Source organism: Komagataeibacter intermedius TF2 (genome assembly GCF_000964425.1).
In the GTDB taxonomy this organism is placed as follows: Bacteria; Pseudomonadota; Alphaproteobacteria; order Acetobacterales; family Acetobacteraceae; genus Komagataeibacter; species Komagataeibacter intermedius.
This window is the reverse complement of the sequence record NZ_BANF01000033.1, coordinates 1-44,543: the sequence shown is the minus strand read 5'-3', so window position 1 is coordinate 44,543 and position 44,543 is coordinate 1. Positions and strand designations below refer to the sequence as shown.

Below are 44,543 nucleotides of genomic sequence, written 5' to 3'. Positions count from 1 at the left end.
GCGAGGAGGCTGATGGTATCCATGCCTTCACCGCTGGCCGCTCCCACTCCCTACGTCAAGAAAAACCGGCAATGGGTCGCTATTGGAGAAGTCTGACAGTTCGTTGAACGGTGGAGATGAAGACGTATTCCGACAATCTGCCAATCATGCGACAGGGCACACGAATCATGAAAAATCTGTCCCATCCGTCCCAAATATAGGCAATACACTTCCGTATAGCGACACCTGTTGGCGCTTATTACTGGAGCCAACAGGAAAGGTTAGACCAGCACGCCAGAGCCATATCGTCCCCCGGAGATCAATCCGTCGGCGCCAGGCGCATGAAATGGTGCCTCTGGCCGACAGTACAATGTACGAAATGGAACAATGCGATGAATTTCCGCGTCGTTTCCGTCTTTCTCTGCGCCGTGTCGCATGGAATCTGGCCGAAGTAAAAGCGTGGCTGGAAAACCGGCGGTCGAAACCGATTGCGCCGGCGAGAAGTCCCGACGCAAGACAGCGGCGGCTCTGCCCGATCAAAGGGCAGTATCCGGCCCAAACAAGGGCATAGATGGTGGGATCAGGTTAGGCACGTATTTCCCGCCTGCGATCCAGGCATCCACAGTATTCGACCATTCCTGCATCATATGACGCCGTTGTGCCTCGTAGTCTGCTTTGTTGTATACGCCTCGCGAGGAACGCCCGTCTTCATGAGCAAGACATTGCTCAGTCCAGTCGCTATTATAAAGCCCAATTCATTCAGAAGCGTTGATCACGTGCGGCGAAGGTCGCGATTGATGATGGTCCGACCTCCAAAGCAGGATTGGCAACCTTCTCTCCATGCAAAATGCCGAAAGTATAGATCTGCCTTACAATGTCCCGGGTGCTATCGGCCCTGACCACGGTCATTTCTCTCTCAGCCTGCCAGAACTTTTGGCCTCTCTGAGGCACCGTCTGTTGCGCTGCTTCCCAATCGCTGGCGAAACCCCTTCAGCAGGAATGCGTCTCGCGTCAATACACTTCTCCCGGGCACGCGCGGGCGATAATCCGCCTGGACCGTCATGCCCCAAACACACGGTCTCGCGCCGCCCATTCAGACGGTAATCCGTCCAGACGGACACCACGCCTTTTTCCATGACGGGGGCATACATCCCGTCACGGTCCGCTACCTTGTATTTTTTCTTTTTGGTTTCAACGATCTAATTGCAGCATCCGTCAGCATTGCAACGCCTCCGACCCGAAAATACCGTCACAGGCCTATCTGCCCATGACGGTATTTCCAGAATTCTCGACCGGCAAGCCTGACGACGTCCGTCAGGCATACCGTTAAAACCAACCTGTGCACACCGATAGCCTGCAATAGCAGACGACGATATTAACTTTTTATTTCAGTATGTTAGGTCGGGTTTGGGGAGGGAACTGGATACGTCAGGCTCCCTTGGAAATCATTCCCACTCAATCGTCCCCGGCGGCTTGGATGTAATATCATACGTGACGCGGTTGACCCCACGAACCTCGTTAACGATACGCCCGGCCACGCGGTTGAGGAAGGACATGTCGAAGGGATAGATATCCGCCGTCATGCCATCGGTGCTGGTAACGGCGCGCAGGGCGCAGGCGTAATCATATGTGCGGCCATCGCCCATCACGCCCACGGTCCGCACGGGCAGCAGTACGGCAAAGGCCTGCCAGATGGCATCATACAGTCCGGCCGAACGGATTTCCTCCAGGAAGATCGAATCAACACGCCGCAGCAGGTCCAGCTTTTCACGCGTGATCGCACCGGGAATGCGAATGGCCAGCCCCGGACCGGGGAACGGGTGGCGACCGACGATTGCTTCAGGAATATCCATTTCCCGGCCCAGTTCACGCACTTCGTCCTTGAACAGTTCACGCAGCGGTTCGACCAGCTGCATTTTCATCCGTTCCGGCAGTCCGCCCACATTATGGTGCGACTTGATGGTCACGGATGGACCGCCGGTAAAGCTGACGCTTTCGATCACATCGGGATACAGCGTGCCCTGCGCCAGGAATTCGGCGCCACCCAGCTTGGCGGCCTCTTCCTCGAACACTTCGATAAACAGGCGGCCAATGGTCTTGCGCTTGATTTCGGGGTCGCTCACCCCTTCCAGCGCATTCAGGAACAGGTCGGATGCATCGCGGTGGATCAGGTGGATGTTGAATCGGTCGCGGAAGGTACGAATGACCTCATCCGCCTCACCCGCGCGCAGGATGCCGGGATCGACGAAAATGCAGGTCAGCTGGTCGCCAATGGCCTGATGGATCAGCACGGCGGCGACCGACGAATCAACACCACCCGACAGGCCGCAGATCACCCGCCCCTTACCCACCTGCTGGCGGATGCGGGCGATTTCCATTTCGCGGAAACCCGCCATGGTCCACGTGCCCCGGCACCCCGCCACGCCATGCGTGAAATTGCGCAGCAGCGCCGCGCCATGCGGAGTGTGCACCACTTCGGGATGGAACTGCACGCCATACAGGCGACGACCTTCATCGGCGATGATGGCGAACGGCGCGCCCTCGCTCACGGCCACGGCCTGGAAGCCGGGCGGCAGTTTGGTCACGCGGTCGCCATGGCTCATCCATACCTGTTCACGCCCACCCCGCGCCCATGTGCCACGGAACAGGGCGCAGTCCTTTATGATATCGATATGCGCGCGCCCGAATTCACGGTGTTCGGATGTTTCCACCGTCCCCCCAAGCTGACGGCACATCGCCTGCTGGCCATAGCAGATCCCCAGCACCGGCACGTTCAGGCTGAACACCACATCCGGAATTGTCGGCGCGTCCTCGTCCAGCACGCTGGCCGGGCTGCCAGACAGGATGATGCCCTTGGGCGCAAAGGCACGAATCCGCTCGGCACTGCTGGAATACGGCCAGATTTCGCAGTACACCCCGCTTTCACGCACGCGCCGGGCAATCAGCTGGGTCACCTGGCTGCCAAAATCCAGGATCAGGATACGATCATCATGCAGGGATTCATCAAGTCCTGCCTCTGGGGCGGCGGTCTTCGCGGTCTCGTTCATCTTGTGTCTTTCGGTCGCGGCATTATCGATAAACTAGGCTTCCAGCATGAGCTGGCAACATATTGCAAGGGTGGGATAGTCTTTCCCGCGCAGATAGCACAATATATACGTGTTCAGGCAGGCCTGTCTTTCCTGTCGGCTGGACAAACCGGATCATAATGGCTGTTTCATGACTGCACGTTCAATCCTGCTGCTGGCGGGCGCCTGCCTTGCCTGCCTTCCCCCCGCCCCTGCACGCGCCGATGCACAGCACGACCCGCAGGGCCTGTGGACGGGCCAGCTTGTTACCGACAGGGGCAACTGCAGCATGGAAACCACCAACACCTCCACCCTGCAGATCGGGGCGAAACAGCTGACCTTCACCCCTGCCGACGGGTCGCTCGCGCTGGTTGGCATACCGGCGAAGGCTGCAACGCATTACCATGCCGAAGCCCTGGTCAAGCAGCCATCGGGCGCGCCCTTTCCCATGGTGTTTGAAGCCCGCCCCGAAGGCGACACCATGGTCGGCACATACGGCACCCCACGCTGCCGTGCACATATCGTTCTGAAACGATAGGGTTTTTCGTATCGACCATCCCTCTGTTCACGCAATCGGGAACAGAACGGTCCGATACAGGCATGGATGCCGGGCCACGATCCGATATATTCCCCATATGTCTGATAACATGACACTCGCTGGCGCTGTCCTGTCCATTGTGGTGCGCGATGGGCGCATGCTGCTGGTCTGCAGGCGCAACCCGCCCGATCAGGGGTTATGGGGTTTTCCGGGTGGCCGCATTGAATATGGCGAAAGCTATCTGGACGCAGCCGCGCGCGAACTGCGCGAAGAAACCGGCTTCGTGACCCATGCCGAAGGCACGCTGACCGCCTTCGACCTGATCGACCGCGACAGCGCGGGTCATATCCGTTTCCACTACCTGATCGTGGCGGTGAAATGCCACGACAATGGCTGGACAGATATCACGGCGGGCGATGACGCATGTGATACGGGCTGGTTTGACCTGGCGCAGGTACGCGCCAGTCCCGCGGCCTTCAGCCCCGGCCTGCTGGAACTGGGCGCGCTGGCCCTGTCCCCGCGTGGCATCGCCCCATGGCCGGTGGCGGCGCAGGTACGCAGCCCCGTCCCTCATTCCTCCCGGACCGAAAGCATCCCGTCATGACCCAGATTTCTGCCCTGATTGTCGAAGATGAGGCGACGATAGCGGAACTGGTCGCCACCATGCTGGATACGCAGGGGATCCACGCCACCATAAGCCAGAACGTGGCGGATGCGATGCAGCGGATCGAGAATGGCGACTTCTCCCTGGCACTGGTGGACCTGACCCTGCCCGATGGCGACCCGGACGGCTTCATCGCAGCCGCCCGGAAGCGGGGCTGCCATGTAATCGTGATGAGTGGCGATCCCGACCGGCTGGCTGGCTACGCGCCGCTGCCGCTGCTGGAAAAACCCTTCCGCATGAAGACATTGCTGGAGCAGGTCCGTCAGGTTGCCCCGGCAGCCTGATGTCCTGCACCCGCAGGGGGCAGCAGAAGCAGCACAAACAGCCGCCTGCGGGATTTTTATCCCGGCCTGCCTGAACAGCGCGCGCCGCTGACGGAATGTTTCTGGTGGCGCTTTTTCAAACAGCCGGTCATGGCGCAGAAAGCCGCACAATGCTGTCGCGCTGCGCTGGCAACAGGTCGGCACGCAGGGTGACGCGGTACAGGTCAACACGTTCGGCCACCCGCCCACGCCGTCCGCGCGCCAGCGTGCCGAGCGGATGGATGGATGTGAACACATCACGCTCAAAACCACGGCGTGGGTTACAGACCATGATGCCCGACCCCGACACATTATGCGGCAGGTTGAACAGCGCCCAGCGCGGCTCCATCCCAACCACGACCCGACCGGGCAGAACACGCGCCAGTTCCGCCGCCGTGCCATAATCGCATGCGGCAATGAAATCAGCCTGCCCCGCATGGTCTTCAATCCGGACGGCCAGATCCCGCCAGCCCGCCATCTGCCGCAATGCGACATCCGTATGGGCGGACAGAGGCAGCAGGCCGGACAAAGCCTGCATGTAAACCAGCGTGCCAATCACTACGCCGCCACCAACCGCCCACCGCCCCCAGCGCCACGCCACCGTGGCCGCACCCACCGCCAGCATGGGATAGATCACGACCGGCCAGTTCGCCTGCACACGGTCGCCTGTGGCATGCTGCACGAACACGCAGGCAGGCAGCAGCGTCATGCACGACAGCAGCGCCGCACCCGCATCCCGCCGCGCACGGCGCAGCAGGACAACCTGTCCCCATATGAAAAAGGCGGCGATGCCCGGCGTCATCAACCCAAGCTGCCCCGTCACCAGTTCAGTCAGGAACTGCAGTGCCCGCCCCGGATGCCAGTCCGCCGTGCGCCCCCCCTGCCGCACAAAGCTGGCCCAGCCGTGCCGCGCGTTCCACCATATCACGGGGGCAACGCACAGGGCCGACAGAACCGTTGCCCCCACAAGCCCCGGCACCTGCCGCAACGCCCATGCACGCCGGTTGACCGCCTGCATCGCCAGCCACAGGGCAATACCGGCAACGGGCAGGACGCCGGTATATTTGCTGTCGCACGCCAGCCCGGCGGCACCCCCCGCCACCAGCCACCAGCGCGCCCCGCCCCCCGCCACGACACGCCCCATGGCCCAGAGCAGCACGGACAGGAAGAACATCACCGGCATGTCCGGTGTTATCACAACAGACTGAATTGCCAGAGCTAGAGTCGCCTGTAACATGACACAGGCACGTATCCCCCCTGCCCGCCCCGCATCGGGCAGCAGGTCACGCACGGCACGGAACACGAAAGCGGATACCCCCGCCCCCGCCAGGACACCAACCAGCCGGACGCCAAGCGCGTCATCGCCGCCCAGCTTCATGCCCAGCCATATCCACCCAGCCACCATGGGCGGATGGTCCAGATAGCCCGCAGCGGGCGCGAACGCCCACAGCCGGTAATACGCTTCGTCAGGGGAAAGTGGCAGGATACCGGCCACAGCCAGCCGCACACCGGCCAGCAGCACAAGCAGATACAGCCACCACCGCGGGCTGTATCGCGCCGTCACACAGGCACGCCCGGACGGTTCAGGCTGGTGCGGATGGTCTGCAGCGTCTGCACCCGCACAACGTGCGGAGCCTCGGTCAACTGGCGGGTCAGCAGGTTTTCATGCGTCGCGTCCCGCGCCACCAGCCGCACAAGGAAATCCCCCCCGCCGCGGATCATGTGGCATTCGCGCACCTCCGGCCAGCCCGAGACCTGGCTTTCAAATGCCGACAGTACCGCTTCCTTCTGGCTGTCCAGGCCAATCAGCGCGAACAGCGTGATCGACCACCCCAGCCGGGTGCCATCCGTATCGGCATGGTAGCCGCGAATGACGTGATCTTCCTCCAGCCGCCGCATGCGGCGCAGGCATGGCGGGGCGGATATGCCCACGCGCCGCGCCAGTTCCACATTCGTCATGCGTCCGTCCAGCTGAAGCTCGGCCACAATCCGACGGTCAATCGCATCCAGATCAGCCATCCGTTCCGCCATGCCTGTTCCATCTTTCGCAAAGGGGCGGCTGTCACGCCCATACGCCGCAATAATGATGCCCTTCCTACTCCAACCCTTGCACGGACGCCAGTGGACGACCATACCAAAGGAAATTGTGACGATAGGGTTTTTCTGATCTCATGCCCCAGACGTGTTCTACCGACCTGCTTGTCATTGGCGCGGGTCCCGCCGGTTACACCGCCGCCATCTATGCCGCGCGCGCGAATCTTTCCCCCGTACTGGTCGCGGGCCTGCAGCCCGGCGGCCAGCTCATGATCACCACGGATGTCGAGAACTATCCCGGCTTCGCCAGGGGCGTGCAGGGGCCGGACCTCATGATGCAGATGGCCGAGCAGGCCGGCAATGTCGGCACCCGGCTTATGGATGACATCATCGTCTCGTGCGATTTCAGCCGCGCCGACGGAACCGGCCGCTTCTATGCCACCGGCGATTCCGGCACGGTGTACGAAGCGCGCAGCGTGATCATTGCAACCGGCGCGCAGGCTAAATGGCTGGGCGTGCCGGGGGAAAAGGAATTCCAGGGCTCCGGCGTGTCGGCCTGCGCCACATGCGACGGCTTTTTCTATCGTGGCAAGCGCGTGGCCGTGATCGGCGGGGGCAACACGGCGGTGGAAGAAGCCCTGTACCTGACCCATCACGCCAGCCACGTCACCCTGATCCACCGCCGCGACAGCCTGCGCGCGGAAAAGATCCTGCAGGACCGCCTGCATGCCAATCCCAAGATATCCGTCATATGGAACAGCGCGGTCGAACGCATTACCGGCCGCGGCACGCCGCCCGTGGTCACGGGGGCAGATCTGCGCAACACCGTGACCGGCGCGATTCAACATATCGATGTGGATGGGGTGTTCGTTGCCATTGGCCACGCCCCCAACACCACAATTTTCCGTGATGTGGTGGAGATCGACACAGACGGTTACATCGTCACCACGCCGGGCAGCACGCGCACCTCGGTTTCCGGCGTTTTTGCCGCAGGTGACGTGCAGGACAAGATCTTTCGCCAGGCGGTGACCGCGGCTGGCACCGGGTGCATGGCGGCACTCGAGGCCGAACGATTTCTTGCGTCAGGGCAGTAATGAATCAGGAAGAGTCCTTGACCTGCCCCTGCATTTCCTTCACCACAACGACTTAGTGTCATAACACTTGGCGCGCCTTTTATAGATAGCAAAGCGGAGTCAACGCGTGGACTGGGATAAACTCCGGATATTTCATGCTGTAGCCGAGGCAGGGTCCTTCACCCATGCCGGCGACGTGCTTAACCTGAGCCAGTCTGCGGTATCGCGGCAGATTTCAGCCCTGGAAGAGGCGCTGCAGGTCCCTCTTTTCCACCGGCATGCCCGGGGGCTGATCCTGACCGAACAGGGTGAGACACTGAACCAGACGGTTCGGGAAGTCTTCTCCAAGCTGGCCATGACGCAGTCCCTGCTGACGGAAAGCAAGGAAAAGGCGGCAGGCCGGCTGCGGGTCACGACCACGACCGGGTTTGGCACCTGCTGGCTGACGCCGCGGCTGCACCGGTTCATGGAAACAAATCCGGACATTTCGATCACCCTGATCCTGGAAGATAACGATCTGGATCTGGGCATGCGCGAAGCGGACGTGGCGGTGCGCATGCACCCGCCCCGCCAGCCGGACCTGATCCAGCGGCACCTGGCCGACTTCCCGCTGCCGATCTATGCCTCGCAGTCCTACCTCAATGATTACGGCACGCCCCGCACGCTTGAGGAACTGAACGCCCACAAGCTGATCCTGTTCGGGGGGTACCACCCGCCCGTGCCGCACATCAACTGGCTGGCTGAAACCGGCGTCCCGTCGGATGAACGTCGGCAGGCGCGGCTGGAGGTCAACAGCCTGGCCGCCATGGCGGGCGCGATTGCCGCCGGCATCGGAATCGGGTCGATCCCGCTTTATGCGGCGTCGCAGTACCCCAACCTGGTCAAGATCCTGCCGGAAGTGCCACTGCCCACGGTGGACGCCTATTTCGTGTATCCCGAGGAACTGCGCACATCCAAGCGCGTGGCCGTGTTCCGCGATTTCCTTCTGGCGGAAATCAACGCCCGGCACTGACACGCCAGCCACTGCGATTCCTGTATGAAAACACCGCGCCGGGTCTGACCCGGCGCGGTGTTTTTTATGGTCGATCATGGAAACCGGCCGGTGTCAGTCAACCGTCTGGTGAGAGCGGTTGACGCGTTCGCGCAGCTCCTTTCCCGCCTTGAAAAACGGCACGACCTTTTCTTCCACCGACACGGTTTCGCCCGTGCGGGGATTCCGTCCGGTGCGGGCGTCACGTTTCTTGACCGTAAACGCGCCAAAGCCACGCAGCTCCACCCGATCCCCCCGCATCAGCGCATTGCTGACTTCAGCAAAGATGACCTGAACAATACGTTCCACTTCCCGTATCGGCAGATGTGGACGGGCAGCGGCAAGTTCGGCAATCAATTCCGATCTGGTCATCCTGTTCCCCTAGCTTAAACAAGAAATTAAAGTTTCCAGATCGCAACGGCCCCGTCAAGCGCAGTACTTTCCTTCAACAGAAATTCCGCACCCGGCACACCGGACAGAAGCCCCGAAATCCACCGTCGCCAGTTGATCCGTGTGGCGGCAGGACCAATATCCGTCACCCGCACGGTATCGGGCAGGTGCGTAGCCCCGATCAGCCATTTGCGCGCGTCGTCCATGGACCCGATCTGGTCCACCAGCCCCAGCGAAACCGCCTGCTGCCCGGTATAGGGGCGACCATCGGCCAGTTGCCGGACACGGTCAACCGGCATATGGCGGTCCTGCGCCACGACATTCACGAAAAAACCATACAGGTCGGAAATCACGCCCTGCAGCATCTCCCGCCCCTCAGGCGAAAGCGGCTGCACGACAGAGGGCTGCCCCTTCATCGGGCCGGAGACAAGCTGGTCCACATGCACCCCCACCCGGTCCAGCAGGCCCGAGACATCCGGGGATTCCAGAATGACGCCAATGGACCCGGTCAGGGTGGAACGGTTGGCGAAAATACGGGCCGCCGGGACGGACACCATATACCCCGCCGATGCAGCGACCCCGCCCATGGACACCACCACCGGCTTGCGCCGGGCAAAGGCGGCCACGGCGTCATGCAGCACCTCGCCCCCGGTTACGGCGCCGCCGGGGCTGTTGACCTCCAGCACCAGCCCCCGGACCGAGGCGTCATCTGCCGCCTTTTTCAGGGCCTCGACATTATCATGCTGATCGGAGGGGATGACCCCTTCCAGCTTCAGGTGGACCAGATGCGGCGCGTGGCCACCCAGCCCGCCGGCACGGGCCATGGCCACGATGCAGGCAAGAACAAAAAAAGCCACGGCCCCGCCGCGCCAGAACATCCGGCGCCGACGCAGTGCGGTGGCATGCAGCAACATATCGGGATCAGTATCCATGATCATGCAATATCATGGATACCGCCCATACCGAAGCAGGACCAGAAAACGCGTGTACCCTTACGCCTTGCGGCGGCGGCGCGCGGGCCGGGAGGCCTCATCGCCATTGGCGGGCGCCGCGGCAGCGGCCGATGCGGCCGTGATCTTGCGGCCAAGGCCGATTTCACGTGCGAGGCTGGAGCGACGTTCAGCATAATTGGGCGCGACCATGGGGTATTCGGCGGGCAGGCCCCAGCGTTCACGGTACTGCTCGGGCGTCATGCCATAGGCGCTCTGCAGGTGGCGCTTGAGCATCTTGAGCTTTTTGCCGTCTTCCAGGCAGACGATGTAGTCGGGAAAGACCGAGCGCTTGATCGGCACGGCAGGCTGGAGTTTTTCAGGCTCTTCTGCCGGACGGCCAGCCATGGCCAGCGCCTGGTACACATTGCGTATCAGGTCGGGAAGCACATCCGCCGCAACGCTATTGTTTGAAACATGCGCCGACACGATCTGTGTCGTCAGTTCCAGACATGAAAAATCCTGCTCAGTATCAGACATAATTTATTCCGTGCCTCTATATTCAACCACACAGTCGCGACATCTTCACGAACCTTGATTTCAAGGACATATACTGCATTTTCAATAAATACAATACGACTCACCAGTCGGTGAGCCCTATTGTCTGGGGGATATATTATATAGAATACTTCGTCCTAAATAACGTCTTCGGGACATAATGTTCATTTTTGTACAAATTCATTGCAACATGTATCAATTCCGATCAGACATCGCCGCCGATACGTGCGAAACAGGCTGCTGCGCCGTCCCGTGTCATAACAGGGGAGGTTTTCTTCCTGCGCAATACACCGCTCAACTGTTCGGCATCAAACTCCGGACCGCAGGCCGCGCAGATCAGGCGAATACGCATTTCCTCCATACTATCCTTAATACTGTAAATGACCTGTCGGGCCTCCTTGCGCGTTATAACGATCTCTGCACGCCGAAGTTCCGCAAGCTGCTGGCTCAGGGTTGGCTGGCCAATGCCGGTTTCGGCTTCGATCTGGCCAACGCTCTTTTCCCCTTCCAGCAGGCAGGCCAGTACCATCAGCCGCTGCGGCTGGGCCAGCAGGCGTAGCCGCTGCACAAGGTTTTCTGCAATTTCACGTGTTCTGGGCAGGTTGTTCATGCCACGGACCCCCTTCGACAGTTCCAGGCGCCATCGTACCATATCCCCCACGGGGCGAACACAGGACAGGGCTTGATAAAATAGATACATAATATATTAAACAGATAAACAATTAGCGCACCCACCCCATCCGGGAGCAACCGCATGACTGACCGCGCCGCGCACGCATACACGGCCACACCGCCCGGCAGGGGCACGCATGCCTGACGCCATCCATACCCTGCTGGGGCTGTGTAGTGGTGGCGTCATCGGATTTACGCTGGGGCTGGTGGGCGGTGGCGGTTCGATCCTGGCCGTGCCGCTGCTGCTGTATGTGGTCGGCATTCCCGACCCGCACCGGGCCATCGGCACCAGCGCGCTTGCCGTCACCATCAATGCGCTGTGCAGCCTGGCCAGCCACGCGCGTTCGGGCAACGTGCGGTGGACATGCGCGGCCCTGTTTGCATGCGCGGGCATATCCGGCGCACTGGCCGGCGCCGCGTGCGGCAAGGTGATCAACGGGCAGCACCTGCTTTTCCTGTTTGCGATCGTCATGGTCGTGGTGGGCGCGCTCATGGCGCGCGGCGGGCGGAAACCGGGCCCGCAGGCGGGACAGGATACCCCGCGCCCGACAGTGCTACCTGTCGTGTCATACGGAATCCTGACCGGGTTCTGTTCGGGATTCTTCGGCATTGGCGGCGGCTTCCTGATCGTGCCCGCCCTGCTTGCCGCGACCGGCATGCCCATGCTCAACGCCATCGCCACGTCGCTGGTGGCGGTCTGCGCCTTCGGGCTGACAACTTCGGTCAGTTACGCGGTCGCGGGCATGGTTGACCTGCCCATGGTGGGCATCCTTGTCGCGGGCGGCATGGTGGGCAGCGCCGGGGGCGCCATGCTGGCGCGCCATCTGGGCCAGCACCCGCAGCGCCTGCGCATGATTTTTGCCTGGCTGATTTTTATTGTGGCACTCTACATGATGTGGCGCAGCGCGCGGGCCATGGGCCTTGCCTGACACCCGTGGCCGGCCACGCGCCGCCACGACCCGGAACCACGCCCATGCCACAGACCACCATAGTCCTTGCCCACCCGATCGACTTCGCACGCTGGCGCGCGGCAACCCGCGACCTGGTGACCCGGCGCGTGCCGCCGGACGAAATCGCCTGGCACGTCACGCCGGGCGATACCCCCGATGCAACGGCACCATCCCCGACCGGCCAGCCCTTCCGTATTCCGCGTGAAACCATGCAGCTGGCGGCGGATGTGGTGCAGTCCATGCTGCCCGACCGCTTCACCCTGGCCTATGGCCTGATCTATGCCCACGTGACGGGAACCGACATCGCACCATCCGACCTTGCGCGGATGGCGGGCGCGGCGGAAACCGTGCGCGCGGAAACCGTGCATTTGCGTCACGACCTGTTCACCCTCATGCAGCGCAGCGAGGGGGAGGACATCTGGCACGGCACGCTGGATGCCGCGACCCATGCCCCCGAAAGCAATGCGCGGTTCATGACGTTCCAGCTTTCGCTTGCGCCGTGGCGGCTGTCACTGCCGGGACGACGGATGGAGTGGACCGGCAGGGAACTGCTGCACGGGCACGATGACGCCGCGGCCGTCCCCCTTGCGTTCAACAGCCTGCCGCCGCCCGCCATGCCGCTGGTCACCGACCTCGACATTCCCCGCATCACCGCCCTGCCCGCCGTGGCGCTGGCGGCAAGAACGTGCCGGATCTGCCCCATGGCCCGCCGCGCCACCCAGACGGTGTTTGGCGAAGGCCGGAGCGATGCGCGCATGATGTTCGTGGGCGAACAGCCGGGCGACAGGGAAGACATCGCCGGGCGTCCCTTTGTCGGCCCGGCAGGACAGCTGTTCGATCGCGCCCTGCTGGACGCGGGGATCGAACGTGATGACGCGTATGTGACCAATACCGTCAAGCATTTCAAATTCCGCCCACGGGGCACGCGCCGCATCCATGAAAAGGCGGGGCCGGAAGAAATCGCCGCCTGCGCCCCGTGGCTTGCGGCGGAACGGCGGATCATCCGCCCGCATGTGCTGGTCATGCTGGGGGCCACGGCGGCGTCCGCCCTGCTGGGGCGCCATGTCACGATCGGCCGTGAACGCTCGCGCGCAATCACGCTGGAAGATGGAACGACCGGAGTCGTAACGGTTCACCCCTCCTTCCTGCTGCGCGTGCCTGATGAGGACGCGCGCACGCGTGAATATGCCCGCTTTGTCTCGGACCTGCGCCTGGCGGCCGATCTGCGGACCGCATCCCCGCCATAATCCCGCCACGAGGAAAGCCGATGCCAGATATGCACTAGCGACACCATTACGTGATGCAAAGATGCGTTATGGATAACGCGCCCCTTGTCGCCGGAAGCCGCATATCGTGCCTGCAGACCTCAATCTTCTGCCCTCTTTCATAACCCGTATTTTCAGCGGAAAACATTTCCCCACCCTGCGCGCGCCCGGCTACGCGCGGATGAGTGGCCTGAAATGGCTGTATGCCCCCACGCCAGAAGCCCTGGCCTTCGCGGTGCGCACCACGTTCGCGGCCCTTATGGCGCTGACCATCGCCATGTGGATGGAACTGGACGATCCCCCATGGGCGGCGATGACGGTGTGGATCGTGGCGCAGGGGTCGCGCGGGGAAAGCCTGTCAAAGGCGCGGTGGCGACTGGTGGGCACCGCCATCGGGGCGACCAGCGCGGTCATCCTTGTCTGTTCGTTTCCACAGGCGCCGTGGCTGTTCTTCCCCGCCATCAGCATATGGATCGGGCTGTGCTGCATGTGCGCGACGCTGGTGCGCAACTTCCGGTCCTACGCGCTGGTGCTGTCGGGCTATACCTGCGCCATCATCGCGCTGGCGGCGACGCGCGACCCCGACAACATCTTCATGATCACCATGTCGCGCACGTCCTACATCGTACTGGGAATCGCGTGCGAAACGCTGGTGGCGGTCCTGTTCGCGCACAACCTCGCCTCCTCCGCGCGGCGCAACATGCGCCAGAAGATCCAGATGGCGCTGGGCAGTTCGACAGATGCGGTGGCCAACCTGCTGGCGGGGGACGAGGCGGCCTTCATCCGTTCGCGCGCGCTGTTCGGCACGATCCTGAGCATCAATGACCAGATCGAGTTCAGTGAAGTCGAGATGGGCCCCCACGGGCATGAAGGCGACCATGCACGCGCGGCCCTTGCCGCCGTATCTGTCCTGCTGTCGCGCGGGCTGGGCATGATGGCGCGCATCAAGGCGCTGGGCACCACCAATGAACAGTTTACCGAAACGTCGCTGCTGACGCGCACCTTCCTGCTGGGCGTGCCCGCCCGGCTGGAGAACGATGCCGAGATCCCGCACATACAGCAGGACCTGCAGGACCTGCGTGGCGTGTGCCGCCAGCGTATCATCGACGCGCTGACCCATGAAATCAGCATGGCCCCCACATCCGAAACGCTGGAGGTGGACGACCTGCTGAACTGCCGCATCCTGCATAACGCGCTGGATGAACTGCTGGGGGAACTGGAGCAGGCCATTACGGAATTCGATGCCAGCCAGCACGAAATCCGTGGCGATCACTTCCATTTCCGCATCGAGGCGCACCGCGATTACAAGGAAGCCGCCTATAACGGCATCCGCGCCGCCGTGGCCATCGGCGCGTCCGCCCTGATATGGGAAGTGACGGCATGGGCCAACGGCATCGGCTTCATCACCATGGTCGCCGTAACGTGCGGGCTGTTCGCCACGCGTGAAAACCCGGTGGTGGGCACCATGAACTTCCTGCGCGGGGCGTGCTGGGCGGTGTTTGTCTCGGGCTTCCTCGTGCTGCTGTTCCTGCCACGGCCCGCGGAATTCGAAATGCTGGCCGCCGTCCTCGCCCTGCCCATGATCGCGGGCGGCCTTGCCGCGCGCAACCCGGCAACGGCGGGGGCCGCGGCATCGTACTGCCTGTTCCTGCCCAACCTTGTGGGGCCGGGCAACCAGACGCGACTGAACGAAATCGCGTATTTCAACGCGTCCTTTGCATTGCTGTGCAGTATCGGCTTCGCGGTGCTGATCTTCCGCGCGGTGCTGCCCTTCGATAATGATGAAGAACGCTGGCGCATGCGCAACCGCACGCTGCATGACCTGCGCCACCTGGCGTCCGCCCAGCCCATGCCGCGCACGCAGTCGTGGATCGGGCGCAATACGGACCGGTTCTCGCGCCTGATCCGCCATGCCGGTCCCACGCCCACACCCACAATCGAGGCCTACCTGCAGGGCACGCTGTCGGCCATGACCATCGGGCTGAACATCATCCGCCTGCGCACGGTCATGGAACGTGGCCAGCTACCGCCCGCGGCAAACCGCGCCATTGAACTGTTCCTCAGCCGCATGTCGCAGTTCAGCGGCCGGTACGGGCGCTTTGGCCGCACGGCGCGCGTGGCGCGCGGGGCAACCCGCAGCCTGCGCCGGCTGGAGGCGACGGAAACCAACATCACCTCGCGCATCGAGATCACGCGCGCCATTGCCTACCTGCTGGTCATTTCCTATGAACTGGGGGCCAATGCAGCTTTCCTTGATGCCTCCCAGCCCTATCGCATGACCGACGGATCATCATGACGCGTCCCTGACATGCGCCGGGCCTGTGGAGAACGGAGCCAACCATGACCCCTGCCCCAGCGCCCTCCGCCCCCGCAGCCCTGCGCGGGCATATCGTGACCTTTCGCGGCAACCCGTTCCTCATGCCGCCGCATGATGCGCTGGTGGACGAGCCCGACGGGCTGGTGATCATCGCCGGTGGCCGCATTACCCATGCCGGGGCCTATGACGACACCATCGTCCACCTGCCGCCCGGCACGACGGTCACGGATTACCGGGGCTGCCTGATTTCAGCAGGGTTCGTGGACACCCACGTCCATTACCCGCAGCTGCCCATGATCGCGGCATATGGCGAACAGCTTCTGGAATGGCTGGAACGCTATACCTTCCCCACCGAAAGCCGCTTTGGCGATGACGCCTACGCCACCACCATCGCACGGAAATTCCTTGGTGAACTGCTGCGCTGCGGCACCACCACGGCGGCGGTGTACTGCACGGTACACCCGCAGTCGGTCGATGCATTCTTTGGCGAATCCACCCGCCTTGGCACGCTGATGGTGGCGGGCAAGGTACTGATGGACCGCAACGCGCCCGACTACCTGCGCGATACGGCCCGGAGCGGGTATGATGAGTCCCGCCGCCTGATCGAACGCTGGCATGGCCGCAACCGCCAGCATTATGCCGTCACCCCCCGCTTCGCCCCCACCAGCACGCCTGAACAGCTTGAACTGGCGGCTGCGCTGCTGAAAGGCGACGATACGCTGTTCATGCAGACCCATCTTGCGGAAAACCGGGCGGAAGTCGCATGGGTGGCCGAACTGTTCCCCGACAGCCGGTCCTATCTGGATGTATATGATCGCGCGGGGCTGGTCCGCCCGCGCAGCGTGATGGGGCATGGCATCCATATCGATGAGCATGACATGTGCCGCTGCCACGAAAGCGGCTGCGCGCTGGCGCACTGCCCCACGTCCAACCTGTTCCTGGGCAGTGGTGCATTCAGGCTGTTCGACGCCATGGACGCCCGGCGCCCGGTGCGCACGGGACTGGGCACCGATGTAGGTGGCGGCACCAGCCTGTCGCACCTGCAGACCATGAACGAAGCCTACAAGATCGCGCAGATGACCGGAAAGAGGCTGCACCCGGTGCAGGCCTTCTGGCTGGCGACACAGGGCGGCGCACAGGCGCTGCACCTTGATGACCGCATCGGCACGGTGGCGGCAGGCATGGATGCGGACCTGTGCATACTGGACCCCAACGCCACGCCACTGCAGGCCCTGCGCGCGCAGATGTGCGACAGCACGGCCGACGTCCTGTTCACGCTCATGATGCTGGGCGATGACCGCAGCATCCGCGCAACCTGGGTGGGCGGACGGCTGGCGCATGACCGCGACAGCGGCGGCACGACAGGAATATAGGGAAAAACACACGCGATGCAGTGGCGGAGAGGGTGGGATTCGAACCCACGGTACGCTTGCACGCACAACGGTTTTCGAGACCGCCCCGTTCGACCGCTCCGGCACCTCTCCAACTGCACGCGGTGATGCAGCGGCTTATAGGGGCGTGCGCGGGGCTGCGCAAGGGGTCTTTTTTCACCCCCTGCGGCGAAGATAAAAAATATTGACCTGTGCCACTACACCCAGTAAAAGCCCGCATTCACCCCGCGCGGACGGGGAGCCGCTGCAATCGCGGCCAATAGAAAAAAGCGACTGGGCCGTGCCGCCTGCATCCATGACGATGCCGCGCACGCCAAGAGATCGGAAAGATAGATAAAGACATGTTTGCAGTTATCCGTACCGGCGGTAAGCAGTACCGCGTTGCCAAGGACGCCGTCCTGAAGATCGAAAAGCTGGAAGCCGAAGCCGGTTCCACCATTACGTTCGATCAGGTTCTGGCCGTTGGTGGCGAAGGCGGCACGACCATCGGCGCGCCGACCGTCAAGGGTGCGACCGTCACGGGCACCGTGATCGCGCAGGACCGTCTGGCCAAGATCATCATCTTCAAGAAGCGCCGTCGGCAGAACAGCCGCCGCAAGAACGGCCACCGCCAGCCGGTGACCGTTGTGCGCATCTCCGCGATCAACGCCGCCTGATCCCTCGCCCGGTCCCGACCGGGCAGGTCAGATCAGAGATTTCAGTTTTAAGGAGTTCAGGCAATGGCACAAAAAAAGGCAGGCGGTTCATCCCGTAACGGGCGCGATAGCGCCGGACGTCGCCTTGGCGTCAAGAAGTTTGGTGGCGAAAGCGTCATCGCAGGCAACATCATCGTCCGTCAGCGCGGCACGAAGATGAAGGCAGGCGTGAACGTTGGCGTCGGCCGCGACCACACCCTGTTTTCGCTGGTGGACGGACATGTGAAGTTCGAACGCCGCGCAGAAGGCCGGGTGCATGTTTCCGTGCAGTCGCTGCCGCTGGCAGCGGAATAAGGTTCACGCCTTAATCACTGCGGGAATACCCGAATTGAAAGGGGCGGTCATTCTGGCCGCCCCTTTTTCGTATGATGCCGGATTGCATTTTCTGGTATCATGCTCGCACACAGGGCGCGCGCATGACAGGCCGCCCCGACCGGATTGCAGGCAATGAAGTTTCTTGACCAGGCCAAAATATATGTAAAATCCGGCGACGGCGGGGACGGTGTCGTCGCCTTCCGCCGGGAAAAATATATTGAATTTGGCGGTCCGGACGGGGGCAATGGCGGCCGGGGCGGGGATATCATATTCGAAGCGGTCGATAACCTGAACACCCTGATCGATTTCCGCTATACCCAGCATTTCCGCGCGCGCAAGGGCGGCAATGGCGCGGGGTCCGACCGTACGGGTGCGGCGGCGGAAACGGTTGTCATCAAGGTGCCGATCGGCACCCAGATATTCGATGAAGACCGCGAAACCATGCTGGGCGACCTGGATGTCGCGGGCAAGCGCCTGCTGCTGTGCCGTGGTGGCGATGGCGGGCGCGGCAATGCGCATTACAAGACCAGCACCAACCGCGCGCCCCGCCGCGCGGACAAGGGATGGCCGGGCGAGGAACGCTGGGTCTGGCTGCGCCTGAAGCTGATTGCCGATGTCGGGCTGGTTGGCCTGCCCAATGCAGGCAAGTCCACGTTCCTGTCCACCGTATCGGCCGCGCGGCCCAAGATCGCGGATTACCCGTTCACCACGCTGCACCCGCAGCTGGGTGTCGTGCGCCTGTCGGTTACGGAAGAATTCGTGATTGCCGACATTCCCGGCCTGATCGAGGGCGCGCATGAAGGCAGCGGGCTGGGCGACCGTTTCCTTGGCCATGTCGAACGCTGCGCGGTGCTGCTGCACCTGATCGACGGCACGGCGGAAGACGTGGTTGAGTCGTGGCGCACCATCCGCCATGAACTGTCGGAATATGGCGGCGGACTGGCCGACAAACCCGAAATCATCGTGCTGAACAAGATCGACGCCCTGATGCCGGAAGAAATCGAGGAACGCCGGACCGCGCTGGAACAGGCCTGCGGGCATGATGTCATGTGCATGTCATCGGTCGCGCATCTCAATGTCGACACCGTGCTGCGCCGGTTGCAGGATTTCGTAACCCGCGACCGCGCGGAAAAGGCCGAACAGGAAAAGGGGGAGATCCCCGCGACATGACGGATACTGCCCTGCCCCAGCTGCGTACGGCGCGGCGCGTTGTCGTCAAGATCGGCAGCGCCCTGATTGTCGATCCTGCCCAGGCTGCCCCCCGGCAGCCATGGCTGGACAGCGTGGCCCAGGATATTGCGGCCCTGCGCGCGCAGGGCACGGAAGTGGTCGTCGTCTCCTCCGGGGCCATTGCGCTGGCCCGCCACCAGCTTGGGCTGACGCGCCCCGTGCTGCGGCTGGAGGAAAAGCAGGCCGCGGCCTCGGTCGGGCAGATCCGGCTGGCGCAGGCATGGACCGATGCCCTGTCGCGCTTCGACATTACGGCGGCCCAGCTTCTGCTGACCCCTGATGATACCGAAAACCGCAACCGCTACCTTAATGCGCGCGCCTCGCTGAACACGTTGCTGGCGCTGGGCTGCGTGCCCATCATCAACGAAAACGACGCCATCGCCACAACCGAAATCCGCTTTGGCGACAATGACCGCCTTGCCGCGCGCGTGGCGGAAATGATCAATGCCGACCAGCTTGTCCTGCTGTCGGATATTGACGGGCTGTACACTGCCGACCCGCGAAACAACCCCGATGCACGGCACCTGCCGGTCGTGGCCGAACTGACCGACAGTATCGAGGCCATGGGCGGCGCGCCGCCGCCGGGCTATTCATCGGGCGGGATGCGGACCAAGCTCATGGCCGCGCGGATCGCAGCGCAGTCGGGCTGCGCCATGGCCATTACACAGGGCCAGCCCCTGCACCCGCTCGCCCGCCTGCGCGATGGCGGGCGCTGCACATGGTTCCTGCCCGCGTCCGACGCCCGTTCGGCCCGCAAGAGCTGGATCGCGGGCAGCCTGACGCCCGCAGGACAGGCCGTGATTGATGATGGCGCGGTCCGGGCGCTGGCCATGGGGTCATCCCTGCTGCCTGCGGGCGTGACCGATGTGACGGGGGATTTTGACCGGGGCGACCTAATCGCGGTCATCGACCGGCAGGGCAACCGGATCGCCTGCGGCCTTGCCGCCTATGCCGCCGATGACGCCCGGCGGATCGCAGGACACCAGTCGGATGAGATCGAAGGCCTGCTGGGCTGGCAGGGCGCGGATGAACTGATCCACCGCGACGACCTTGTGCTGCTGGCGCGTGTGGAACCCGTTACACCCTGATCGCCTGCCCGGAAAACTTCGGGCAGGCATAAGACAGGTTCTGAAGACGCCTTTTTCACAAAGCTGCGGGAAACATCGCTTTCCTGAAAAAAACGATACCCGGCCCCGGAAACGTCTTTCCATCAACCGGTTATCTCAAGCAGCCCCTTATTCAGGACGCGGCGGCCAGCGCAGGGTCGGCTCCGCGCGCGCACCGCGTTCGGGCGGCCAGACCGATGCCCGCACCGGACGCGCGCCACGGCTGGCGGCATCATCGCGCGGTGGGGACGTGCGGCTCCATTCAGACAGGGACGGCGTATCGCGGCTGTCGCGCCGGTCATCATCCCCTGCCCCTTCGGGCGCGCGGGGGACGTAGGCCCGCTGCGCCTTGCGCGCGGATGACAGTACATCCCATTCATCGGCAATGTCATGCTGCCGCGGAGGCGCGCGCAGCGGTTCCGGCGCGCGGACGGGTTCCGCAGGCCGGATCGGTTCGGGACGTGGCTGCGGGCGCACCGGGGGCGCGGGGCGGATGGGCTGCGCGGGCTGGGCGCGGGCCGCGCGACGTTCATAGGCGGGAATATCGGTTTCATCCCCCATGCCGTCATAATCCGTGGTGGCGGGCCGCGTGGGCCCGGGTTCCCATACGGGGGCGGATGATGGCGCGGCCGGGGGCACGATGTCAGGCAGGATGTCACCCGCCGCGACGGATGCCGGGGCGGCGGGCGCGTGCTGCCCCATCGCCAGGACACGCAGTTCGGCCTGAAGGTCATCAAGCTGTATGGCCAGGTTATCCAGCCGTCCCTTCACGCCAAATACCGCGAAAGGCACCAGCAGCCATACCAGCGTGAACAGGATACCACCCACCAGCAGCACGGCCTGCGCCCACGCGGGCATCCATTCGGGAAAAAGGGACGACAGCATGTATCGCACCACCTGAACTGAAGTTATCCGGCAACGCGGACGGAACCCGCCCGCGCCACCAGACCATTACATGCCCAGCGCACGGCGATAGATGTCGAGCAGGGTTTCCTGTTCTTCCACCTCTGCCGGTTCCTGCTTGCGCAGGCGGATGATCTGGCGAATGACCTTAACATCAAAACCGGCGGACTTCGCTTCGGTAAAAATATCCTTGATATCGCCGGCAAGGGCCTTGCGTTCTTCTTCCAGGCGCTCAACGCGTTCGATAATGCTGCGCAGGCGGTCGGCTGCGATACCGCCGACGGCGGCAGACTTGTCGTCCGCCTCGAAATTGTCAGCATTCATGGCAGGTGTCTCCAGATATCGTGATTGTGCCGTTCCGCGCCCGTCGGCACACATGAAGGGAATGTCACTAGGCGACGGGGTGGAACGGCGGGATTATCGCGCTGCCGCCCGATGGTCAATGCCAACTTGACAGCCCGGAGAGCAGGGCCGTAATCGAAGCGGCACGCCAGTATGCCGCATTTGCGTCATGCCCCATATACCGCGCATGCCCGGCAGGCATGCCTGGCACCATATACAGGCAGGAGGCCGACTTCCATGGCACATCTTCCCCCCGTTGACACCTTTGACTACATCGTTTTCGGCGGGACGGGTGACCTGACCATGCGCAAGCTGCTGCCTGCGCTGTATCACCGATACCGTGATGGGCAGATCCCGGATGATTCGCGCATTATCGGCACCGCGCGCTCCCCCCTGTCCCGCGCGGATTACCAGCAGCGCGCGCATGCGGCCCTGAACGAACATGTCCAGCCCGACGCGCTGGATGACGCCACGGTGCAGCGTTTCCTGAACATGGTGCATTATGTCAGCCTGAACGGCGCGGAAGCCGAAAGCGACTGGCCCGCGCTGAAGGACCTGCTGAGCGCGGCGCCGCCCACCCGCATCCGGGTCTATTACCTGGCCACGTCGCCCGCGCTGTATGGGCAGATCTGTGAAAACCTGGATACGCAGGGGCTGATCACTGAACAGTCGCGCGTGGTGCTGGAAAAACCCATCGGCACCGACCTTGCCAGCGCGGAAGCGATCAATGACAGCGTGGGGCGGCACTTCCACGAAAACCAGATTTTCCGCATCGACCACTACCTTGGCAAGGAAACGGTCCAGAACCTGATCGCGCTGCGCTTCGCCAACCCGGTGTTCGAACGCCTGTGGTCATGCGATGCGATCGAATACGTGCAGATCACCGCGGCTGAAACCGTGGGCGTGGAAGGGCGTGGTGCGTATTACGACCGTTCCGGCGCGCTGCGCGACATGATCCAGAACCACCTGCTGCAGGTGCTGTGCCTTGTGGCGATGGACCCGCCGGTTTCGCTGGAAGCCGACAGCGTGCGCAATGAGAAGCTGAAGGTGCTGCATGCGCTCCGGCCCATCCCGGCTGATGACGTGGCGATCTATACCTCGCGCGGGCAGTACATGCGCGGCACCATTGGCGACAGGACGGTCAGCAGCTACCTGGAGGATCTGGGCGAAGGGGTGACAAGCGAGACGGAAACCTTTGTCGCGCTGAAGGCCGAAATCCTGACATGGCGGTGGGGCAACGTGCCGTTCTACCTGCGTTCGGGCAAGCGCATGGCGGAAAAGTCCAGCGAGATCGTGATCCAGTTCAAGTCCGCGCCGTGGTCGATCTTCGCCAACCGGCCCGAACCCAACCGGCTGATCATCCGCATCCAGCCCGATGAAGGGGTGATGCTGTCGGTTTCCACCAAGGACCCCACGCCCACCGACAGCCTTGCGCTGCGCCAGGCCGACATCAACATCGAATTCGAAAAAGCCTTCAACATCCGCTATCCCGACGCCTACGAACGCCTGCTGCTGGATGTGGTGCGCGGAGATCCGATCCTGTTCATCCGCCGTGACGAAGTGGCCGCCGCGTGGCGCTGGATCGACCCGATCCTGCAGGGATGGAAGGACAACAAGGCCCCGCTGGAACCTTACGCCGCAGGAACATGGGGGCCGGAAGGCGCACGCAACCTGCTGTCGCAGTCAGGGCACCTGTGGCACGAGGACATGAAGAAATAATCCGCGCATGACCAAAGCCCCCGCACCAACACCGCCGCGCCTGACCCGCAGGCGCGGCCCCGTCACCCTGAAACAGCGGATCGTGCGCCGGGTGCTCATGATCGTACCCATGGCGGCCCTTGTCTTTCTGGTCGGCCGCATGGGCTGGCTGGATCAGGCGGCCGACAGGCTGACCTTTTCGCGCACAAGCTGGTTTGACAACACCGCGCTGGTCGAACATTTCCGCACCATCGTCACCCATAACGGCATGACGTCGGATTCCAAGGACTGCCTGCTGTTTGTGGTCAACGGCAATGACCCGCCGGACGCCACGCGCATCGACGTCATGGAAAAACATTCCGGCAAATGCCCCGGCGACCGCAGCACCCTGCCACGCCTGTTTACGCTGCAGATCGATCGGGTTGACCAGCAGGCGCAGACGGACTGGCAGTCACCGGGGGTCTTCCACCCGCTGCCGCGCTGACCACGCCCCCGCCGCGCAGGGCCTGCTTCAGGGCATGAGCACCATAGCGTATGGCTTCGCGCCCGGCGGGCAGGAAGGAATAGAAGTTCAGGAACCCGTGCACCGTACCCCGCCATGTGCGGGTCTGCGCCACGCATCCGGCCTGCTGCATGGCGGCGGCGTAGCCGGTGCCCTCGTCATGCAGGGGGTCGCACTGCGCCAGCCCGATCACCGCGGGCGCCAGCCCCGCCAGCGACCGGGCGCATATGGGCGCAAGCCGCGGGTCGCGCAGGTCGGCGGGCGTGCGGATATACTGTTCGGCATACCATTCCATAAGCTTGGTCGACAGCATGTAGCCGCTGGCATAGGTCTGGCGCGACGGCACGCCGCGTTCGCCATACAGTGACGGATAATACAGCAGCTGCATGGCCAGTTCCGGCCCGCCCCGGTCACGCGCCATCTGCGCCAGCACCGCCGCCAGCGTGCCGCCCGCGCTGTCGCCCGCCACCGCGATCGGCCCACCCCAGCGATGCGCCTCCCCCGCCAGCCACTGCAACGCGGCCCAGCAGTCATCCACCGCAACGGGAAAACGGTTTTCAGGCGCAAGGCCGTAGGCAATGGACAGCACAGCCGCCCCCGACTGCCGCGCCAGCCTGCAACAGATGCCGTGGTGCGAATTCAGCCCGCAATGCACATACCCGCCCCCATGCATGAACAGCACCACGCCATGCACCCGGCCATAGGGCACATACAGCCGCGCGGACAGCAGGCCATGGCTGCCGGGCACGCGGCATTCGATCACGCGCCGCACCTGCAGCGATGACAGCGCCATGGGAAAACATGGGCGGTCCAGCTTGCGGCGCATGTCCTCCAGCGTGTGGGGGACTTCGGCACGGCGGGCGGCGCGCAGCTTCATGCCCCCCAGCAGCAGGCGGGTCAGCAGGCCGGGACGGGACACGGCGGCGGAATCTGGCATGGACGCATCTCCGGCAGGGAAACGGAATTCAAAAAGGGCATGGCCACCCCTTCCGTATCATTTATCGCTTGACGCAGGGGGCATGCACCGCCAGTTTCCGCATGCCAGACGGTCGGACGGTCGCTGTCGCGTGGTCATGCCGCGTGATGGAGGAAAGTCCGGGCTCCACGGAAAAACGGTGCCGGCTAACGGCCGGCGGGGGCGACCCCAGGGACAGTGCCACAGAAAACAGACCGCCCCCACGGCGGTGCCCGCAGCAATGCAGGCAGCGTTGGGGGCAAGGGTGAAACGGTGCGGCAAGAGCGCACCGCATCCATGGTAACATGGATGGCAGGGCAAACCCCACCGGGAGCAAGACCGAATAGGAACGACGGATGGGCCGCAAGGCGCCATCAGGGGTTTCCGCCCCGTCGTTCGGGTTGGTCGCGCAAGGTGTGCCGCAAGGTTCATCGCAGAGGAATGACCGTCCCGCCCCATGGGCGGACAGAACCCGGCTTACAGACCGTCTGGCATTTTTTCCTGTTTCTGGCGTGAATCGGGGGGCGCGGGGCGCTCTACCCAGAGTTGTTTACAAGTATTAATACCAAAGAACAAAACATAAACATATCACATTGCTGCCATATTGCGTGCCCTTTGCCCGCTTTACCTGCATCCCAACCCGCCAGTGCTGGAATAACTGCAGTTTTCAGCCATCTTTCCTACATCTTTAATTGACCACCCATAAAATCCCATGTTATCCCATGATCACACCGGACAGAGGGCGGTCAGCCAGATCCTGGCGGCATCGCCCGCGGGCGTTCCATCCGGTTCCTGAAATTCATGCCAAGGGAGGGCATCGCGCAGCGTGAGTGTATTCCTGGGCACACACCAGAACCGGCTGGATGCAAAAGGACGGGTTTCCATTCCCTCCGCATTCCGCACGGCGCTGCGTGCCAGGGCCAAATCGGGCGAGCCACTGGCCATACTGCGCCCGTCCCATCTGCACCCCTGCCTTGAGGCATGGCCCGCCGATGCATTTGCCGCACTGACCCGCCCGCTGGATGAGATGGATATTTTTTCCGAAGACCACGACGACCTCGCCACCGCGCTGTATGCCGATGCCTATCCATTCGAAGCAGACAAGGAAGGTCGCATCCTGCTGCCCGAAACGCTGCGCACATATGCGGGCCTGACGGATCAGGTCACCTTCATGGGGCTGGGCCGCACCTTCCAGATCTGGGATCCGCAGGCGGCACTTGCACGCCGCACCACCGCGCGCGAACGCGCCCGCCGCCTGACCTCGGGCCGGGGCGCCGCCGGCGGCACGGGCACGCCGCAATGAACGGCCCCTTCCCCCCGCACGACCCCGGGCATGTGCCCGTCATGCTGGCCGAGGTCATGGAATACCTCGCCCCGCATGATGGCGGACGTTACGTGGACGGCACATTCGGCGGCGGCGGCTATGCGCGCGCCATCCTTGCCGCGCGCGACTGCCAGCTCTGGGGCATAGACCGCGATCCCGCCGCCATTGCGCGCGGCGCAGCACTTGCCCCCGCCTTCCCCGATGCGCGGGGCGGGTCGCGGCTGCACCTGCTTCATGGCGGATTTGCCGACATGGCGGACCTGCTGGCGGGCGACGGCGTCACGACGGTGGACGGCATCGTGCTGGACCTTGGCGTATCGTCCTACCAGATCGATGAGGCCGAGCGTGGCTTCTCCTTCCGCATGGATGGTCCGCTGGACATGCGCATGAATGACACGGGGCCGACAGCGGCCGACGTGGTCAACACCCTGCCTGAAAACGAGCTGGCCGACATCATCTACCATTATGGCGAGGAACGGCTGTCGCGCCGCGTGGCCCGCGCCATCGTGGCCGCCCGGGCCGAAGCCCCGCTGCTGCGCACGTCGCAACTGGCCGATGTGGTGCGTTCGGTCGTGCGTCCCGACCGCTCGGGCATCGACCCCGCCACCCGCACGTTCCAGGGCCTGCGCATTCACGTCAATGACGAACTGGGCCAGATCACCCGCGTGCTGGAACAGGCCCCGCGCCTGCTTGCCCCCGGCGGCCGGCTGGTGGTCGTGTCGTTCCATTCGCTGGAGGACAGGCTGGTCAAGCAGGCCATGTCGCGGGCTGCGGGCCGCATGCCCGCCCCCTCGCGCCATGACCCGCGCGCCATGACCGCGCGTGCCGCGCCTGCAGATTTCAGGCTGCTGACCGGACGCCCCATCCGGCCGGGAGACGACGAAACCCGCCGTAATCCACGTGCACGCAGCGCAAGACTGCGCGCGATGGAATGCATTGCCCCCTCATCCATTCCAGCATCGGAACCTGCCGAATGAGTCGGTTTGTCACGTTTTTCTGCGCCGTGGTGGCGGCGATATCGGGCCTGTTCCTGTATAACAAGAAGCAGCAGACCACCGCGCTTGATCACCAGATCGCCCAGATCGTGGAACAGACCGAACACGTGCGTTCACAGACGGCCATGCTGCGTGCCGAATGGGCCATGCTGAACCAGCCCGACCGGCTGGGCACGCTGGCCAGCCGGTATGACAGGGGGCTGCAGCCGGTCACCCCCACGCAGTTCGTGCAGATGTCCGCACTGGCGTCCCACATGCCTGCCCCCGGCAGCCCGATGCATCGCCCCGCCCCGGCCCCGCGCGCCACCATGGTCGCAACGCTTGCAGCGGATCATGTCGCGGTCCCGGCGCCCCATGACGTGACGCCGCACGTGGCCCCGCCCCTGCCCGCATCCCCGCCCACGCCGCATGTCGATCACGTGGCGGCCGCGCCCCGTCGCAGCGAACCCGCCCCCACAGCACAGCATGACGCGCTGGCCCGCGCCCTGGCGCAGAACGATGTCCGGACCCCCGTGGCCCATGCCCCGGTGGTGGAGCACGTTCACGCACCCGAACGCCCGGTGGCCGTGGCGGCAGCGGAACCCACGCATGTTGCCGCCATGCATGACAGCATCGTCTCCCCCACCCGCATGGGGGCCGGCAGCTATCATGCGCACAGCCAGAACATAGCCGAGGCAGCCTGGCGCCCCGTGGCGGCCCCCGTGCATATGGGCGGCAGTTCCCTTGGCACGCCCCATGTCAGCACCCTGCCGCCGCCGGTGCCTGTCAGCAACTGACTGACCCCTGTCCCACCACCCCGTCGGCCCACCGGCCCGGAACGCGCATGACCGACCCGAACCATGACCAGCCAGCCAGACGCGCGCAGGAGACCATCCCTGTTGGTGGCAGCCTGCGTACGCTTATGGCGCAGGACCGGATGCATGCGCGCCTTGTGGTCGTGGCGGGGGTGTTCTGTATCCTGTTTTCGGCCATTGGCCTGAAGCTGACGCTGGCGACGATCATCCGCCCCATGCCGCCACAGCAGCAGCAGATCGCGCCACAGGTTCCCCCCATCCCCAAAAGCGACCCCAAGGGCATGATCGCGGGGGATATCGCACTGCCGCAGGTGCACCGCGCATCGATTGTCGACCGTAGCGGGCAGGTACTTGCCATGTCGCTGCCGGTGGCGCAGGTCTATGCCAACCCACAGGAAATGATCGACGCCACCGATGCGGCCCACAAGCTGAAAGGCGCCCTGCCCACCCTGAACGAGGAAGAAACGAAACGCCGCCTGTCGCTGAACAAGCAGTTCGTCTATCTGGCGCGTGACATTTCCCCGGCGCAGGAACTGGCGATCAACAACCTGGGCATTCCGGGCATCTATTTCGAACCGGGCGAGCGTCGCCGCTATCCCATGGGCCGCGTGGCCGCCCAGATCCTGGGTGGCGTGGACATTGACGACCACGGTGTAGCGGGCATCGAACGGTTTTTCGACAAACGGCTGGACAGCGATCGTGCGCCACTGCGCCTGTCGGTGGATGTGCGCGTGCAGAACGTGGTGCATGACGAACTGCAGTCCGCCATGGACACGTTCCAGGCCATCGGGGCATGCGCCATAGTGATGGACGTGCACACCGGCGAAATCATAACCATGGTCAGCCTGCCCGATTACGACGCCAATGACTTTGGCCGCGCATCGCCTGATTCCCGCTTCAACCGTGCCGTAACCGGCATGTACGAACCCGGATCGACCTTCAAGCTGCAGACCGTGGCCATGGCCCTGCAGGAAGGGGTCGCGCACATATGGGACAGCTTTTCCAGTACGCCCATCAAGATCGGCCGCTTCACCATATCGGACATGAAGAACGACCATTTCGCGCCGTGGCTGTCCCTGCCCGAAGTCATGGCCTATTCCTCCAACCCGGCGGCGGCGCACATCGCGCTGGATGCGGGGGCCGCGCGCCAGCAGGACTGGCTGCGCAACATGGGCTTCTTTTCCCGCGTGCCGGTCGAACTGCCCGAAGCGGGGCGGCCCATCGTGCCCTCCGTCCATAACTGGGGCGTATCAACCACCATGACGGTGGCGTTTGGCCATGGCGTGGCCGAACCGCCGCTTTCCATCGTCCGGGGCACGGCGGCAACCGCCAATGGGGGCTTCCTGCTCAAGCCCACGCTGGTTGCGGCCGAGGCCAGCCATGACGGGACGACACCCGACGCGCCGGATGCGACGCCCGGCATGCCCGCTGATGCCGAACGCCTGATTTCGGCGGCCAATTCGGACATCCTGCGCAGGATCCTGCGGCTGGACGTGGCGAAAGGCACGGGGCAGAAAGCGGAATCTCCCGGTTATTACGTGGGCGGCAAGACGGGAACGGCGGAAAAGATCGGTCCGCATGGCGGCTATCTCAAACACGTCAACGTTTCCGCCTTTACCGGCATTTTCCCCATGAACGCGCCGCGTTACGCGATCTATGTCATGCTGGACAGCCCCAAGCCCACGGCGCAGACCCATGGCTGGACCACGGCGGGCTGGAACGCGGCCCCCACGGCGTCGCACATGATTACCCGCATCGCCCCGATGCTGGGCCTGTTTCCCGACACGCAGCATGCGGCGACGATCGAGGCCTCGCTGGCCATTCCCATGAAGCCTGCCGTGCCGCGCGGCTATCGCGCGCTGGGGCCGGGCTATGATCCGGGCACAGCCCACCTGCATGAACATGAACGCGAGACGGCGGGCCGCCATGCGCATCCCCCCCGTGGCGCCGCCGATACGGCACAGGTTCCCTCCCGTAACCTGCATGCCCGCAACGATGTGGACAGCCTGCCCGCCCCGCGTGCGCACAACAGGGGATGAGAGCAATGCGCCTGCCTGAAGTCCTGCGCCGCGCCGGCGTGGAGACACCCCTGTCCGCCGTGCCGGATCACCTGTCCATCACCGGCATCACCGCCGACAGCCGCGCCGTCCGTCCCGGCATGATCTTCGCCGCGCTGCATGGGACGCACATGGATGGCCGGTCCTATATCCCGCAGGCCGTGGCCGGCGGGGCCGTGGCCGTGCTGCTGGACATGTCGCCGCATGACGTGCCTGCGGGCATCGTGGCGATACGGGTGCCGGACGCGCGGCGCACGCTGGCGCAGGTCGCACGCGTGCTGACGCCGCATGTCCCTGAATGTATCGCGGCGGTCACCGGCACGAACGGCAAGACCAGTACCGTGGAGTTCCTGCGCCAGATCTGGACGCTGCGGGGGGATGCTGCGGGCACCATTGGCACGTTGGGGGCCGTCGCCCCCTGCGTCCTGCCCGATTGCGGGCCGGTGCTGACCACGCCGGACAGCGTGGGACTTATGCGCCTGCTGGGCGCAATGGCGGAAAATGGCGTAGGCCACGTGGCGATCGAGGCATCATCCCACGGACTGGAACAGCGCAGGCTGGATGGACTGACGCCCTATGCCGCGGGCTTCAGCAACCTGACACGGGACCATCTGGATTACCACGGCACGACCGAACACTACCGCGCGGCGAAACTGCGGCTGTTTGACACCATCCTGCCCGAAGGCGGCATTGCCGCCATCAACGCGGACATGGACGTGGCCACCTGTGCTGCGATTACCGACATCGCCCGACGCCGCGACCTTGTCCTGCGCAGCACCGGCGAACAGGGCGCCACCCTGCGCCTGCTGGAGGCACGCCCCACCCCCACGGGACAGGTCCTGCGCATCGCCACCGCCGCCATGGAACACGAGGTCACGGTGCCGCTGGTGGGGCGTTTCCAGGTGGATAACATGCTGCTGGCCGCGGCCATGGCGGACAGGGACGTGGACGGGCCGGACCGGTCCGTGCCCCTGCTGGCACGGCTGCGCGGCGTGCGGGGACGGATGGAACAGGTTGCGGTCCTGTCCAGCGGGGCTGCAGCATATGTCGATTACGCCCATACGCCTGATGCGCTGGAACGCCTGCTACGTTCCCTGCGCCCGCACACCCGTGGCCGCCTGGTGGTGGTCATGGGGGCGGGCGGCGACCGCGACCGGGGCAAGCGGCCCGTCATGGGGGAAACCGCCACCCGCCTGGCGGACCGGGTGATCGTGACCGACGACAATCCCCGCACGGAACAGCCCGCCGCCATTCGCGCCGCAATCATGGCGGCCGCACCCGGCGCAACCGAAATCGGGGACCGGCGGCAGGCCATCGCCGCCGGGCTGGACATGCTGGATGCAGGCGACGTGCTGGTGGTCGCGGGCAAGGGACATGAACAGGGACAGATCGTGGGCCGCGATGTCCTGCCATTTGATGATGCCACGGTCATCCGCGGCCTGATGGGGAATGAATGACACTGCTATGGAACCGCGCGGACCTGCTGGCCGCGACATCGGGACATTTTCCCCCGGCATCGCATGCGGACATTGCCGGGACCGGCGTCTCGATCGATACGCGCACGCTGAAGCCCGGTGACGTGTTCATTGCGCTGAAGGGCGAAAACAGCAACGGGCATGCCCATGTCGCGGCGGCGCTGGATGCCGGGGCGGCGGCGGTCGTGGCGCATGAGCCGTGTGGCGATGACCCGCGCATCATGCATGTGGACGATACGCTGGTGGCCATGCAGGACATGGCGCGTTTCGCGCGCGCGCGCTTTGGGGGGCGCATGGTGGCGGTGACCGGCAGCGTGGGCAAGACATCGGTCAAGGACATGCTGCGCCATGCGCTGGCGGCGTGCGGTCCCACGCATTATGCCGTGGCGTCGTACAACAACCACTGGGGCGTGCCGCTGACGCTGGCGCGCCTGCCCGCCACGGCTGCGTACTGCGTATGTGAAATCGGGATGAACCACCCCGGCGAGATCGCACCACTGGCCGCCATGGTGCGGCCTGATGTTACGGTCGTGACCACGGTCGCGTCCTCGCACCTCGGGCTTATGGGCAGCATCGACGCCATTGCGCGTGAAAAGGCGGAAATCCTGCTGGCGCTGCCCCGTGGCGGGACCGGCATCGTGCCCCATGACGTGACCGGCGCCGCATATTTCCGCGACAATGCCGCTGCCGCAGGCGCCACGCTGTGGTGGGCGGGGACGACGGCGGACTGCACCGTGCAGGCAACGGACGTGACATCCGACGCACAGGGCAGCGGGTTCGACCTGCGCCTGCCCGGCTGGCAGGGACATGCACGGGTGAACGCGCCGGGACGCCACATGGCCGGGAACGCGATGCTGGCGCTGGCGGCGGCCCGCGCGCTGGGCGCGGACATGGGGCATGCGGTCGCGGGACTGGCCGCCTTCCACCCCGGCGCGGGACGCGGGGCGATGGCAAAGGTGATGCATGACAAGGTCACCCTGCTGGATGAAAGCTACAATGCATCACCCGCATCCGTACAGGCGGCCCTAGACCTGCTGGGGCTGGTTGCCACGGGGCGGCGTATCGCTGTCCTGGGTGACATGCTTGAACTGGGCGCGTTTGCACGGCATGAGCATGTCTCCCTTCTCCCTGCCGTCCGCGCGAACGCGGATATTGTCTTCTGTTGCGGCCCGAATATGAAAACACTCTTTGACACCCTGCCTTCTTCCCTACAGGGAGGGTGGACGCCTGATTCCCGCCAGCTTGCGCCGCTGGTGCATGCCGCCCTGCGCGCGGGCGACACCGTTATGGTCAAGGGCAGCCTTGGCAGCCGGATGCGCCACGTCGTTTCCGCCATCGCGGCGGATGACGCGCGGGTGGGGCAGGCCTGATGCTGTATGACCTGTTCCAGCAGCATGCGGGGGCGCATACCTCCATGCTCAACCTGTTCCGCTACATCACCTTCCGCTCCGGGGCTGCGTGCCTGACCGCGCTGGTGATCAGCCTGTGCCTTGGCAACCCGCTGATCGCGCAGCTGCGCCGTATCCAGCGCGGGGGCCAGCCCATCCGCAAGCTTGGCCCCGAACGCCACCTGATTGAAAAGGTGGGCACCCCTACCATGGGCGGCGTGCTGATCCTGATCTCGCTGTTCGGGTCCACACTGCTGTGGGCGGACCTGACCAACGGTTTTGTCTGGGCCGTCATGCTGGTCACGCTGGCATTCGGCGCGGTGGGCTTTGCCGATGATTACCTGAAGCTGTCGCGCCGCAATACCGATGGCGTGTCCAAGCGCATGCGGCTGGGGTGCGAGTTCGGCGCCTCCCTGATTGGCGGGATCTGGCTGGAACACATGATGCCGCCGGAGCTTGCCAATCACCTTGCCTTCCCGTTCGTCAAGGATCTGCTGCTGCCGCTGGGCTATGCCTTCCCGATCTTCGCCATGATCACCATCACGGGCTTTGGCAACGCCGTGAACTTTACCGACGGGCTGGACGGGCTGGCCATCGTGCCGGTCATTATCGCGGCCCTTGTGTTCGCGCTGATTTCCTACCTTGTGGGCAACCACGTCTTTGCCGACTACCTGCAGCTGCATGCCGTGCCGGGCACGGGGGAGCTGGGGGTCTTCTGTTCAGCACTTGTGGGCGCGGGGCTTGGGTTCCTGTGGTTCAACGCGCCGCCTGCCGCCGTATTCATGGGGGATACAGGGTCGCTGGCGCTGGGTGGCGCGCTGGGGGCGGTCGCCGTCGCGGTCAAGCATGAACTGGTGCTGTGCATCGTGGGTGGGCTGTTTGTGGTGGAGACGTTTTCCGTCATCATCCAGGTGTTCTGGTACAAACGCACCGGGCGGCGCGTGTTCCTGATGGCGCCGCTGCACCATCATTTTGAAAAGAAGGGCTGGGCGGAATCCAAGATCGTCATCCGCTTCTGGATCGTGTCCATCGTGCTGGGGCTGTGTGGTCTGGCCACGCTGAAACTGCGGTGAGCACGGCGTTTCCCCCCACCCTGCTGGCGGCCCATCATTATGGCGTGGCCGGTCTGGGCCGCAATGGCGCCGCCGCCGTCACCGCCCTGCTGGCGATGGGGGCCAGCGTGCATGCATGGGACGACCGGGCGGATGCGCGCGCGGCCCTTGCGCCGCACGACCGGCTGACGGTCGCACCATTCAGGAACATGCTGGGGCTGGCGGGGCTGGTCCTGTCGCCGGGCATTCCGCACAACCTGCCCAGCCCCCACCCGCTGGCGCGCATGGCGGTGGAAGCCGGGGTGCCGATCCTGTCGGATGCGGAACTGCTGTTCCGCGCCGTGCGCGCGGCAGGCAGCCGCGCGCGGTTCGCAGGCATTACCGGCACCAATGGCAAATCGACCACCACGGTGCTGCTGGCCCACATGCTGGCCGGATGCGGCATGCCGGTTGCAGCCGGCGGCAACCTTGGGCCTGCGGCCCTTTCCCTGCCGCTGCTGCCTGATGACGGTGTGTACGTGCTGGAAATGTCGTCCTACATGCTGGAACGGCTGGACCAGATGCATTTCAATGTCGCCTGCCTGCTCAACCTGACGCCGGACCATCTGGACCGTCATGGCGACATGGCGGGGTATATCGCCGCCAAGCTGCATGTATTCGACCACCAGCACGCGGGCGACCTGGCGGTGCTGGGCGACAAGCTGCCCGATTACGATACGATCCGCAGGCGGCTTGCGCCAACGCGCAGCACCATCGCCTGCGTCAGTGGCGCGGACATGCCGCAATGCGACCTGTACTGCACGCCGGGCGCGCTGTGTGACCATGCGGGCGTCATTGCCGACCTGCATGCGGTCCATGACCTGCCGGGCACCCATAACCGCGAGAACGCGGCCGCCGCGACCGCCATGGCGCTGCATCTGGGCATGCCACGCGCGGCGGTGGAACCCGCCCTTGCGTCCTTCAGCGCGCTGGACCACCGGCAGAAGACCGCAGGTAGCGTTGGTGGCATCCGCTTCATCAACGACAGCAAGGCCACCAATGCGGACGCGACCGCGCGCGCGCTGGCGTGCCATGACCGGATGGTATGGATCGCAGGCGGCATGGCCAAGGCGGGCGGGATCGAGGAACTGGCCCCCCTGTTCAGCCGCGTGGCCGTAGCACTGCTGATCGGGCGCGACGCGCCGGTTCTGGCGGCGACACTGGCCCGCCACGACGTTCCCCACCGCATTGTCGATACCCTTGAACGCGCCGTGCCGCAGGCGCTGGACAGCGCGCGCGAACTGGGGGCCGATGTCGTAATGCTGTCGCCCGCCTGCGCCAGTTTCGACCAGTTCAGCGGGTTCGAGGCGCGTGGGGACCATTTTGCGGAACTGGTGCGCGGGCTGGCCACCGGCAGGGATGGAACCACACCCGCATGAGCGGCATGTCGCGCATAAACACGTCGCAGCCGGCACGGTGGTGGCGCAGCATCGACCGGGTCACGCTGATCTGCGTGGGGATCCTGATCGGGTTCGGCTATATCCTGATGCTGGCCGCCAGCCCCGCCGTGGCCGTGCGCATCGGTGCATCGCGCGACATGTTCATTTTCAAGCAGGTGTGCTTCCTGCTGCTGGCGGCGGTCATTGTCATCGCCACGTCGATGATGTCGCTGCGCGCGGTCAGGCTGACGGGGTGGATCGGGTTCGCGCTGGCGCTGGCGGCGACATTCATGACGCTGGTGCACGGGATCGAGATCAAGGGCGCGCGGCGGTGGATCGCGCTGCCGATGATGTCGGTGCAGCCGTCGGAATTCCTCAAGCCGTTCTTTGCGGTGGTCACGGCGTGGCTGCTGACCGAACGCCGGACGCGACGGTATTTTCCCGGCATGCTGGTGGCGATCGGGCTGTTCGCGCTGGTGCTGCTTTTGCTGAAATCGCAGCCCGATATCGGAATGCTCAGCGTCATCACCACGGTTTTCCTGACCCAGCTGTTCATTGACGGGCTGAGCCTGTTCCTGGTCGGGGCGGGGGTGGCGGCCATGGTCGCGGCGTTTGTGGGCGCGTACATGGTGTTCCCGCACGTGCGCTCACGCGTTGAACGGTTCCTGCACCCCGCCGTGGGGGACCATTACCAGATCGATACCGCGCTGCGGGCCTTTGGCAATGGCGGCCTGCTGGGCCGTGGCCCCGGCGAGGGCCGGGTGAAGGACCTGCTGCCCGATGCGCATGCCGACTTCGTCTTCGCCGTGGCGGGGGAGGAATTCGGCATGCTGGTGTGCCTGTTCATCATCGGGGTGTTCGCCACCATCGTCATCCGCACGCTGCTCAAGCTGCTGCATGAAAACGACCCGTTCATCACGGTGGCGACGGCGGGACTTGTGACCGGCTTTGGCCTGCAGGCCTTTGTCAACATGGGGTCCACGCTGCACCTGATCCCGACCAAGGGCATGACGCTGCCCTTCATTTCCTATGGTGGTTCCTCCGCCATGTCGGTTGCGCTTACAATCGGCCTGGTGCTGGCGCTGACCCGCAACCGGGTGGGCGAAGGCCGGTTCGGGCAGTTTGGTCCGCCCCCCTCTCCATCGCAGAAAGCATCGTCATGACCCGTCACTGCATTGCTGTCGCGGCCGGAGGCACCGGCGGCCATTTTTTCCCAGCCGAGGCGCTGGCCTGTGAACTGGTGCGCCGGGGGCATGACATCATCCTCATGACCGATCGGCGCGCAGGCATGCGCGAGACCGGGGTCTTTGCCGGGCGGCAGCAGTTTGTCCTGCCCGGCGCGGGGATCGCGGGGCGCGGCATCATCCGCGCGGCGCGCGCGGCCGTGGCGCTGGGACGCGGGGTGATGCAGGCACGGGGCATCCTGTCGCGCATCCGGCCTTCGGCCATCATCGGGTTCGGGGGGTATCCGTCCGTGCCGCCGCTGCTGGGCGGCAGCCTGCTGCCACAGGGCCGGCGGCCGCTGCTGTTCATTCACGAAGGCAATGCCGTACTGGGCAAGGCCAATGGCTTCCTTGCCCCGCGCATGAATGGCATCGCGACATCGTTTCCCGTCGTGGCGGGCGTGCCCGAGGGGATTCCCGCCACGCTGACAGGCATGCCGGTGCGGCCCGATATCGCGGCCCTGGCGGGGGAAGGCTATGTCCCCTCCAACGGTGTGATCAACCTGCTGGTATGGGGGGGGTCGCTGGGCGCGCGCGTATTCAGCGACGTGGTTCCCCCCGCCCTTGCCGCCCTTGCCCCGGCCCTGCGCGCGCGGGTGCAGGTGACGCAGCAGGCACGCGCGGAAGACGTGGAACGTGTGCGCGCCGCCTATCGCGCGGCGGGCATTCCGGCAACGGTCGCCCCGTTCCTTGACAACGTGCCCGACCGCCTGCGCGCGGCCCATCTGGTCATTGGCCGGGCGGGCGGATCATCGGTTGCGGAACTGACGGTCGCGGGCCGCCCGTCGCTGCTGGTGCCCCTGCCCATCGCCGCGCGTGACGAACAGGGGGCGAATGCGCAGGCGCTGTGCGATGCGCATGCGGCATGGATGATCCGCCAGCCCGATTTCACCGCCCCTGCCCTGACGCAGCGCCTGAGGGAACTGCTGGCCGACCGTGACCTGCTGGCCCGCACGGCGCAGGCGGCAGCCGCCCTTGGCCGCCCCGACGCCGCCGCCCGTCTGGCGGACATGATAGAAGCCCGCTTGCCTGACCTGCCCCGCACAGCTTAAGTCCGCCTGCGCGAACACGGAGACCTGATTACATGAGAGCCCTGCCCCTTTCCATTGGCACCATCCACTTCGTCGGCATTGGCGGAATTGGCATGTCCGGCATTGCCGAAGTGCTGCACATGCTTGGCTATGCGGTGCAGGGTTCCGACATTGCCGAAAGCGCCAATGTCGCGCGCCTGCGCGCCGCCGGCATTCCCGTGACCATTGGCCATGACGCCGCCAACCTGGGCAATGCGCAGGTCGTGGTGACATCCACCGCCGTCAAGCGCGACAATCCCGAAGTGGTGGCCGCGCGCGCGCGCCTGATCCCGGTGGTGCGGCGGGCGGAAATGCTGGCCGAACTCATGCGCCTGCGGTGGTCGGTGGCGGTGGGCGGCACGCATGGCAAGACCACCACCACCAGCCTTGTCGCCGCCGTGCTGGAAGCGGCGAAGCTGGACCCCACGGTCATCAATGGCGGCATTATCGAAGCCTACGGCACCAACACCCGCATGGGGTCGGGCGACTGGATGGTGGTCGAGGCCGATGAAAGCGACGGGTCCTTCCTGCGCCTGCCCTCCGTCATTACGGTCGTGACCAACATGGACCCCGAGCACCTGGACCACTGGGGCACGGAAGAGGCCATGCAGGCGGCGTATGACCAGTTCGTCTCCAACATCCCGTTCTACGGCTTTGCGGTGCTGTGCATCGACCATCCCGCCGTGCAGCAGATGATCCCGCGCCTGTCGGACCACCGGATCATCACCTACGGCTTTTCCCCGCAGGCGGACGTACGCGCGGAAAAGGTGATTACCGACAAGCTGGGGGCGACGTTCGAGGTCGTGATCACCAACCGCAACCGCAACCGTTCGCGCCGGGCCGGGCCGTTCCGCCTGCCCATGCTGGGCCACCACAACGTGCAGAACGCGCTGGCGGCCATTGCGGTCGGCACGGAGATGGAAATAGACGACGCCACCATCCGCTCCGCCTTCGCCGCCTTCCGGGGGGTCAAGCGCCGCTTCACCCGCACGGGGGAAACCGGCGGCATCACCATCATCGACGATTACGGCCACCACCCCGTGGAAATCGCCGCCGTGCTGAAGGCCGCGCGGCAGGCGGGCGCGGGCAACGTGATCGCGGTCATGCAGCCACACCGGTATTCGCGGCTGAAAACCCTGTTCAACGAATTCTGCACCTGCATGAACGACGCGGGCACCGTCATCATCGCCGATGTCTATGCCGCGGGCGAACAGCCGATCGAAGACATCGACCGGGATGCGCTGGTCGAGGGCCTGCGCGAACGCGGGCACCGCTCCGTCGTGCCGCTGCCGGGTCCGGAACACCTTGCGGAAATGATCAACGCCATCGCCCGGCCCGGTGATTTCGTGGTCTGCCTGGGTGCGGGCAGCATCACCAACTGGGCGCAGGCGCTGCCCGCGCAGCTTGCGGACCTGCAGGGCATTGCCCATGCCCCGGCCCAGAAGGCGGATGCCCATTCATGACCACCGCCCCCGCCACCCTGCCGCAATGGGCACAGGTTCTGGACACGGATGATTTTCGCCCGCGTGGCCGCCTGACGCCGCAGGCCGCCCTTGGCCCGCGCACGTGGTTCCGCGTGGGAGGGGCGGCGGAACTGCTGTTCCAGCCCGCCAGCGCCGAGGACCTGGCGCAGGTCATGAAGCACCTGCCGCTGGAGGTTCCCGTCCTGCCGCTGGGCGCGTGTTCCAACGTGATCGTGCGCGATGGCGGGATCGACGGAATGGTGATCCGCCTTGCGCGCGGATTTTCCACCATCACGCGCGATGGTGACGGGCTTGTTGCAGGCGCGGCCTGTCTGGACATGACGGTTGCCGAACACGCGGCGGAAGCGGGCCTGTCGGGTCTGGAATTCCTTGCGGGCATTCCCGGTTCGATCGGCGGGGCCGTGGCCATGAACGCGGGCGCGTACGGGTCAGACATGTCGGCGGTGCTGGACTGGGTGGAAGTGGTGACGCGTGATGGCAGGCTTCTGCGCCTGCCTGCAGCCTCGCTGGACTTCGGCTATCGCCACGCCACCCTGCCCCCGCAGTCGGTCGTGGTGCGGGTGCGGCTGAACGCGATGGTGGCGCCGCCCGCCATCATCCGCCAGCGAATCGATGAAATCCGCACGGCGCGGGAGGCCGCGCAGCCTGTACGCGCCCGGACCGGCGGGTCCACCTTCCGCAATCCCGACCCCGACGAATCACAGCGCAAGGCCTGGGAACTGATTGATGCGGCTGGCTGTCGCGGCCTGACGGTGGGCGGTGCGCAGATCAGTGAAAAACACTGCAATTTCATGCTGAACACCGGCAATGCCACCGCAGCCGACCTGGAGCAACTGGGCGATACCGTGCGCCAGCGCGTGCATGATCACACGGCGGTCACATTGCGCTGGGAAATCAAACGCATCGGTCGCCCCGCCACGCACAGCATGGGAGAAAGCGCATGACGGCCCGCCGTGTTTCCGTCCTGATGGGTGGCATGTCCGCCGAACGCGAGGTCAGCCTTGCCAGCGGGCGCAACGTGGCCGACGCCCTGCGCGGGCTTGGACATGACGTGCGCTGCATTGACGCGGGCCCGGACCTGCTGGCCATTGTAAGCGACCTGCGCGACCACCGCCCGGACGTGGTGTTCAACGCCATGCATGGCAGGTTTGGCGAGGACGGGTCGATCCAGGGCGTGCTGGACTGGATGGGCATCGCCTACACCCATTCCGGCGTGCGGGCGTCAGCCACCGCCATGGACAAGGACGCGGCGCGCACCGTGTTCATGGCGGCAGGGCTGCCTGTCGCCACCGGACTGGTCCTGACACCAGCGCAGCTTGAACCGGCGGACCCGATCCCCGCCCCATACGTGGTCAAGCCGCTGAACGAGGGATCATCGGTCGGCGTGGACATCATCCACCCCGGCAGCAACCGCCGCGCAACGCTGGCGCGGGGATGGACGTTCGGCACGCACATGCTGGTGGAAGAATACATTCCGGGCAGGGAACTGACCGTAGGCGTGCTGGAAGACCGCGCCCTGACGGTGACCGACATCACCCCCACGGGCAGCGGCCCCAGCTTTTACGACTATCAGGCCAAATACGCTGCTGGCGGATCGTGCCACGAACTGCCCGCGCGCATCCATCCCGCAGCCTTTGAACAGGCGCGCGAACTGGCGCTGGCCGCCCACCGGGCGCTGGGCTGCAGGGGGGCCAGCCGCACGGACTTCCGCTATGACGACACGGCGGGGGCGGACCTGCCCGGCCGCCTTGTCATTCTGGAAACCAATACCCAGCCGGGCATGACGCCAACCTCCCTGCTGCCGGAACAGGCGGCGGCCTGCGGCATGGATTATGCCGCGCTGTGCCAGTGGATGATCGACCACGCGACCTGCCGTACATGAGGCGACCGACCGACAGCAGCGACCGCCCTTCCCGGCTTTCGATCTTCCTGCGCCGCCAGAAACGCCTGCTGCGTCCGTTGCTGCTGGTGCTGGTGCTGCTCGGGCTTGGGGTGGGCTGCGTCACGGCGTTCCGGCATTTCGGGTCCGACCCGCGTTTCGCGCCGCTGCGCGGGCGGATCATCAACATGCTGCCGCTGCGCATTACCGAAATTGACGTGACGGGCTGCGTGCTGACCAGCGAACCCTCGCTGCAGCAGGCGCTGGGCGTGCGCACGGGGGACTTCATCCTCGGCTTTTCCGTGGCGGCCGCGCGCGAACGCATCGACGCGCTGCCATTTGTCGATCATTCGGTGGTGGAACGCCACCTGCCCGGCACCATCATCATCCACCTGTTTGAACGCCGTCCCTTTGCCGTATGGCAGAACCACGGGCATTTCATGCTGATCGACCGCGAAGGCAACCAGGTGCGCGACCAGGGCATGACCGGCAAGGACGCCGAAGCCTTTATGCAGCTGCCGCTGGTTGTCGGCCCCGACGCCAACACCGCCGCCGCCGCCCTGATTGATGAACTGTCGGCCCAGCCGGAAGTACGCAGCCATGTCGTGGCCGCATCCCGCGTGGGCCAGCGGCGGTGGAACCTGACGCTGCGCAACGGCACGACCGTGCTGCTGCCCGAAGGGCAGGAAGTCGCTGCGCTGAAGCGTCTTGCACAATTGCAGGAAAACATAAAAATACTGGACCGGCCGGTGATCGCCATCGACATGCGCCTGCCTGACCGCCTGATCGTGCGTGAAGCCCCGCCTGCCCCGAACGACAACACCGACCGGGACAGGGGCGACACGCCGCCGCAGGCCGACCCCACCGGGGATCAGGATCCTTCCGCGCCATGGCTTTCTTCCCCCCAGACCGGTCCAAGACGGAGGCGGGCATGACTTATCCAGTGCCGGGACCGGTCAGAACGACCCTTCCCGCGACAAAGACCACCACGGCGGCCGCCCCGGTCCCCGCCATCCGGGGGGCCGGAACGCCCGCACGCGCGCCCCGGCCGCGGCCTGCGCTGTCCCTTGTCCCCGAGGGCGAGCGCCTGCCGACACGCAAGCTGCGTACGGGACCGTTCAGCGTGCTGGATATCGGGTCCACCAAGATCGTATGCCTGATCGGACGGGGGGAGCCTGACAACACCATCCGCATCCTCGGCCACGGATGGCGGCGGTCGCATGGCGTGCGTTCGGGCGGGATCGTGGACCTGCGCGAGGCGGAAAGCGCGATCCGCGCCGCCGTGGCGCAGGCGGAGGACATGGCGACGGAACGCCGGGATTCGATTTTCGTCAACCTGTCCTGCGGCCACCCCGAAAGCCGTCACATCAACGCGCGCTGGTCCGTGGGCGGGCGCGAGATCACGGGCAACGATGTCAGCCGGATCATAACCGAGGGCCGCATGCGCGCGGTGTCGGAAGGGCGTTCGGCCATCCATACCCTGCCGCTGGATTACGCGGTGGACGACACGCAGGAAGTGCTGGACCCGCGCGGGCACCTGTGTGACCTGCTTTCGGCGCGGCTGCATGTGATCGACGCCAACACCACCGCGCTGCGCAACCTCGAAGCCGTGCTGTCGCGCGTGGAGCTGAAGATCGAGGGCATGGTGTCTTCACCCCTCGCCTCCGGGCTTGCGGTCATGAACGAGGACGAACGCAACCTTGGCGCAACCGTGGTGGACATGGGCGGGGGCACCACGTCAATCGGGGTGTTTGGCGAAGGCCGGCTGCTGCATACCGCCACGATTCCCGTGGGGGGGCTGCACATCACGCGTGACATCGCGCACGGGCTGTCCACCTCCATCGACAATGCCGAGCGGCTGAAAACCATGCACGGATCCGCCGAACTTCTGGCGGGCGACGATCACAATCCCATTCTTGTGCAGTTGATTGGTGACAACGACCATCATTATGTCAGAATTCCCCGCGCAAAGATTGTCTCGATCATACATCCGCGCGTGGAGGAAACCCTGGAGATGGTACGTGACAGGCTGGAAATGGCCGCCGTCGGCCCCGCGTCGGACGGGCGGGTGATCCTGACGGGTGGCGGGTCGCTGCTGGAGGGAATCGGGCCGATGGCGGCGCGTATCCTGAACCGGCAGGTGCGCCTTGGCCGCCCGCGGCGCATTGTCGGCCTGCCCGAAAACGCGGCGACGTGGCCGATGTTCTCCACATCCGCGGGCCTTCTGGCCTGGGCCGCGGGGGCGGCGGATGAAATGGGCGAACCCGACGTCCGTGACACCCGCCCCGGCAGCCTTGTCAGACGTTTCGTGGATTTCATACGTGACAGGGTATGATCTTGCGTAAAAACCCTTTATTGTACTTTTGCCATTAGTATGCCAGCACGCCTACCCCAATCCATCGGGAGCCAAGCATGACCCTCAACCTGACCATCCCGCAACAGAATCATTCCGATTTCACGCCCCGCATCACAGTGATCGGGGTTGGCGGCGGTGGTACGAATGCGGTGGACAACATGATCCATTCGCAGTTGCAGGGCGTGGAATTCGTTGTCGCCAACACCGATGCCCAGCAGCTGTCCCACAGCAGCGCCGACCGCCGCATCCAGCTTGGCCCGCACCTGACGCAGGGCCTTGGCGCGGGGGCGAAGCCCGAAATCGGCCGCGCCGCGGCGGAAGAAGCCTGTGATGAACTGTCCCGCCACCTTGATGGCGCGCACATGGTGTTCATCACCGCGGGCATGGGCGGCGGCACCGGCACGGGGGCTGCCCCCGTCATTGCGCGCATGGCGCGTGAACGCGGCATCCTGACCGTGGGCGTGGTGACCAAGCCGTTCACGTTCGAAGGACACCGCCGCGCGAAATCGGCGGAAGCGGGCATTGCCGAACTGCAGCAGTTCGTCGATACGCTGATCATCATCCCCAACCAGAACCTGTTCCGCCTGGCCAATGAGCGCACAAGCTGGAAAGACGCGTTCAAGATGGCGGACAACGTCCTGTACATGGGCGTGCGCGGCGTGACCGACCTGATGATGGCGCCGGGGCTGGTCAACCTGGACTTTGCCGATATCCGCACCATCATGGCGGAAATGGGCAAGGCGATGATGGGCACGGGTGAAGCCGAGGGCGAAAACCGCGCCGTCGCCGCAGCCGAGGACGCCATTTCCAACCCGCTGCTGGAAGATACCTCCATGTCCGGCGCGCAGGGCCTGCTGATCAACATTACCGGCGGCGAGGACCTGACCCTGTTCGAAGTGGACCAGGCGGCAAACCGCATCCGCGAAGAAGTGGCGGAAGACGCGAACATCATTTTCGGTTCGGCCATCGATACCTCGCTGAACGGCCGCATCCGCGTTTCCGTCGTGGCGACGGGCATCGACAACCCGCCCGGTGGCCACCCGAAGACGCACCAGGTTCCGCCGCAGGCCGAGGCCCCTGCCCCGCAGGCCGCCGCACCGGATGCACAGCCCGCACCGGCGGCCG

Annotated in this window: 43 protein-coding genes, 1 tRNA gene and 1 other RNA gene; 33 read left to right on the top strand and 12 right to left on the bottom strand. The window is 64.8% G+C overall.

Going from position 1 to position 44,543, the window contains the following annotated elements:
* Positions 1–325 precede the first annotated feature (325 nt).
* Positions 326–550 (top strand): helix-turn-helix transcriptional regulator, encoded by a 225-nt coding sequence (locus B7449_RS06670; RefSeq protein WP_082084787.1) that lies wholly within the window; start codon positions 326–328, stop codon positions 548–550.
* 334 nt (positions 551–884) lie between these two features.
* Here the strand turns inward: B7449_RS06670 and B7449_RS24300 are convergent, their stop codons facing one another.
* Together B7449_RS24300 and guaA are read right to left on the bottom strand one after the other, a co-directional pair.
* The gene (locus B7449_RS24300; protein ID WP_444699931.1) at positions 885–1,178 is read right to left on the bottom strand and encodes an integrase arm-type DNA-binding domain-containing protein; all 294 of its coding nucleotides are present in this window, start codon (positions 1,176–1,178) and stop codon (positions 885–887) included.
* A 246-nt stretch (positions 1,179–1,424) separates the two neighbouring features.
* The gene (guaA, locus tag B7449_RS06660) at positions 1,425–3,026 is read right to left on the bottom strand and encodes a glutamine-hydrolyzing GMP synthase (protein ID WP_039733395.1); all 1,602 of its coding nucleotides are present in this window, start codon (positions 3,024–3,026) and stop codon (positions 1,425–1,427) included.
* A gap of 169 nt (positions 3,027–3,195) precedes the next feature.
* Here guaA and B7449_RS06655 point away from each other — a divergent pair, with 169 nt between their 5' ends.
* The 3 genes from B7449_RS06655 (at position 3,196) to B7449_RS06645 (ending at position 4,530) form a co-directional block, all read left to right on the top strand.
* Positions 3,196–3,582 carry a hypothetical protein gene (locus B7449_RS06655; RefSeq protein WP_039733396.1) on the top strand — a complete coding sequence of 129 codons (387 nt, stop codon included), beginning with the start codon at positions 3,196–3,198 and terminating at the stop codon, positions 3,580–3,582.
* 97 nt (positions 3,583–3,679) lie between these two features.
* Positions 3,680–4,186: an NUDIX hydrolase gene (locus B7449_RS06650; RefSeq protein WP_039733397.1), complete on the top strand. Its 507-nt coding sequence runs from the start codon at positions 3,680–3,682 to the stop codon at positions 4,184–4,186.
* On the top strand, positions 4,183–4,530 hold the full coding sequence (locus B7449_RS06645) for a response regulator (protein WP_039733398.1): 348 nt from the start codon (positions 4,183–4,185) through the stop codon (positions 4,528–4,530). The genes B7449_RS06650 and B7449_RS06645 overlap by 4 nt, the downstream gene beginning before the upstream one ends.
* Before the next feature lie 127 nt (positions 4,531–4,657).
* Here B7449_RS06645 and B7449_RS06640 read toward each other — a convergent pair whose 3' ends face one another.
* Complete coding sequence (locus B7449_RS06640; protein ID WP_039733399.1) at positions 4,658–6,112, bottom strand: ArnT family glycosyltransferase; 1,455 nt, start codon at positions 6,110–6,112, stop codon at positions 4,658–4,660.
* Positions 6,109–6,579 (bottom strand): Lrp/AsnC family transcriptional regulator, encoded by a 471-nt coding sequence (locus B7449_RS06635; protein WP_010513045.1) that lies wholly within the window; start codon positions 6,577–6,579, stop codon positions 6,109–6,111. The genes B7449_RS06640 and B7449_RS06635 overlap by 4 nt, the downstream gene beginning before the upstream one ends.
* Positions 6,580–6,719: 140 nt before the next feature.
* Here B7449_RS06635 and trxB point away from each other — a divergent pair, with 140 nt between their 5' ends.
* Both trxB and B7449_RS06625 read left to right on the top strand, forming a co-directional pair.
* On the top strand, positions 6,720–7,676 hold the full coding sequence (trxB, locus tag B7449_RS06630) for a thioredoxin-disulfide reductase (RefSeq protein ID WP_039733400.1): 957 nt from the start codon (positions 6,720–6,722) through the stop codon (positions 7,674–7,676).
* Between the two features lie 106 nt (positions 7,677–7,782).
* Positions 7,783–8,667, top strand: coding sequence for a LysR family transcriptional regulator (locus tag B7449_RS06625; protein ID WP_014104779.1), 885 nt, complete (start codon positions 7,783–7,785; stop codon positions 8,665–8,667).
* A 93-nt stretch (positions 8,668–8,760) separates the two neighbouring features.
* On the opposite strand, the gene B7449_RS06620 is transcribed toward B7449_RS06625, so the two are convergent.
* The 4 genes from B7449_RS06620 to B7449_RS06605 form a co-directional block, all read right to left on the bottom strand.
* Positions 8,761–9,057 (bottom strand): integration host factor subunit beta, encoded by a 297-nt coding sequence (locus tag B7449_RS06620; RefSeq protein ID WP_010513042.1) that lies wholly within the window; start codon positions 9,055–9,057, stop codon positions 8,761–8,763.
* Between the two features lie 26 nt (positions 9,058–9,083).
* Complete coding sequence (gene sppA, locus B7449_RS06615; protein WP_039733466.1) at positions 9,084–10,007, bottom strand: signal peptide peptidase SppA; 924 nt, start codon at positions 10,005–10,007, stop codon at positions 9,084–9,086.
* 60 nt (positions 10,008–10,067) lie between these two features.
* On the bottom strand, positions 10,068–10,544 hold the full coding sequence (locus tag B7449_RS06610) for a MucR family transcriptional regulator (protein WP_039733401.1): 477 nt from the start codon (positions 10,542–10,544) through the stop codon (positions 10,068–10,070).
* A gap of 223 nt (positions 10,545–10,767) precedes the next feature.
* Positions 10,768–11,172, bottom strand: coding sequence for an ArsR/SmtB family transcription factor (locus B7449_RS06605; protein WP_039733467.1), 405 nt, complete (start codon positions 11,170–11,172; stop codon positions 10,768–10,770).
* Positions 11,173–11,371: 199 nt separating this feature from the next.
* On the opposite strand from B7449_RS06605, the gene B7449_RS06600 reads away from it, so the two are divergent.
* From B7449_RS06600 to guaD, 4 genes are all read left to right on the top strand, one after another.
* Positions 11,372–12,163, top strand: a complete 792-nt coding sequence (locus tag B7449_RS06600) for a sulfite exporter TauE/SafE family protein (protein ID WP_039733402.1) — start codon at positions 11,372–11,374, stop codon at positions 12,161–12,163.
* 44 nt (positions 12,164–12,207) lie between these two features.
* Complete coding sequence (locus tag B7449_RS06595) at positions 12,208–13,431, top strand: UdgX family uracil-DNA binding protein (RefSeq protein ID WP_039733468.1); 1,224 nt, start codon at positions 12,208–12,210, stop codon at positions 13,429–13,431.
* Between the two features lie 106 nt (positions 13,432–13,537).
* A complete protein-coding gene (locus tag B7449_RS06590) occupies positions 13,538–15,745 on the top strand; it encodes an FUSC family protein (protein WP_010513034.1) in 2,208 nt (735 codons plus the stop codon).
* 44 nt (positions 15,746–15,789) lie between these two features.
* Positions 15,790–17,139: a guanine deaminase gene (gene guaD, locus B7449_RS06585; protein WP_039733403.1), complete on the top strand. Its 1,350-nt coding sequence runs from the start codon at positions 15,790–15,792 to the stop codon at positions 17,137–17,139.
* A gap of 21 nt (positions 17,140–17,160) precedes the next feature.
* On the opposite strand, the gene B7449_RS06580 is transcribed toward guaD, so the two are convergent.
* Positions 17,161–17,250, bottom strand: a tRNA-Ser gene (locus B7449_RS06580).
* A 248-nt stretch (positions 17,251–17,498) separates the two neighbouring features.
* Here B7449_RS06580 and rplU point away from each other — a divergent pair.
* The 4 genes from rplU to proB all read left to right on the top strand — a co-directional run bounded on the left by rplU (position 17,499) and on the right by proB (position 20,485).
* Entirely contained in the window at positions 17,499–17,813 is a 315-nt protein-coding gene (gene rplU, locus B7449_RS06575; RefSeq protein ID WP_010513032.1) for a 50S ribosomal protein L21, read from the top strand.
* 63 nt (positions 17,814–17,876) lie between these two features.
* Entirely contained in the window at positions 17,877–18,146 is a 270-nt protein-coding gene (rpmA, locus tag B7449_RS06570) for a 50S ribosomal protein L27 (protein ID WP_010513031.1), read from the top strand.
* Between the two features lie 153 nt (positions 18,147–18,299).
* Positions 18,300–19,337 carry a GTPase ObgE gene (gene obgE, locus B7449_RS06565; protein WP_039733404.1) on the top strand — a complete coding sequence of 346 codons (1,038 nt, stop codon included), beginning with the start codon at positions 18,300–18,302 and terminating at the stop codon, positions 19,335–19,337.
* Positions 19,334–20,485 (top strand): glutamate 5-kinase, encoded by a 1,152-nt coding sequence (gene proB / locus B7449_RS06560; protein ID WP_039733405.1) that lies wholly within the window; start codon positions 19,334–19,336, stop codon positions 20,483–20,485. Before obgE ends, proB begins: the two co-directional genes overlap by 4 nt.
* A gap of 147 nt (positions 20,486–20,632) precedes the next feature.
* On the opposite strand, the gene B7449_RS06555 is transcribed toward proB, so the two are convergent.
* Positions 20,633–21,388 carry a hypothetical protein gene (locus tag B7449_RS06555; RefSeq protein WP_039733406.1) on the bottom strand — a complete coding sequence of 252 codons (756 nt, stop codon included), beginning with the start codon at positions 21,386–21,388 and terminating at the stop codon, positions 20,633–20,635.
* 66 nt (positions 21,389–21,454) lie between these two features.
* Positions 21,455–21,730 carry a DUF2312 domain-containing protein gene (locus B7449_RS06550; protein ID WP_010513026.1) on the bottom strand — a complete coding sequence of 92 codons (276 nt, stop codon included), beginning with the start codon at positions 21,728–21,730 and terminating at the stop codon, positions 21,455–21,457.
* A 255-nt stretch (positions 21,731–21,985) separates the two neighbouring features.
* Here B7449_RS06550 and zwf point away from each other — a divergent pair, with 255 nt between their 5' ends.
* Both zwf and B7449_RS06540 read left to right on the top strand, forming a co-directional pair.
* Positions 21,986–23,467, top strand: coding sequence for a glucose-6-phosphate dehydrogenase (zwf, locus tag B7449_RS06545; protein WP_039733408.1), 1,482 nt, complete (start codon positions 21,986–21,988; stop codon positions 23,465–23,467).
* 7 nt (positions 23,468–23,474) lie between these two features.
* The gene (locus B7449_RS06540; protein ID WP_039733409.1) at positions 23,475–23,930 is read left to right on the top strand and encodes a hypothetical protein; all 456 of its coding nucleotides are present in this window, start codon (positions 23,475–23,477) and stop codon (positions 23,928–23,930) included.
* Here the strand turns inward: B7449_RS06540 and B7449_RS06535 are convergent.
* The gene (locus tag B7449_RS06535; RefSeq protein WP_039733410.1) at positions 23,848–24,885 is read right to left on the bottom strand and encodes an alpha/beta hydrolase; all 1,038 of its coding nucleotides are present in this window, start codon (positions 24,883–24,885) and stop codon (positions 23,848–23,850) included. The two genes, B7449_RS06540 and B7449_RS06535, sit on opposite strands and share 83 nt — an antisense overlap.
* Before the next feature lie 104 nt (positions 24,886–24,989).
* On the opposite strand from B7449_RS06535, the gene rnpB reads away from it, so the two are divergent.
* The 17 genes from rnpB to ftsZ all read left to right on the top strand — a co-directional run.
* Positions 24,990–25,399: RNase P RNA component class A (gene rnpB, locus B7449_RS06530), an RNA gene on the top strand.
* A 330-nt stretch (positions 25,400–25,729) separates the two neighbouring features.
* Entirely contained in the window at positions 25,730–26,206 is a 477-nt protein-coding gene (gene mraZ, locus B7449_RS06525; protein ID WP_039733411.1) for a division/cell wall cluster transcriptional repressor MraZ, read from the top strand.
* A complete protein-coding gene (gene rsmH / locus B7449_RS06520) occupies positions 26,203–27,204 on the top strand; it encodes a 16S rRNA (cytosine(1402)-N(4))-methyltransferase RsmH (protein ID WP_039733412.1) in 1,002 nt (333 codons plus the stop codon). The genes mraZ and rsmH overlap by 4 nt, the downstream gene beginning before the upstream one ends.
* On the top strand, positions 27,201–27,998 hold the full coding sequence (ftsL, locus tag B7449_RS06515; protein ID WP_039733413.1) for a cell division protein FtsL: 798 nt from the start codon (positions 27,201–27,203) through the stop codon (positions 27,996–27,998). The genes rsmH and ftsL overlap by 4 nt, the downstream gene beginning before the upstream one ends.
* 47 nt (positions 27,999–28,045) lie before the next feature.
* A complete protein-coding gene (locus tag B7449_RS06510) occupies positions 28,046–30,055 on the top strand; it encodes a peptidoglycan D,D-transpeptidase FtsI family protein (protein ID WP_039733414.1) in 2,010 nt (669 codons plus the stop codon).
* 5 nt (positions 30,056–30,060) lie between these two features.
* Positions 30,061–31,530: a UDP-N-acetylmuramoyl-L-alanyl-D-glutamate--2,6-diaminopimelate ligase gene (locus B7449_RS06505; protein WP_039733415.1), complete on the top strand. Its 1,470-nt coding sequence runs from the start codon at positions 30,061–30,063 to the stop codon at positions 31,528–31,530.
* A complete protein-coding gene (locus B7449_RS06500; RefSeq protein ID WP_039733416.1) occupies positions 31,527–32,918 on the top strand; it encodes a UDP-N-acetylmuramoyl-tripeptide--D-alanyl-D-alanine ligase in 1,392 nt (463 codons plus the stop codon). Before B7449_RS06505 ends, B7449_RS06500 begins: the two co-directional genes overlap by 4 nt.
* Positions 32,918–34,009 carry a phospho-N-acetylmuramoyl-pentapeptide-transferase gene (gene mraY / locus B7449_RS06495; protein WP_039733417.1) on the top strand — a complete coding sequence of 364 codons (1,092 nt, stop codon included), beginning with the start codon at positions 32,918–32,920 and terminating at the stop codon, positions 34,007–34,009. Before B7449_RS06500 ends, mraY begins: the two co-directional genes overlap by 1 nt.
* Positions 34,006–35,406, top strand: a complete 1,401-nt coding sequence (gene murD, locus B7449_RS06490) for a UDP-N-acetylmuramoyl-L-alanine--D-glutamate ligase (RefSeq protein ID WP_039733418.1) — start codon at positions 34,006–34,008, stop codon at positions 35,404–35,406. Before mraY ends, murD begins: the two co-directional genes overlap by 4 nt.
* Complete coding sequence (locus B7449_RS06485; RefSeq protein ID WP_039733419.1) at positions 35,403–36,569, top strand: FtsW/RodA/SpoVE family cell cycle protein; 1,167 nt, start codon at positions 35,403–35,405, stop codon at positions 36,567–36,569. The genes murD and B7449_RS06485 overlap by 4 nt, the downstream gene beginning before the upstream one ends.
* Positions 36,566–37,681 (top strand): UDP-N-acetylglucosamine--N-acetylmuramyl-(pentapeptide) pyrophosphoryl-undecaprenol N-acetylglucosamine transferase, encoded by a 1,116-nt coding sequence (locus B7449_RS06480; protein ID WP_039733420.1) that lies wholly within the window; start codon positions 36,566–36,568, stop codon positions 37,679–37,681. The genes B7449_RS06485 and B7449_RS06480 overlap by 4 nt, the downstream gene beginning before the upstream one ends.
* A gap of 32 nt (positions 37,682–37,713) precedes the next feature.
* Entirely contained in the window at positions 37,714–39,162 is a 1,449-nt protein-coding gene (gene murC / locus B7449_RS06475) for a UDP-N-acetylmuramate--L-alanine ligase (RefSeq protein WP_039733421.1), read from the top strand.
* Entirely contained in the window at positions 39,159–40,127 is a 969-nt protein-coding gene (gene murB, locus B7449_RS06470; protein ID WP_039733422.1) for a UDP-N-acetylmuramate dehydrogenase, read from the top strand. The genes murC and murB overlap by 4 nt, the downstream gene beginning before the upstream one ends.
* Positions 40,124–41,065 (top strand): D-alanine--D-alanine ligase, encoded by a 942-nt coding sequence (locus tag B7449_RS06465; RefSeq protein ID WP_039733423.1) that lies wholly within the window; start codon positions 40,124–40,126, stop codon positions 41,063–41,065. The genes murB and B7449_RS06465 overlap by 4 nt, the downstream gene beginning before the upstream one ends.
* Positions 41,062–41,997, top strand: coding sequence for a cell division protein FtsQ/DivIB (locus B7449_RS06460; RefSeq protein ID WP_039733424.1), 936 nt, complete (start codon positions 41,062–41,064; stop codon positions 41,995–41,997). Before B7449_RS06465 ends, B7449_RS06460 begins: the two co-directional genes overlap by 4 nt.
* Positions 41,994–43,397, top strand: a complete 1,404-nt coding sequence (gene ftsA, locus B7449_RS06455; protein ID WP_235721303.1) for a cell division protein FtsA — start codon at positions 41,994–41,996, stop codon at positions 43,395–43,397. Before B7449_RS06460 ends, ftsA begins: the two co-directional genes overlap by 4 nt.
* A gap of 77 nt (positions 43,398–43,474) precedes the next feature.
* Positions 43,475–44,543: cell division protein FtsZ (gene ftsZ / locus B7449_RS06450; protein WP_048883509.1), on the top strand; the 1,069-nt coding region annotated here is incomplete at its 3' end.

What these genes read in the sequence shown, in the direction of transcription:
- B7449_RS06670 (WP_082084787.1), top strand. Translation starts at nt 326, where the DNA reads ATGGTGCCTCTGGCCGACAGTACAATGTACGAAATGGAACAATGCGAT.
- guaA (WP_039733395.1), bottom strand. Translation starts at nt 3,026, where the DNA reads ATGAACGAGACCGCGAAGACCGCCGCCCCAGAGGCAGGACTTGATGAA.
- B7449_RS06655 (WP_039733396.1), top strand. Translation starts at nt 3,196, where the DNA reads ATGACTGCACGTTCAATCCTGCTGCTGGCGGGCGCCTGCCTTGCCTGC.
- B7449_RS06650 (WP_039733397.1), top strand. Translation starts at nt 3,680, where the DNA reads ATGTCTGATAACATGACACTCGCTGGCGCTGTCCTGTCCATTGTGGTG.
- B7449_RS06645 (WP_039733398.1), top strand. Translation starts at nt 4,183, where the DNA reads ATGACCCAGATTTCTGCCCTGATTGTCGAAGATGAGGCGACGATAGCG.
- B7449_RS06635 (WP_010513045.1), bottom strand. Translation starts at nt 6,579, where the DNA reads ATGGCGGAACGGATGGCTGATCTGGATGCGATTGACCGTCGGATTGTG.
- trxB (WP_039733400.1), top strand. Translation starts at nt 6,720, where the DNA reads ATGCCCCAGACGTGTTCTACCGACCTGCTTGTCATTGGCGCGGGTCCC.
- B7449_RS06620 (WP_010513042.1), bottom strand. Translation starts at nt 9,057, where the DNA reads ATGACCAGATCGGAATTGATTGCCGAACTTGCCGCTGCCCGTCCACAT.
- sppA (WP_039733466.1), bottom strand. Translation starts at nt 10,007, where the DNA reads ATGGATACTGATCCCGATATGTTGCTGCATGCCACCGCACTGCGTCGG.
- B7449_RS06610 (WP_039733401.1), bottom strand. Translation starts at nt 10,544, where the DNA reads ATGTCTGATACTGAGCAGGATTTTTCATGTCTGGAACTGACGACACAG.
- B7449_RS06605 (WP_039733467.1), bottom strand. Translation starts at nt 11,172, where the DNA reads ATGAACAACCTGCCCAGAACACGTGAAATTGCAGAAAACCTTGTGCAG.
- B7449_RS06600 (WP_039733402.1), top strand. Translation starts at nt 11,372, where the DNA reads ATGCCTGACGCCATCCATACCCTGCTGGGGCTGTGTAGTGGTGGCGTC.
- B7449_RS06595 (WP_039733468.1), top strand. Translation starts at nt 12,208, where the DNA reads ATGCCACAGACCACCATAGTCCTTGCCCACCCGATCGACTTCGCACGC.
- guaD (WP_039733403.1), top strand. Translation starts at nt 15,790, where the DNA reads ATGACCCCTGCCCCAGCGCCCTCCGCCCCCGCAGCCCTGCGCGGGCAT.
- rplU (WP_010513032.1), top strand. Translation starts at nt 17,499, where the DNA reads ATGTTTGCAGTTATCCGTACCGGCGGTAAGCAGTACCGCGTTGCCAAG.
- rpmA (WP_010513031.1), top strand. Translation starts at nt 17,877, where the DNA reads ATGGCACAAAAAAAGGCAGGCGGTTCATCCCGTAACGGGCGCGATAGC.
- obgE (WP_039733404.1), top strand. Translation starts at nt 18,300, where the DNA reads ATGAAGTTTCTTGACCAGGCCAAAATATATGTAAAATCCGGCGACGGC.
- proB (WP_039733405.1), top strand. Translation starts at nt 19,334, where the DNA reads ATGACGGATACTGCCCTGCCCCAGCTGCGTACGGCGCGGCGCGTTGTC.
- B7449_RS06555 (WP_039733406.1), bottom strand. Translation starts at nt 21,388, where the DNA reads ATGCTGTCGTCCCTTTTTCCCGAATGGATGCCCGCGTGGGCGCAGGCC.
- B7449_RS06550 (WP_010513026.1), bottom strand. Translation starts at nt 21,730, where the DNA reads ATGAATGCTGACAATTTCGAGGCGGACGACAAGTCTGCCGCCGTCGGC.
- zwf (WP_039733408.1), top strand. Translation starts at nt 21,986, where the DNA reads ATGGCACATCTTCCCCCCGTTGACACCTTTGACTACATCGTTTTCGGC.
- B7449_RS06540 (WP_039733409.1), top strand. Translation starts at nt 23,475, where the DNA reads ATGACCAAAGCCCCCGCACCAACACCGCCGCGCCTGACCCGCAGGCGC.
- B7449_RS06535 (WP_039733410.1), bottom strand. Translation starts at nt 24,885, where the DNA reads ATGCCAGATTCCGCCGCCGTGTCCCGTCCCGGCCTGCTGACCCGCCTG.
- rsmH (WP_039733412.1), top strand. Translation starts at nt 26,203, where the DNA reads ATGAACGGCCCCTTCCCCCCGCACGACCCCGGGCATGTGCCCGTCATG.
- ftsL (WP_039733413.1), top strand. Translation starts at nt 27,201, where the DNA reads ATGAGTCGGTTTGTCACGTTTTTCTGCGCCGTGGTGGCGGCGATATCG.
- B7449_RS06510 (WP_039733414.1), top strand. Translation starts at nt 28,046, where the DNA reads ATGACCGACCCGAACCATGACCAGCCAGCCAGACGCGCGCAGGAGACC.
- B7449_RS06505 (WP_039733415.1), top strand. Translation starts at nt 30,061, where the DNA reads ATGCGCCTGCCTGAAGTCCTGCGCCGCGCCGGCGTGGAGACACCCCTG.
- B7449_RS06500 (WP_039733416.1), top strand. Translation starts at nt 31,527, where the DNA reads ATGACACTGCTATGGAACCGCGCGGACCTGCTGGCCGCGACATCGGGA.
- mraY (WP_039733417.1), top strand. Translation starts at nt 32,918, where the DNA reads ATGCTGTATGACCTGTTCCAGCAGCATGCGGGGGCGCATACCTCCATG.
- B7449_RS06485 (WP_039733419.1), top strand. Translation starts at nt 35,403, where the DNA reads ATGAGCGGCATGTCGCGCATAAACACGTCGCAGCCGGCACGGTGGTGG.
- B7449_RS06480 (WP_039733420.1), top strand. Translation starts at nt 36,566, where the DNA reads ATGACCCGTCACTGCATTGCTGTCGCGGCCGGAGGCACCGGCGGCCAT.
- murC (WP_039733421.1), top strand. Translation starts at nt 37,714, where the DNA reads ATGAGAGCCCTGCCCCTTTCCATTGGCACCATCCACTTCGTCGGCATT.
- murB (WP_039733422.1), top strand. Translation starts at nt 39,159, where the DNA reads ATGACCACCGCCCCCGCCACCCTGCCGCAATGGGCACAGGTTCTGGAC.
- B7449_RS06465 (WP_039733423.1), top strand. Translation starts at nt 40,124, where the DNA reads ATGACGGCCCGCCGTGTTTCCGTCCTGATGGGTGGCATGTCCGCCGAA.
- B7449_RS06460 (WP_039733424.1), top strand. Translation starts at nt 41,062, where the DNA reads ATGAGGCGACCGACCGACAGCAGCGACCGCCCTTCCCGGCTTTCGATC.
- ftsA (WP_235721303.1), top strand. Translation starts at nt 41,994, where the DNA reads ATGACTTATCCAGTGCCGGGACCGGTCAGAACGACCCTTCCCGCGACA.